A 57,274-nucleotide genomic window follows, 5' to 3' on the forward strand; every position below is an offset into this window, starting at 1 on the left:
TTCGTACCCACGAACATGATGGAGCCGCCGTGGGCGACGGTCTCCTTGACGAACTCGTAGGCGCGGTCGATGTACGACAGCGACTGGAGCAGGTCGATGATGTAGATGCCGTTGCGCTCGGTGAAGATGAAGCGCTTCATCTTCGGGTTCCAGCGACGGGTCTGGTGACCGAAGTGGACGCCGCTTTCCAGCAGCTCCCGCATCGTGACGACGGCCATGGCCGTACTCCTTGAGGTACTCGGTTGTCGCGACCGCAGGATTGCTGTCGCGCCTGACGCCCCGACGCGCCGTGCCACGAGGGACCGAGGAGCGCGGCCACCGTCCGCAGAGAGGGAGGTGGCGGGGCGTGCGAAGTCGACCCGGTGACCCGGATCGCCATAGGAAGTGTACGGGACGGCCCGGGTGCCGGGTGACGGCGCTGTCCACAACCGGCTGGTTGTCCACAGATCCGGTTCATGATCCCTGCGGATTACGGGGCTGCGGGACGGTTCTGCCATGCGACGCGCAACCGATCCGAGCACAACTGATCCGAACACACCTGATCCGACCGGTCCGGCCACTGCCTCGGGGCCCGCTTCCCGTCGCCTGCGGGAGATGCTCGTGGTGGCGGTGGTGGCCCTGCTGGCAGTGGTGTGCGGCCCGTCGGCCGCCACCGCACGGGCACCGGCCCCCGACCCCGTTCCCGCACCGGCCCCCGCACCGGCGCCGGTCGGCGACCGGGCCTGGCCGTTGGCGGGGCGGCCCTCGGTCGTACGGGGATGGGTGCCCCCGGCCGGCCCCTACGGGCGAGGGCACCGCGGCGTCGACCTCGCCGCACAGCCGGGTGCGGTGGTGCTCGCCGCCGCCTCGGGGCAGGTCTCGTTCGCAGGGCGTGTGGCGGGGCGCGGAGTGCTGGCGACCGAGGTGGCCGACAGCGGCGATCCGCCGCTGCGGACCACGTACGAACCGGTGCGCACACTCGTCGCGAAGGGCGAGAAGGTGGTGGCGGGGCAGGTGGTGGCGGTCGTGGAGGCGGGGGCTTTCCACTGCGCGTCAGGCTGTCTGCATTGGGGGCTGCGGCGCGGTGACACCTATCTGGATCCGCTGTCGCTGCTGCCGCCGTCGCTGCTGCGCAGAGGTCCGTCCCGCCTGCTTCCGGTGTTCGGTGTGCCCGAGCCCGAGTCCGCTCAATCGGCGACGGGGACCGGGGACGGGCTCGCCGCCCCCGGCGTTCTGCTCACGGTCGCCGCGACGCGACGGCCGCGTCAGTCCGGTGCACCCTGCACACCTCGGAGAATCATGGTGACGGCGGTGTCCGCGATGACCGACGGCTCCTCGGCCACCGCCAGTTCGATACGTCGCACCGCGGCGTCCACCGAACCCTGGAGCAGCATCGCCGCCAGCCTCGGCTGGTCGTGGCCGAGGTCGCCGAGCGCCTCGACGATCATGGCGATCAGCCCGCCGTGCGCGGCCCTGATCTTCTCGCGCGCCCCGGCGTCGAGCTCGCTCGCCGAGATGGCGACGACCGCCCGGTGACGTCGGTCCCCGACGAGGTCGAGCTGCCGGCGCACATAGGCCTCGATCTTGCCCTCGGGCGTGGTGGCCTGCTCCATCGCGTTCTCGACCTCGGCCGCCCAGATGGGGAAGTCGACGGCGCAGAGCTCTTCGACCACGGCCGCGCGGGAGCGGAAGTACTCGTACACGGAGGACCGGGCGAGGCCCGTGCGTTCGGCGAGCGCGGGGAAGGTCAACGCCTCCGTACCGCCCTCGGACAGCAGGGAGCGTGCGGCGTCCAGGAGGGCGCCGCGCTGCATGGTCCGGTGCTCGGCCACCGAGGCCGCTCGAATCCTGGGCACGTGTCCACTCTACGGCGACCGGTGTCCGAGAGGGCGGGTACGGCCCTGGTCCGTGGCCGAAGCGGCCATGACCGGCAGCGGTCGCGAGCGGGGCTCAGCGTCCGGCGTCGGCCAGTTTCGCGCGCAACTGGAGCACCGATTTGGTGTGGATCTGACTGACCCGGCTCTCGGTGACGCCGAGCACATTGCCGATCTCGGCGAGGGTGAGGCCCTCGTAGTAGTAGAGCGTCACGACCGTCTTCTCACGCTCCGGGAGCGTGTTGATGGCCCGGGCGAGCAACCGTCTGAGTTCGCGGTCCTCGGCGACCTCCACCGGATCGTCGGCGGCGGTGTCCTCCAGGGTGTCCATCAGACTGAGCCGGTCGCCGCCCTCGCCGCCGACATGCAGCAGCTCCTCCAGCGCGACCACGTTCGCCAGCGACAACTGGCTGAAAACCGCGTGCAGTTCCTCCAGCGCGATACCCATCTCCGCGGCGACCTCCGCCTCGGAAGGGGTACGTCGCAACTGCGCCTCCAGCGTGGCATAGGCGCGTTCCACGGCCCGCGCCTTCTGGCGCACCGAGCGCGGGATCCAGTCCAGCGCCCGCAGTTCGTCGATCATCGCGCCGCGGATACGGGTGATCGCGTACGTCTCGAACTTGATCGCGCGCTCGATGTCGAACTTCTCGATCGCGTCGATCAGTCCGAAGACCCCTGAGGAGACAAAGTCCGCCTGCTCGACGTTGGAAGGCAGACCCACGCTCACCCGGCCCGCGACGTACTTCACCAGCGGTGAGTAGTGCAGGATCAGCTGCTCCCGCAGCCGCTCGTCGCCCGTGGACTTGTACGAACGCCACAACTCGTCGAGCGAGGAGGGTGCAGGGGGGCGCACAGTGCCACGCGCAGCCGGTGGTACTGCCGCGCGGTCAGACCCGGAGGTGTGCTGGGGCATGTGGTGCCTTGAGCCGTTCTGCTGTGATGTGCTGGGACGTATGTCTGAGCCGGAATCCTTGTGAGCGTAGCGTGACTGTGACGTCGCGGTCCGCGCAGGATAAGGGATCGGCGCCGTGCGATTCCGGCCGATCCGACATGACTGAGGTCCGGGGCCGTCGCCACGTGCGCCGGCCCCGGAGGCGTCGCTGAAGGATCCGCCGAGGTCATCTGCATCACCTTTTCACCCGAATGCTCCAGGTCAAGTACCGCCTCGCCGCGCGTCGCCATTGCAAGTCGGCCGCGGCGTCAACTGCCATCCATCGCCATCCCGTTCGACGAACCCCAGTGAGTGCAGTTCGTACAGCCTGCCGAGCGCCTCGTCGGCGCTGGTTCCGGCGGTGCGGGCCACCTCCCGCCCGCTGGCGGAGCCCCGGTACGGCAGTGCGTCGAGGACTCTGGCGGACACCGCGTCCAACAGGTCCCGGGGGTGCACGGGGCCTCGTCTGACCGGGGCGAGTTCGCCGATGTCTCCCACCAGTTCGACGACTTCCGACGCATCGGTCACCAGGACGCCCTCTCCGCGCAGGAGTTCATGGACCCCTGCCGACAGCCCACTGGTGGCGGGGCCCGGCACGCCCATGGTGAAGCGGCCGAGCCGCTGTGCGCAGCGCGCGGTGACCAGTGAACCGCTGCGGTATTCGGCCTCGACCACGACCGTTCCGCGCGTCAACGCGGCGATGACCCGGTTCCTGAGGATGAATCTGCTGCGGGTGGGATGATCGGACGGCGGCAACTCGCCGATGACGAGCCCCTGTTCTGCGATCCGCCCGATCAGCTCGGCGTGTCCCCGGGGGTAGGGGACGTCCACCCCGCAGGCCAGTACCGCCGCCGTCGCCCCGCCGACGGCGAGCGCGCCCCGGTGCGCCGCTCCGTCGACCCCGAAAGCGGCTCCCGAGACGACCACCCACCCCAGCTCCGCGAGTCCCGCGCCGAGGCCGGCTGCCATGTGCGATCCGTAGGATGTGCAGGCTCGGGCGCCGACCACGGCGACCGAGCGCAGCGCCCACAGCCGCAGATCGCGAGGCCCCCGCACCCACAGGCCGGTCGGCCTGGCGTCCGCGAGGTCGTCGAGTTGGCTGGGCCATTCGCGGTCCCCGGGACAGATGAACCGCCCGCCGAGCGCGTCCACCGCCGAGAGGTCCTGCTCGGGGTCGATGCCTTCCGCCCGCAGCCGGTACCCGGCGAGCCGTTTCGGGGTCATTCCGCTCAGCTGCTCCGCGGGGCCGTCCGGAGTGGTGATCCGCCGTATCAGCTCGACGGCACCGCACTCGCGCAGCCAGCGGCCACCGCGCTCGTCCCCCGGCTCGATGATGCGGGTCAGGGCTGCTCGCGCCAGTCGCTCCTGACCGCTCACCGTCATGACGCCCCCGTGCTCGTCAGGGCGCCCCGCGAGACCCCGGTCCGCAGCTCAAGTGCCACCGCGACGTCGGAGGCGTCCGGACGGTCGGCGCCGCGCAGATCGGCGACCGTCCATGCCACCCTGAGCACCCGGTCCAGGCCCCGTGCGGTGAGCAGGCCCCGTTCCATGTCCCGTTCGGCTTCCATGAGCGCGCCCGGCGCGGCGACCAGTCGGGTCCGCAGCTCATGGCCGGGCACCTCGCTGTTGGAGGACCACGCGGTGCCCGCCAGCCGGTCCGCGGCCCGTGCCCTGGCCTCCCGGACCCGGGCCGCGACGGAGGCGGTCGACTCACCCCTGCCGCCCTGTCCCATCAGGTCCTCGCGCCTGACCGGGTCGACGAGCACCCTCAGATCCACCCGGTCGAGCAGTGGCCCGGAGAGTCGCGCCTGGTAGCGCCTGACCGCCGACGGCGAGCACTCGCAGCCGGCGCCGCTGAGGCTGTGCCGGCCGCACGGGCAGGGGTTGGCCGCCAGCACCATCAGGAATGTGGCGGGCAGCCGCACCACCCCGGCGCTGCGTGCCACCACCACGTGACCCGATTCCAGCGGCTGGCGCAGCGCATCCAGTGCCCGCATCGAGAATTCGGGCGCCTCGTCCAGAAAGAGAATCCCCCGGTGGGCCAGCGAGACCGCGCCGGGCCGCGGCAGCCCGTTGCCCCCGCCGACCAGCGACTGCATCGTCGCCGAGTGGTGGGGCGCGCAGTAGGGCGGCCGGGCGACCAGCGGCTCCCCTGGCGGCAGGATGCCCGCCACCGAGTGCACCGCGGTCACCTCCAGGGACTCCTTCCTGGTCAGCGTGGGCAGGATCGCCGGCAACCGTTCGGCCAGCATGGTCTTGCCGGCGCCCGGCGGTCCCGAGAGCAGCAGATGGTGGCCGCCGGCTGCGGCGACCTCCAGAGCCTTGCGGGGCCTCACCTGCCCCGCCACGTCCGCCAGATCGGGGGGATTGCCCTCTCCCTGCCCGGCCCCGCGGGCAAGCCCGGTGCCGATGCCCGCTCCGGGCACCATCAGCCCGGCCAGCATGGTGTCGGGGCGCCCCTCGCCGTGTGCCTCCCGCTCGTCGGGCACCGGCTCCTCGCAGAGCACGGCGATCAGCTGCCGCAGGCTCCGTACCCCGAGGACGGAGACGCCAGGGACCAGCGCCGCCTCCCCCGCGGTCTGCTCGGGCACGACGACCTGCCGGTATCCGGCCTCCGCGGCCGCGAGTACGGCCGGCAGCACGCCGCGCACCGGCCGCACCCTGCCGTCGAGCCCGAGCTCACCGATCATCACCACATCGGTGATGGACGCCGGATCGATCCGCTCGGCCGCCCCCAGCACCGCACAGGCGACAGCCAGGTCGAACCCCGAGCCGCCCTTCGGCACGGAGGCCGGTGACAGGCCCACCGTGAGCTTCTTCTGCGGCCACTCGGCCCCCGAGTTCACCACCGCGGCCCTGACCCGGTCCCGGCTCTCGACCAGGCTCTTGTCCGGCAACCCCACCAGGGTGAACGCGGCGACCCCCGCCTCCAGGTCCGCCTGGACCTCCACCACCACGCCCTCGACACCCACGAGCGCCACCGAGCACGCGCGTGCGAACCCCATCAGGCCACCCCCCGCGCATGCTCGGCGACGGGTGCCCCGCGCCTGGGCAGCACCACTGCGACCAGGTCGATCCGGACCCCGCCGGGCGGCGGGCCGCCGTGCCGGTCCAGCCAGATGCCGGCCAGCCTCCGCAGCCGCTCCGCCTTGACCGGCGTGACGGCCGCCATCGGGTGCTCGAACGCACCCGCCCTGCGGGTCTTCACCTCGCAGACCACAAGTGCGTCGCCGTCCATCGCGACGATGTCGATCTCACCGGCACGACAGCGCCAGTTCCGCTTCAGTACGGACATGCCGGAATCGGCCAGCAGCCGCACCGCCAGATCCTCGCCGTACCGCCCGAGTGCCCCCCGTGCGTTCATTTCGGCACCACCTCCGGGACCGACTCTGACGCGTCCGGTCCCGGCTTGTGGATCTTGGTGGACAACTCCGGAATTGTGGATAACCCGGCCACTCGGAAGGGGGAATCACTCCCCTCCCGAAGTGGGCTCAGCCACCGGGAAGTTCGAGATCGCTCTTGTTGAGCTCCTCGATGTTGACGTCCTTGAACGTCAACACACGTACCTGCTTGACGAACCGCGCGGGCCGGTACATGTCCCAGACCCAGGCGTCCGCCATCGACACTTCGAAAAACACCTCGCCCTGGACCGAGTGCACCTGCATCTCGTAGTCGTTGGTGAGGTAGAAGCGCCGTTCGGTCTCGATCACATATTTGAACAGACCGACGACATCTCGGTACTCCCGGTAGAGCTTCAGCTCCATCTCGGTCTCGTACTTTTCGAGGTCCTCGGCGCTCATTGGCATGTTCCCCTTCAGCCGTGCGTCCCCCCATTGTGCGCCAGGCCCCGGGTCCCCCGGGCGCTTAGGCGATTTCGGGGTCCAGAACCAGTGGCGTACGCGGAGGACCCTCGTCGAGCAGCGTGCGCAGCAACTCGGCGAGCCTGGTCGGGTACACCGTCTCACGCGCCGCCGACAGTTCGGCGGAGGTCCACCACCTCAGACCCGCGACACTGCGCTGCTCCAGCCCGGTCAGCCCACTGGTGTCGGTGACGGTCTGCGTCGTACGTGCCAGGAAATACCACTCGTCCTGGTCCCAGCGGCGCCCGTCGAACGGGAACGAGCACATCCGCTGCCAGAGCAGCGGCCCCAGCTCGACATCGGTGATGCCGGTCTCCTCGGTCAGCTCGCGCAGCGCGGCCTCCTCCCGGGTCTCGTCGCCCTCCAGACCGCCGCCGGGCGTGAACCACCAGGTGCTCTGCGGGTCCCCGGGCTCGAATCCGTGGATCAGGAGGATCCGGTCGTCGGGGTCCAGGAGCACCACACGGGCGACCCTCCGCTTCTCAACGTGCACCGGAGGGCACCTTTCCGCGCCTCGTCCGGGCGGACCGTGCCGCGATCGGGCCGTATGCCGCGCCGCCCAGGATGAGCACCACGCCCACGAGCACGGCGCCGAGCTGAAGCCGCAGCGGTCCGGGCGACGACACCCCGCCGGGGAGGGAGGCGAAGACCTGCGGACGCTCGACCATGCCGTTCATCGGCCAGGCTACGGCATCCACCCGGGCCTGAACCGCGTCGCGGGGGACGGAGCCCTGTCCCGCGTCGTCCAGGTGAACCCGGGAGTCCAGTGAGGCGGTGCGTTCGTCACCCAGCAGGAAGAGCTTCCCCTTGGGCACCTCCGCCGTGAAGTTCTCGGCCGAGGCCGGACCCTTCGCGTGCAGATACGGTTCATCAATGGGCTTGCCGTTGACCGTGAGCCGGCCGCCCTTCCCGCAGCAGGCGATCTTGTCGCCGCCGATCCCGACGACCCTCTTCACCATCGGCAGATTGGCGTCCCACCCGGGATCGGTGAAGACGACCACGTCACCGCGGCGCACCTCGCTGCCGTCGATCCGCTGCGCGAGTATCCGGTCACCGGCGTGCACCGTCGGGGTCATCGACCGGGTCGGCACCGTGTACGGCTTGTACACCACCGCCCCCCAGACGAACCCGCCGAGGAAGAGCACACAGCCGACGGCCACGGCCAGACCCGACAGCATGCTGCCGAGCCGGCCGTGGCCGTCACCCGTACGTCCTTTTCCGCTCATCACAGCCTCCCCCCACCTCGGAGATCGACAATCGCTGATCCGAGTCGGCACCCTACCCGGCGGTACGCCCGCCGGTCAGCCTCCTGCGGCGCCACAGTACGAGGGGCAGCGCGCCCGCGACACCGAGTGCCCCCGGGGCCAGGGCCGCCACAGCGCCGACCCCGGGCTGGTCGAAGGTGTCCGGGACCGGCAGCGTCGCCCAGCGGTTGATCGGCCATGCCACGACCACGGCCCGCCCCACGACGTCGTCGACGGGCACGAAGCCCTTGGTCGCCTCGTCCATGTGATAGCGCGAGTCCAAGGAGTTCTGCCGGTGGTCGCCCATCACCCAGATCTTGCCCTCGGGCACCTTGAGAGGCCCGAAGGGCTTGTCGTCGCACGCCGAGTCGCCCGGGAAGATGTACGGCTCGTCGAGCGCCTTCCCGTTGACCTCGACCGGGCCGCCCTTCGCACACTGCACGGTGTCGCCGCCGACCGCGATCACCCGCTTGATCAGGTCCTTCTCCTCGACGGACGGCATCAGGCCGATGAAGCTCAGGAAGTCCTGCACCACGTTCGACTCGGGGGTCGGCTCCCCCGCCAGCCAGTTGTCCGGGTCGTGGAACACGACCACCTCGCCGCGCTCGGGCTCCGAGCCGAACCAGGGCGTCAGCTTGTCCACCAGCACCCGGTCGCCCCGCTGGAGCGTGTTCTGCATCGAGTCCGACGGGATCGAGAACGCCTGCACCAGGAACGTCTTGATCAGCAGCGCGAGAACCAGTGCGACAACGATCAGCAGCGGCAACTCCTTCCAGAAGGGACGCTGCTTCCTGGCCTTCGCGCCGTCCTCGTCCCTGTCTCCGTCCGGGCCCGGTGTCTCCACCGGCGGACCGGAGACAGGCTCAGCGGACCGGTCGGGCCCCTTCGCGGGCTCTTCGTGTCCAGGTCGTGCACCGGCAGCCACGTCACTCACATCCAGTCCTCATTCTGCGCCCACGCCTGCTCCAGGGCCCTGTCCGTTCAAAGGCCCATCGCCCCGAACAACGAGCGGGAGTTCCGCAGCGCTCCTGCGCCCCCGACCGCTTTGCCGGCCGCATGCCGCCGGGCATCCCCAGCTTCCCACCACCGACGACCGCCCTCCGGTTGCTCAGCGTGCTCGCCGAGCAACCGGAGGGCGGTTCTTCCATACCGTCCCGCTGGGGCCGAACCCGCCGGTCCCACCGTGGACGGGTGGTGGCCGGGGACCGCTCGGACGGAAATCTTCACACTCTGCGCAGCTGTACTGATCGGCCGTCAAGATCCTATGAAGAACACCGGGCGGGCATCCGCGCATTTACTCGATCTTGCCGATGCTTTGATCGCAACGACATCATGCACCCTGCCGATCGGCACGATTCAAGGGATCAGGACAGGCCATCGGTCACTGCTGCCGACCGGAATCCAGGCCGGCCCGCCTGCGCCGCCAGAGCACGATCGGCACGGCTCCTGCGATGCCGATCGCACCGGGCGCCACGGCCATCGCCGCGTTCAGACCCGGCTGGTCGAAGGTCTTCGGGATGGGCAGGGTCGCCCAGCGGCTGATCGGCCACGCCACCACGATGGCCCGGCCGACCACCTCCTCGTTGGAGACCGTTCCTCCGCCCGGAAGCTCCTGGTGGTAGCGGGAGTCGCGGGAGTCCTGGCGGTGGTCGCCCATCACCCAGATCCGGCCCTCGGGCACCTTGATCGGGCCGAAGGGCGCGTCGTTGCAGGGGGTGTTGCCCGGGAAGATGAACGACTGCTCGTCCAAGGCCCTGCCGTTGACCACGACCGGGCCGTTCTCCTTGCACTCCACCGTGTCGCCGCCGATGGCGATGACCCGCTTGATCAGGTCCTTCTCCTCGACGGACGGCATCAGCCCGATGAAGCTGAGGAACTTCTGGAGCACATTCGGATGGACCTCCGGGGTCTCGTCCAGCCAGCCGCCCGGGTCGTGGAAGACCACGACCTCGCCGCGCTCGGGCTCCGAGCCGAACCAGGGGGTCAGCTTGTCCACCAGCACCCGGTCGCCCCGCTGGAGCGTGTTCTGCATCGAGTCCGACGGGATCGAGAACGCCTGCACCAGGAACGTCTTGATCAGCAGCGCGAGAACCAGTGCGATGACGATGAGCAGCGGCAACTCCTTCCAGAAGGAGCGTGGCTTCGCCGGCCTGCCACCGCCGTCCGGGGTGTCGCCGTCACTCTCCGCCCGGCCCGTCGCCCCGGCAGACCCGGCATTGCCCGAATGATCCGGCCGGTCCTCGGGTTCTTCGTGTCCGGATCGCGCGCCGACGGCCAAATCCCCCACATCCACTCCTTATTCCGTGCCACCGCCTGCGCCTTGGCCGGTGCAGGCCCACCATTCCCATAACGAGCGGAAGTTCCGCAGGGGTCGGGAGAGGGATCATTCCGTTCGGTTCCGGGGACGACACACTATGCGACAGGCCCGGCGCAACAGCTGTCCCGGCGCGCGCGTCCGGAATCGAGCCGAAGATCGCCGGCTCCTCCAGCCTTCGCCAGTGACCGAGGGGCCAGGCGATCACGACGGCCCGTCCCACGACCTCGTCCTCGGAGACCGTGCCGTGGTACGGCTCGTCCAGGTGGTAGCGGGAATCGGCGGAGTCGGACCGGTGGTCACCCATCACGAAGATCCGTCCCTCCGGAACCCTTACCTCGAATTTGATCAGGGAGGGAGGGTTCCCCGGGTACAGATAGGGCTCGTCGAGCGGTACGCCGTTGACGCTGATCCGGCCGTCCTTGCCGCAGCACTTCACCGTGTCGCCGCCGACCGCGATCACCCGCTTGATCAGATCCTGTTCGTCGTCGGAGGGCAGCAGCCCGATGAAGGTCAGCACCTCCTTCGCCTGCTTGACGACGACGGGCGACTCCTTGTTGCCGACCTTCTCCTGGTTCAGCCAGCGCCCCGGATCCTTGAAGACGACGACATCGCCACGCTGGGGTTTGGACCCGAACCAGGGCGTCAGTTTGTCCACGAGTACCCGGTCACCGATCCGGATGGTCTGCTCCATCGACCCCGAAGGGATCACGAAGGCCTGCACCAGGAAGGTCTTGAGTACGAGCGCGATCAGCAGCGCCACGAGGACGAGCAGCGGGATCTCCCGCAGGGCGGCCCCGCGCCGCCGTCGCACGACCTTGCGGGCCAGCTTCCGCCGCTCCGCCCGGGTGGGCAGCGAACGCGCGGCCGTCGGACCGGTGCCGGCCGGGGGCGTCCCAGTACCGGACGACGGTATTCCGGGGCCGGACGACCCGCGCCGCCCGCGGCCGCGATTACCCATGACCCCCGCCCGGCGCCCGTGCGGCGGAGAAGGCGGCGCTGTCCGGCAGCGAGCCCACCCGGCTGGGCGGCCAGCCGATCCAGTCCACCCTGCCGATCACCATGTCGACGGGAACCATGCCACCCCCCGGCTCTCCGAGGTGGTCACGCGAGTCGCGGGAGTTGCTCCGGTGGTCGCCCATCATCCACAGCGTGCCGTCGGGGACGACGATGTCGAACCGTACCTCGGAGGGCGCATCGCCCGGATACAGATAGTCCTCGACGACCGGTCGGCCGTTCACCTCGATCCGGCCCTGCTTGTCGCAGCAGACCACCCGGTCACCGCCCACGCCCACCACCCGCTTCACGTAGTCGGTCTCGACGGGCTCCACGAGTCCCAGGGACGCGGCCACCGAGTGCATCAGACCAGTGACGGGGTTCTGCTGCGGGGGCTCCTGGACAAAGGATCCGGTGCCGTCGAAGACCACCACGTCGCCGCGTTGCGGCACGGAGTCGGAACGGTAGGCCAGTTTGTTCACCAGCACCCGGTCCCCGACCCGCAAGGTGGGCTCCATCGACCCGCTGGGGATCAGGAAGGGCTGCACCACGTAGTTGCTCAGGAGCAGTACGAAGACCGCGCAGACGGCGCTGAGCGCCGCGGTCCGGCGCCAGGTCATCGGGGCGGCCGGCCGGTCCGGGATACGCGAGGAGCGCGACCCCTCCTCCGATGCCGTTGCGGGGGCGGAGGAGCGGTCGCGCTCCGAGGGCTTTGCTTCCGTGTCCATCGGGGCCAGAGCCTATCCGGCTGTCCTGTGGACCAGGGAGTCAGCTCAGTTGTCGCGCTTCTCCTTGATCTTCGCGGCCTTGCCGCGCAGCTCACGGAGGTAGTACAGCTTGGCGCGACGGACGTCACCGCGGGTGACGAGCTCGATCTTCTCGAAGATCGGGCTGTGCACCGGGAAGGTGCGCTCGACGCCGACGCTGAAGGAGACCTTGCGGACGGTGAAGGTCTCGCTGACGCCCGAACCCTGGCGACGGATGACTACGCCCTTGAACTGCTGGATACGGGAGCGGTTGCCCTCGATCACTCGGACGTGGACGTTGACGGTGTCACCGGGGCGGAACGACGGGATGTCGGTACGCAGCGACGCGGCGTTGACGCCATCGAGCAGGGAAGCCATGTTGTCTGCTTTCTTCGCCGATGCCACAGGTCATCGACGGGAGATAGTGAGAAATGGGGATGCTGATCGCGTCGGGCGGACGTCGTTCCCCCTGTGGCAGGGGCGTACGCCGGACGTACAGCAGCGGCCTATTCTTCCACGGCCTCGGGCCTGCGCCAAAATCGGCCACCGGGCTCGGGCGCCCAGCCGAGGATGGAGAGCATTTCACGGTCCTTCTTGTCGAACTCCGCGGCGTCGCAGCGTTCGATCAGATCGGGCCGGTTGAGGGCGGTACGACGGAATGCCTCGTCCCGGCGCCACCGGGCGATCCGCCCGTGGTGACCACTGAGCAGCACCTCCGGGATCTCCCGGCCACGCCACTCGGGCGGCTTGGTGTAGACGGGCCCTTCCAGCAGATTGGCCATCGCGCCGGGGGCGAAGGAGTCGTCCCGGTGCGATTCGGCGTTGCCGAGCACCCCGGGCAGCAGCCGGGCGACCGCCTCCGTGATCACCAGCACCGCGGCTTCCCCACCGGCCAGCACATAGTCGCCGATGGACACCTCGATCACCGGCATCCGGGTGGCGTACTCGTCCATCACCCGCCGGTCGATGCCCTCGTATCGGGCCGGGGTGAAGATCAGCCACGGCCGCTCGGAGAGCTCGACGGCGAGCTCCTGGGTGAACGGGCGGCCGCTCGGCGTGGGCACCACGAGCACCGGGGAGTGCGCCCCGGCCTCGTATCCGCCGGCCAGGGCGTCGTCCAGCGCCTCGCCCCACGGCTCGGTCTTCATGACCATGCCGGGGCCGCCGCCGTACGGGGTGTCGTCGACGGTGTTGTGGCGGTCGTAGGTCCAGTCGCGCAGGTCGTGCACATGGACGTCGAGGCGGCCGCGCGCACGGGCCTTGCCGACGAGGGAGACGTTCAGCGGCTCCAGGTACTCGGGGAAGATCGTGACGACGTCGAGGCGCATCAGACGTCCTTCCCGGCCGCGGAAGCCTCGTCGTCGCCCTCTTCGTCCCGCGCGGAGGCGATCACGGCCTGGCTCGCGTCGATCAGGCCGGGCGGCGGAGTGATCACCGCGCGCTGCTCCCCCAGATCGATCTCGGAGACGATCTCCTCGACGAACGGGATCATCACCTCGCTGCCGTCCGGCCGCTCGACGATGAAGAGGTCCTGGGACGGCAGGTGCGTGATCTCGGTGATCCGGCCGATCGCGGTGCCGTCGGCGAGGACCACGTCGAGGTCCATCAGCTGGTGGTCGTAGAACTCCTCGGGGTCCTCGGGGAGTTCCGCCGGGTCGACCTCGGCGATCAGGAGCGTGTTGCGCAGGGCCTCGGCAGCCGTACGGTCGCGGATGCCCTCGAAGCGCAGCAGCAGCCGTCCGCTGTGCACCCGGCCGGTCTCGATCGTCAGCGGTCCGGCGGCGGCCGGTTCGGTGGCGAGCACGGCCCCGGGCCCGAGCCGCAGCTCCGGCTCGTCCGTGCGGACCTCGACGGTGACCTCGCCCTTGACGCCATGGGCACGGCCGATCCGCGCGACTACCAACTGCACCTTGTGTCTCTCCTGTCGTACGACGACGGGCCGGGGCGGGCTCATGGCCCTCCCCGGCCCGTGCCGGTGTTCAACTCTGTCAGCGAACCTGATCCACATCGACGAGGTCGACGCGGATGCCACGGCCGCCGATGGCGCCCACGACGGTGCGCAGCGCGCGCGCGGTGCGGCCGTTGCGGCCGATCACCTTGCCGAGGTCGTCGGGGTGGACCCGGACCTCCAGCACGCGGCCACGGCGCAGGTTGCGCGAGGCGACCTGCACATCGTCAGGGTTGTCGACGATGCCCTTCACGAGGTGCTCGAGAGCCTCCTCGAGCATGCTCAGGCCTCGGTCGACTCGGCGGGCGCAGCCGCGTCAGCAGCCTCGTCCGCCTTCTTGTCGGACTTCTTCGCCTTCTGCGTGATGGCCTCGCCCTTGGACTCGTCGCCGCCGTCCTTGGTCAGAGCCTCGAACAGGGCGCGCTTGTCGGCCTTGGGCTCCGGCTGCTGCAGCGGCGCGGGGGCCGGGAGGCCCTTGTGGGCCTGCCAGTCACCGGTGAGCTTCAGGATCGCGAGAACCGGCTCGGTCGGCTGGGCGCCGACGGACAGCCAGTACTGCGCACGCTCCGAGTTGACCTCGATGCGCGAGGGGTTCTGCACCGGGTGGTACAGGCCGATCTCCTCGATGGCCCGGCCGTCACGGCGGGTACGGGAGTCGGCGACGACGATGCGGTAGTGAGGCGAACGGATCTTGCCCAGACGCTTCAGCTTGATCTTGACTGCCACGGAAGTGGTGTCTCCTGGTCTATGACGTGGTTGGGCACAACAAAGATGCCACGTGGGGTTGCGGTACTCGGGTGCCCGATGGACGCGTCAGCCGGAGGAGAGAGGGGTCCTGTGCGACTGTCGAGTACAGCTAGCCATTGTGCCACACCGCGTCGGGTCACCCCACCGCGACCGCGGCTTCCGGGATCCGGAAGGGCTTTCCGCAGCCTCCGCAGACGATCGGCGCCTGCGCCAGGACCGACGGGACGACCCGCACATTGCGTCCGCAGTCGCAGACGGCCTTGACGCGGACGCCTCCGCCGGAGGAGCCGTGCCGGGCGGCCGGCCCGCGGAAGGAACGCTTGGTGTCGGCGGCGGTGGCGACCGTGTGCGCCTTGAGGGCGCGCTGCAGCCGCTCGATCGTCGGGCGGTACCGGCGCTTGGCCTCGGGGTTGAGGGTGACGAGCGAGAAGCCGCTGCTGGGGTGGGGCTCCTCGGCGTGGTCGAGGCCCAGCTCCTCGGCGATCGCGAGGAATCTGCGGTTGTGGTAGCGGCCGGCGCGCGACGTGTCGCGGACGCCTCGCGCGGCGGCGATGCCGTGGACTGCCTCATGCAGCAGTCGCTCGAAGGAGAGCTCCGCGCCACAGGCGGACGAGGACTCTCCGATCAGGGACTCGGGCGCGGCAAGATCCGGCAGCTCGGGGTGGTACCGCTGAATGTCGGCCCACGCCTGTGCCAGCTCTGCGGCAAGTACAGGTGGTGTCGTGCTCACGTCGTGACAACGAGCACGAGTGCCCCGGTGTTCCGATTCCGGGCCATCCCAAATAATTTGCACGTACCAGTCAGTTGCCCTTGATGCGTCCCGACGCGGGCGGGTGCGCAGAACTGCGGAGAAGTCTCACAGCTCGCACCAAGGTGGTACGTAGCGACGCGTACGCCGGGCGCGTAGGCGGCCCACCGCACGCCGGGGTGCCGGGCGCCCGGGGCTGCGGGGTGGGGCGTCAGTAGGCGCGTGCCACCAGGGCGACAGTACCGGGCGCGTCGTCCGAGTCGGGCACCGACCCGTCCTCGGCCACCAGGCACCGTACGGACACCCCGCGCTCCGCGAGCCGGCCCTCCCCCCGCCGGGCCGAGGGCCGACCAGGCGATACGGGCCCAGCCGCCCGCGACCGCCGCCTCCACCGCCTCCTCCACGGTCGCGACCTCACTGGTGGCCGACTCGCGCCGGCTCCGGGACTCCCGCAGCAGCGCCGCCTGGCCCTCCTCCAGGACCGCCGGGAGCAGCGCGGGCAGGGCCTCGGCCGGGACCGGCTCCTTCCCGCCGGGAACGCGCCTGGCCAGCATCGCGGTGCCGTCCGCCAGGTCGCGCGGGCCGATCTCGATCCGCAGCGGCACGCCCTTCAGCTCCCAGTCGACCGCACGACGGCCGAACGGGGTGTCGGTGCGGTCGTCGACCTCGGCCCTGATCCCCGCCGCGCGCAGCCGTTCCGCCAGGGACCGGACCGCGCCCAGCACGGCCTCGTCCTCCTTGACGGCGAGGGGACGACCGCCTGGACGGGGGCGAGCCGCGGCGGTACCCGGAGGCCGTGGTCGTCGCCGTGGGCCGTGATCAGTCCGCCGACCATCCTGGTCGAGGAGCCCCACGAGGTCTGCCGGACCAGCTCCTGCCTGCCCTCTCTGGAGAGGTAGCTGGTGTGGAAGGCCCTGGCGAAATTGGTGCCGGGCTCGTGGCTCGTGCCCATCTGCAGGGCCTTGCCGTCCCGCATCATCGCTTCGAGCGTGAGCGTGTTGACGGCCCCGGCGAACCGCTCCGCCGGGGCCTTGCGCCCGAGGGCCACGTCGATGCCCCAGCACATTGACCATGAAGTCGGCGTACACCTCGCGGTGGATGTACGCGGCGAAGTCCCGGGCCTCCTCGTCGGTGGCATGGGCGGTGTGGCCCTCCTGCCAGAGGAATTCCGTCGTACGGAGGAAGACCCGCGGACGCATCTCCCAGCGCACGACGTTCGCCCACTGGTTGATCAGGAGAGGCAGATCGCGATAGCTCTGCACCCACTTCGAGAAGTATTCGTTGATGATCGTTTCGGAGGTCGGCCGCACCACCACGGGCTCTTCCAGCCCCTTCCCGCCGCCGTGGGTGACCGTCGCGAGCTCCGGTGCGAAGCCCTCGACGTGCTCGGCCTCGCGTGTCAGGTAAGACTGGGGGTGAAGAGCGGGAAGTAGGCGTTGCGGGCGCCCGCCCCTTTGATCCGGGCATCCATCTCCTGCTGCATCCGCTCCCACAGACTGTATCCGTACGGCCGGATGACCATGGTGCCGCGCACCGGGCCGTTGTCCGCGAGTTCGGCCTTGTTGATCAGATCCTGGTACCAGCGGGGAAAGTCCTCGGCCTGGGGCGTGAGAACGGGTGCCTTTGCCATGGCGCGCATCGTACGGCGACACCACCCAGTGCACGGGGCAACGGGCCCCGGTGCCGGGGGCCCTCCCCACGGACGCACCACTGCGGCACACAGCCATTGACATCGGCCCCCTGCACGCGGCCGCGGATACGCAGTTCTCTGACATACGGGGGAAGCGGTGCGCACGTGATCACGGGGGAACAACCACTCGGGCACTACCGATCGGACACGGCCGACCTCTCGGCGGATTGGGGCGCTTTCCATGACACCAACGCTCGTCCGACACCACAGCCACGCGGAGACGTCCACCCGAACGGCCCCCGGAAACCGTGCCCGGGACTGGGCCGAGATCCAGGAGCGGATGCTGGCACCGCTGTACGAGGCGGTGTACGAACGGCTCGAAGTGGGAGCCGGCACCCGGCTGCTCTCCCTCGGCTGCGGCTCCGGTCTGGCGCTGCTGATCGCGGCCGCCCGCGGGGCGCGTGTCACCGGAGTGGACACCGACCTCGAACGGCTGGCACTCGCCCGGACCCGGCTGCTGCCCGGCCTCGGGAGCGACGCGGGGCCCTTGGACGGGCACCCGAGGCTGCTGGAGGGCGACCCGTCCGCGGCCCGGCCGGCCGACGGAACGCCGTACGACCTGATCACCGCGTTCACCCCGATCGGCTGCTCCTGTGACGACGGCGAGGAGCTGGTGGCCGCGCTGCGGTCCGCGGTGCCGCTGGCCGCGCGGGGCGGCACCGTGGTGCTCACCGGCTGGGGTCCGCCGGAGCGCTGCGCGACGGCGCCCGTGCTGCGGGTGGCGGGACGGCTGTCCGACGGGGACCGGGGCCCGCGCACCGGCGGCTGGCGGACGTCGGGCCGGGACGACCTGGAGGAGCTGGCGTACCGGGCCGGTCTGAATCCCAACGGCTCGGGCCGGGTGGCCTGCCCGTTCGGGTACGCGGACACGGACAGTGCGGTGCGAGGGCTGCTCTCCACCCGGCTCTTCGACGGGGCGGTGCCGGCGACGGACCGGGCCCAGGTGGAGAAGGAGCTCGCTCAGGCCCTTCATCCGCACCGGCGCCGGGACGGCACCATCTGGATGCCGAACGTCTTCCGCTATCTCGTGTGCACCACCTGAGCGACCGCGGCGCCCGCTACTTGGACAGTCGGGCGATGCCGGCCGCCCGGTAGGCCTCGGCCTCGTCCAGCGTCTCGTTCGCCAGAAGCGCGGCGGACAGCGAGTCCAGCCGGTCCCGGTTCTCGCGCAGGAGCCGGCAGGCCACCTCGTAGCACTCGTCGACGATCCGCCGCATCTCGCCGTCCACCGCGTCGAGTGTGGCGGGGGCCGCCGACAGCCCGTACGCCTGCTGGGCGTCGCCCGGGATCGCCGTCAGCCTGCCCACCTTGTGGCTCATGCCCCAGCGCCCGACCATGCCGCGGGCCAGGTTGGTGACCTGTTCCAGATCGCTCTCCGCGCCGGTGGTGATCACGCCGAAGACCACCTGTTCGGCCGCCATGCCACCGAGCGCCCCGACGATGCGGCCGCGCAGGTAGTCCTCGGTGTACGCGTACTTGTCGGCCTCCGGCGTCGAGATCGTGACGCCCAGGGCGCGGCCGCGCGGCACGATGGTGACCTTGCGGACCGGGTCGGCGCCGGGCTGGAGCATACCGAGCAGGGCGTGGCCGCTCTCGTGGTACGCGGTCCTGCGGCGCTCCTCGTCGGACATGACCAGCGAGCGTTCCGCCCCCAGCTGGACCTTCTCCAGGGCGTCCGAGAAGTCGGGCTGGGTGACCTCGGACTGCCGGCGCTTGACCGCCAGGAGCGCGGCCTCGTTGGCCAGGTTGGCCAGATCCGCGCCGGTCATTCCGGGGGTCGTACCGGCCACCTCTGCCAGGTTCACATCGTCGGCGAGCGGGATCTGCCGGGTGTGGATCTCCAGGATCGCCTCCCGGCCGCTCCTGTCCGGCGGACTGACCTGGACGATCCGGTCGAAGCGGCCGGGCCGGGTGAGTGCGGGGTCGAGCACGTCGGCGCGGTTGGTGGCGGCGAGCACGACGACGCCCTCCGAACCGGAGAAGCCGTCCATCTCGGTGAGGATCTGGTTGAGCGTCTGCTCGCGCTCGTCGTGACCGCCCACGCCGGCACCGCCGCCGCGGGCCCGGCCGATGGTGTCGATCTCGTCGATGAAGACGATGGCGGGGGCGACTTTGCGCGCCTCCGCGAAGAGTTCCCGGACCCGGCTCGCGCCGACGCCGACGATCATCTCGATGAACTCGGAGGCCGAGGCCGAGAAGAACGGCACTCCGGCCTCACCGGCGACGGCCCTGGCCAGCAGGGTCTTGCCGGTGCCGGGCGGTCCCGCGAGCAGCACCCCGCCGGGCATCCGGGCGCCCATCTTCCGGTACGCCTGCGGATTCTTCAGGAAGTCCACGACATCGCTGAGCTCGCCCTCGACCTCGTCGATCCCGGCCACGTCCCTGAAGGTGGTGCGCTTGGCACCCTCCAGCTCGACGGGCTTGGGCGGGGCCTTGCGCCCGAAGCCGCCCATCCCGCCGCCCATGCCTCTGGACATCCGCCGGGCGATGAACACCCAGAGCACGATGAGGAGCAGCATCGGTGCGAGCGAGATCAGCAGGTTGGCGAGGAAGCTGCGCTGCTCGACGACCGGCTCGGCGGTGACCGTGACATCGGCCTTGACCAGTTCGGCCCAGAGGTTGTCGTCCGCGAAGGCCGGCCGTTGGGTGACGAACTTGGTGTACTTGTCGTCGCTCCCCGGGACCTTCGCCTCCTTCTTGAGCTGCCCCTGGATGGAATCGCCCTTGGAGTAGATCTTGGAGACATTGCCCGAGGTGACCTGCTTGCTGAACTCCGTGTATGCGATCGTCCGCTGCTCTCCCCCGTTGAAGAAAGAGAGGACCAGATTGGCGATCAGATAGACGGCCAGCGCGGTCAGCAGCAGTCCGCGCCAGCCTCCCGGCATCTTCCGGCCCGGTGGCGGGGGCGGCGGGGCGCCCTCGGAACGCCAGGGCTGGTCGGTCCGGTCACGGGGAGGTACGGGGTTGGTCACGCGCGCTCCTCTGCCGACAGCCGTTGAAGCGACAGTAAGGGAGAAATGCGGGCAAAGCCCTCCCAGGGGCTGCCGGATGGGCTCTTGGAGGGACGGCGGACGACAGCCGTGTGCGGCAGTCACTCCGGAGCCGCACACACCGAAGGGGGCGCCCGCCGGAAAGCGGGCGCCCCCCTAGGACGTGCTGGCCCGTCGAGCCATGGGCCGGTTCAGCCCATGAACTTCTTGAACTCGTCCGGCAGCTCGAAGTTCTTGTCGTCCTGCGCCGGCAGACCGAACGCGCCGCCCTGCGCCGCCTGCTCGCGACGGGCCGCCGCGGCCTGCTCCTCGGCCTTGCGCTTCATCGGGTTGCCGCTCTTGCGCTTGCCCTTGGCCTGCTTGGCCTGCTTCTTCTGCCGACCGGGGCCACCGCCCATGCCCGGCATCCCGGGCATCCCCGGCATGCCGCCGCCCTGAGCCATCTTCGACATCATCTTGCGGGCCTCGAAGAACCGCTCCACCAGGTTCTTCACCGCGCTGACCTCGACACCGGACCCCTTGGCGATACGGGCCCGGCGCGAGCCGTTGATGATCGTCGGCTCGGCGCGCTCCTTCGGGGTCATCGACTTGATGATCGCGGCGGTGCGGTCCACGTCGCGCTCGTCGATGTTGTTGATCTGGTCCTTGATCTGCCCCATGCCGGGGAGCATGCCGAGCAGCTTGGAGATGGAGCCCATCTTCCTGACCTGCTCCATCTGGGCCAGGAAGTCGTCGAGCGTGAAGTCCTTGCCCTTGCTGGACGCCAGCTTGGAGGCCATTTTGGCGGCCTCTTCCTGGCTGAAGGTCTTCTCCGCCTGCTCGATCAGGGTGAGCAGGTCACCCATGTCGAGGATGCGGGACGCCATGCGGTCGGGGTGGAAGGCGTCGAAGTCGTCGAGCTTCTCACCGTTCGACGCGAACATGATCTGCTTGCCCGTGACATGGGCGATCGACAGCGCCGCACCACCGCGGGCGTCACCGTCGAGCTTGGAGAGCACCACGCCGTCGAATCCGACGCCGTCGCGGAAGGCCTCGGCGGTGTTGACCGCGTCCTGGCCGATCATCGCGTCGACGACGAAGAGGATCTCGTCGGGGCTGACGGCGTCGCGGATGTCCGCGGCCTGCTGCATCAGCTCCTCGTCGATACCGAGGCGGCCCGCGGTGTCGACGATCACGACGTCGAACTGCTTGCTGCGGGCGTGCTCGATCGAGTCCTTGGCGACCTGGACCGGGTCACCGACCCCGTTGCCCGGCTCGGGCGCGTACACCGCGACACCGGCGCGGTCGGCGACGACGCTGAGCTGGTTGACGGCGTTGGGGCGCTGGAGGTCACAGGCGACGAGCAGCGGGGAGTGGCCCTGGCCCTTGAGCCAGAGGCCGAGCTTTCCGGCGAGGGTGGTCTTACCGGCACCCTGGAGACCGGCGAGCATGATCACGGTGGGCGGGTTCTTGGCGAACCGCATCCGCCGGGTCTCGCCGCCGAGGATCCCGACGAGCTCCTCGTTGACGATCTTGACGACCTGCTGGGCCGGGTTCAGCGCCTGGGAGACCTCGGCGCCGCGCGCCCGCTCCTTGACGTTGGCGATGAAGGCGCGGACGACGGGCAGCGCGACATCCGCTTCGAGCAGGGCGATACGGATCTCGCGAGCCGTGGCGTCGATGTCCGCCTCGGACAAGCGGCCCTTGCCCCTGAGGTTCTTGAAAGTCGCGGCAAGGCGGTCGGAGAGAGTATCGAACACGGCGCTCGTCGGTCCTCAGGGTCGGGGGCAGAGTGGATTTGGTACCCCAGGGTATCCGGCTCGGAAGAAACGATGACCCCTGCCCGGGAAATCCCGGGCAGGGGTCACAGCGCCTTCCCCCCCGCCTCACACCCGCAGCGCGGCCTCCACCGCGTTCGCCACCGCGAGCGCCCGCTCCTCGGGCAGCGGTTTCCCGTCCGTGTCCGTGACATAGAAGGCGTCCACCGCGTTCGCCCCCAGGGTCGACACATGCGCGCTGCGCACCCGCACCCCGCTCTGCTCCAGCGCCCGGCCGATCCGGTGCAGCAGTCCCGGGGCGTCCTGGGCCCGCACCTCGATCACCGTGGCCAGCCGGGAGCCGGCCGCCGCGACGGTCACCCTCGGCGGCGGGGCCTTCACCCCGCGGCGGCGCGGATGGGCGGCCTCGCGCTCGGCGAGCCGGGCCCGGATGTCCAGGGAGCCGTCCAGGGCGCGTACGAGGTCGGCGCGGAGCCGGGCGGCCTGCGGCAGCGATCCGTACTCGGCCGCGACCCGCCAGCTGAGCAGCAGCGTGTCCGCGCTCTCGCCCGGACCGGTGGGGAGCTCCACGGCGCGCAGGTCGGCGGCGCGCACCGTGAGGCGGTGCAGGGCGAGGACGCCCGCCGCCGCGGGCAGCACACCGGGCTGGTCGGGCAGGGCGATCCGGAGCTCGACGCCGACGGGTTCCGGTTCGCCGTCCTCGTTCGGGGCCTCGCGCTGGGCGCGCAGGGCCAGGACGGGGCCGCCGGTGCGCAGGGCCTCGGCCGCGAGGCGTTCCTGTTCGGCGCCCGGCGCGGCGGGTTCCGGTTCCTCCGGGTCCCGGCCGGCGAGCACGGCGGCGACCCGCCCCACGAGGTCGGCGACGAGAGAGGCGCGCCAGGCGGACCAGGCGGCGGGCCCGGTGGCGAGGGCGTCGGCCTCGGTGAGCGCGTGCAGGAGCTCCAGGGTGGTGGTGCTCCGGACCGCGTCGGCGACCGAGCGGACGGTCGCCGGGTCGTCGAGGTCGCGCCGGGTGGCGGTCTCGACGAGCAGCAAGTGGTGGCGTACGAGGGTGGCGATGACGCCCACGTCGTGCTGGTCGAAGCCGATCCGGGCGGCCATGTCCCGGGCGATGACCTCACCGGCCGCGGAGTGGTCGCCGGGCCAGCCCTTGCCGATGTCGTGCAGGAGGGCCGCGACGAGGAGGAGGTCGGGGCGGTGGACGCGGCGGGTGAGGGCACCGGCGCGGACGGCCGCTTCGACGAGGTGGCGGTCGACGGTCCAGGTGTGGACGGGGTTGCGCTGGGGGCGGCAGTGGACGCGTTCCCAGTCCGGGAGCAGCCGGGTGATCAGCCCTTCGGCTTCGAGCGCCTCCCAGACGGGGACGGTGGCCTCGCCCGCGCCGAGGAGGGTGACGAGTTCCTCCCGGGCCTCGGCGGGCCAGGGCACCGGGAGCGGGCGCGCGGCGGTGGCGAGCCGGCGTACGACGTGGCGGGAGAGCGGGAGCTCGGACTGGGCGGCCGCGGCGGCGGCGCGGAGCACGAGCACTGGATCGCGTTCGGGGCGGGCGGTACGGGCGAGGACCACTTCGCCGTCGGCCTCGACGACGCCCTCGGCGAGCGGGGTGCGTTCCGGCGCGGCCCCCCGGCCGCCGCTCAGCATGGCGCGCAGCCGGGGCCGCACGGACCGGGCGCGCAGCACGCGCTCGACCTCGCGCCAGGTGACGTCGGTGGCGTACGAGACGGTGCGGGCGGCCTCGTAGACCTGGCGGAGCAGGGCGTCGGCGTCGAGCAGTCCGAGTTCGGTGGCGACCTGGTCCTGTTCCTGGAGGGCGAGGCGGTCGGTGGCGCGGCCGGTGGTGAGGTGGAGTGCGTCGCGGGCGTCGAGCAGGACGCGGCAGGCTTCGGCGAGCCCTTCGCGGGGGGCGTCGGCGACCCAGGACGCGGCGACGGCGCGCAGGGCGGTGGCGTCCCGCAGTCCGCCGCGGGCCTCCTTGAGGTCGGGTTCGAGGAGGAACCGCAACTCGCCCTGTCGTTCGGCGCGTTCGCGACAGAGCTCGTGGAGTGCGGGCAGACGCTTGGCGGCCTGGTTGCGCCAGTCGGCGAGGATCGCGGTGCGCATCGCGGCGACGAGTCCGAGGTCCCCGGCGACGGGCCGGGCGTCGAGCAGTCCGAGCTGGACCTTGAGGTCCTCGCCGGCCGTCCTGCGGGCCTCGGCGGGGGTGCGTACGGAGTGGTCGAGGGCGAGGCCGAGGTCCCAGACGGGGTACCAGACGCGGTCGGCGAGGGCGGCGACGGCCGTGGGGTCGGCGTTCCCGTCGTGCAGGATCAGCAGGTCGAGGTCGCTGCGCGGGGAGAGTTCGGAGCGGCCGTAGCCGCCGACGGCGACGAGGGCGGCGCCCCCGGCGCCGGTCTGCCGGGCGGCGGCGGTGAACAGCGCGGTGAGCCAGTCGTCGGTGAGCGCCGCGAGGGCGGCGCGGCGCAGCGGACCGGACCGCGCCTTCTCCCGGAGGAGGCGCAGCCGGGCCGCCGCGTAGCCGCCGGGTTGCGAGTCGGCGGATTCGGTGGTCGTTCCAGTGCTCGTCACCCGGCTGCCTTTCGTCTCGGGAGCGTCGGTCAGAGTGCGTCCGGGCCGCGTTCGCCGGTCCGTACCCGGACCGCGGTGTCGACCGGCACGCTCCAGACCTTGCCGTCACCGATCTTGCCGGTGCGGGCGGCCTTCACGACGGCGTCGATGAGCTGTTCGGAGTCCTCGTCCTCGACCAGGACCTCGATACGGATCTTGGGGACGAGGTCGACGGTGTACTCGGCGCCCCGGTAGACCTCGGTGTGGCCGCGCTGGCGTCCGTAGCCGCTGGCTTCCGTGACCGTGAGGCCCTGGACGCCGAAGGCCTGGAGGGCCTCCTTGATCTCGTCCAGCCGGTGTGGCTTCACGACTGCGGTGATGAGCTTCATACGTCCACCTTCTTCGTCTTCGCTGCTGCCGTGCTGCCCGGGGCCGGGCTCGTGGTGCGCGGGGCCGCGCCGCCGCCCGCTCCGCTGAAGTCGTACGCGGTCTCGGCGTGTTCGACCTGGTCGATGCCGGAGATCTCGTCGTCCTCGGGGACCCGCATCCCGATCGTCCGGTCCAGCAGGAAGGCCAGGATCGCGGAGACGACCAGAGAGTATGCGAGCACGGCGAGGACGCCGACGGCCTGCTTGCCGAGCTGTTCGAGGCCGCCGCCGTAGAAGAGGCCCTTGGCGTCGGACTGGACGCCTCCGGTGGCGAAGAGACCGACGAGGAGGGAGCCCGCGATGCCGCCGACGAGGTGGACGCCGACCACGTCCAGCGAGTCGTCGTAGCCGAACCGGTACTTCAGGCCGACGGCCATGGCGCAGAGCACACCGGCGATCGCGCCGACCGCGATGGCGCCGAGCGGGCTGACCGCGCCGCCGGACGGGGTGATGGCGACGAGTCCGGCGACCGCGCCGGAGGCCGCGCCGAGGGTGGTGAAGGAGCCGTGGCGGAGTTTCTCGTAGCCGAGCCAGGCGAGCATCGCGGCGGCGGTGGCGACCTGGGTGTTGACGAACATCACCGCGCCGACGCCGTCGTCGTTGCCGAGCCACGAGCCGGCGTTGAAGCCGAACCAGCCGAACCAGAGCAGACCGGCGCCGAGCATGACGAGGGGCAGGCTGTGCGGCCGCATCGGGTCCTTCTTGAAGCCGACGCGCCTGCCGATGACGAGGATCACGCCGAGCGCCGCCGCACCGGCGTTGATGTGGACGGCGGTGCCGCCCGCGAAGTCGATGACCCCCATCTCGTACAGCCAGCCGCCCGCGCCCCAGACCCAGTGGGCGACGGGGAAGTAGACGACGGTGACCCAGAGCGTGATGAACAGGGCCCAGGAGGTGAATTTGACCCGGTCCGCGAGAGCGCCGCTGATCAGGGCAGGGGTGAGCACGGCGAACATCAGCTGGAAGACGGCGAAGACATAGACCGGGATGGTGTAGCCGTCCCAGAGCTGGGTGACGCCGATCCCGCTGAGGCCGAGGTAGTCCGGGCTCCAGCCGACGACGGAGCCGATGTCGGCGCCGAAGGCGAGGCTGAATCCGTAGAGCACCCACAGGACCGTGACGATCCCGAGGCTGATGAAGCTCATCATCAGCATGTTGAGGGTGCTCTTGACGCGGACCATGCCTCCGTAGAAGAAGGCCAGGGCCGGGGTCATGAGCATCACCAGGGCGGAGCAGACGAGCATGAACCCGGTGTTGGCGGCAGACAGGGTCGGGGTGTCTGCGGCAAGCGTCGTGATGCCTGGGGGCATCGGCGTCTCCTCGTCGTCGGTGCGGCCGCGTGCGGGCGATCGGAAGCGGCACCACGTGCGGGACCACTGGGCAAAGGTGCGGGCCGGTTATGGCCACGAGGTTCGCCCAGCGCGGTTTCCGCCGATGCCGCACGGTGTTTCACGGCGGTGACGAAGAGGTCGGGTGTGTTACGCCGCCATGAACCGACGGTGGCGCGACCGGTGCCGGGCCCACCCTGCGGCCGGGGCCGCATACGGTGCGGTTACGACTCTTGCGTACGGGCACGGCAACGCGAACCGGCCACGCCGACCACCCGCTGACCTGGCAGTTGGGGGAGCCGAAGTCGGTCTGTACGGGGTGGTCGCCGTGGCCGGGGCCGGGGTGCTGCTCAGACCGCTTCCGCGGTCTCCGGCAGCTGCTCGGTGAGGAGGTCGGTGAGCCTGGCGACTTCGGCGATGTCCCCGAAGTCCCTGGCGGCGGTGTCGACGGTCTTGCGGAGCCGGGTGTTGACCCGTTCGGAGCGGATCCTCTTGGCCACGTGCAGGGCCTGCTCGGCCAGGATCGTGGACTGCTCGGGCTCGCGCTTGAGGAGGTGGACGGTGGCGAGGCCGATCAGGTTGAGCGCGTACGAACGCTGGTGCTCGTCGTCCTCGCCGAAGAGCTTGACGGCCTTCTCCATCAGGGGCTCGGCGAGCATGGCGTACGTGGGGCTGCGGCCCGCCACATAGGCGAGGTCGCGGTAGGAGTGGGAGTTCTCGCCGTTGAGCTCGGCCTCCGAGAAGAAGCGGATCCAGTCGGGCTCGGGCTCGCCGTCGATCCCCACGTCGAGGAAGGTGTCCTCGGCCATCCGGACGGCTCGTTTGCACTTGCTGGGCTGGCCCATGTTGGCGTACGCGCGGGCCTCCATCGCATACAGCATGGCCTGGGTGCGCGGGGTGGCGCAGTCCCGGCTGCCGTACTGCGCGAGGTGGATCAGTTCGAGGGCGTCGTCGGGCCGTCCGAGGTGGATCATCTGACGGCTCATGCTGGACAGGATGTACGAGCCCAGCGGTTTGTCACCGGCCTCCTTGGCGGCGTGGAGCGCGAGGACGAAGTACTTCTGGGCGGTGGGCTGGAGGCCGACGTCATAGCTCATCCAGCCCGCCAGCTCGGCCAGCTCGGCGGCGCACCGGAAGAGCCGCTTGGCGGTGCCCTCCGGCTGCGGCTCCTGGAGCAGGTCGGTGACCTCGTGGAGCTGTCCGACGACGGCCTTGCGGCGCAGCCCGCCGCCGCACTGCGCGTCCCACTGGCGGAACATCGCGGTGGTGGACTCCAGCAGATCGAGCTCGGGGCCGGAGAGCCGGGAGGGGCGGCGGGGCGCGGCCGCGGATTCCGGTTCCGCGGAGCCGGTGGCGGAGACGGGCACCAGCCAGCGCTGCATGGGCTCGATGAGCGCGGGTCCGGCGGCCAGGGCGAGCGAGGAGCCGAGGAATCCCCGGCGGGCGAGCATGAGGTCGCTGCGGGAGAACTCGCTGAGCAGGGCGACGGTCTGCGGGCCGGCCCAGGGCAGGTCGACGCCGGACACGGACGGTGACTGGTGCGCGGAGCGCAGTCCGAGGTCCTCGACTGCGACGACGGCGCCGAAGCGCTCCGAGAAGAGCTCGGAGAGGATGCGCGGGATCGGTTCGCGCGGCTGCTCGCCGTCGAGCCAGCGCCGCACCCGGGAGGTGTCGGTGCTGATGTGGTGGGCACCCATCTGGCGCGCCCGGCGGTTCACCTGGCGGGCGAGCTCGCCCTTCGACCAGCCGCTTCGCACGAACCATGAGCTCAATTGCCCGTTGGGGCGCTTGCCGGCATTCGAATCGCCTGCGCCACTGCCACTCACTGGAACGCCCCCATCCCGCTGAAATACCTGTCGCGCGAACCATTACCAGAATGCCCTGAGCCGATGCCGCCATGCGGCGGGTGCGCGCCATCGAAGAGGAAATCGGGTTGCCTCCGGCATACCCACGGGCGCACATACTTCCATGGTTCGTGTACCGACGGTAATCCTACGATCACCCCCTGGGCGAGGGCGATTACGGAAACGCCACCATTCGCCACCCCTTCGAATGAACGCCACCGCTGTCGAGCGCGATTCACTTGACATTCGGCGATCAGCAGGGGCGCGGTGACGCGCAACGGGGCGCGCGAACAATGGCGCACGACCTCGAATGTCACCAGGCGCACTCCGGATCGAAGGCGACGACGGAGCGTCACGACTCAAGCCCGCGTCGTAACCACCGGCGAGTCGGACCCGTTGGAGGGGGCATGGGCTTCACGATCGGCGGCATCCGCGAGATGCGCACCGGCTCACGGCGCCGCGGCCGTGCGGCCGAGTGCACGGCAGTGGCCGAGTACACGGGACTGTGGGGTTGGGCCGTCGCGCCGGGAGCGCGGGCCGCGGCCGGCCGCTGCTCGTGCGGGCGGGCGGACTGCCCCTCCCCCGGCGCCCATCCGCTGGACTTCGCCCCCGAGGTCCCCGCGGGCGCCACGCTCGACGCGGCGGCCGAGGCGTGGGCCCTGGTGCCGGGCGCCTCGATGCTGCTGCCCGTGGGCCGCGCCTTCGACGTACTCGATGTCGCCGAGGCGGCCGGGCGCCGGGCCCTGGTGCGGATGGAGCGGATGGGGCTGCCGCTCGGCCCGGTCGCGGTGACCCCGTCCGGGCGGGCGCAGTTCTTCGTCGCCCCGGGGGCCGCCGCCGAGCTCCCGCATCTGCTGTACCGGATGGGCTGGGACGACGCGGGGCTGGACCTGCGGGCGCTGGGGCCCGGCTGCCACGTCACCGCCCCGCCGTCCGACGAGGGCGGTAAGGGCCCGGTCCGCTGGCTGCGTCCACCGGTGCTGGACACGGCGGCCGCACCCCCGGAGGCCCGGCTGCTGCTCGGCACACTGGCGTACAGCTGCCATCGCGCACCGCTGTGCGGCTGAGCGCGCCGACGCCGGCCCCGTAATGCCGAAGAGCCCGGCCGCTGCCTGCGTCATGCGGTCGGGCTCTTCGGGTGCGGCGCGAGGTGTCAGTCGCCGATCAGGGCGTCCACGAACGCCTCCGGCTCGAAGGGGGCCAGGTCGTCCGGGCCCTCGCCGAGTCCGACCAGCTTCACCGGCACGCCCAGCTCGCGCTGGACGGCTACGACGATGCCGCCCTTGGCGGTGCCGTCCAGCTTGGTGAGCACGATGCCGGTGATGTCCACGACCTCGGCGAACACGCGGGCCTGCACCAGACCGTTCTGCCCGGTCGTGGCGTCGAGGACCAGCAGGACCTCGTCGAGCGGTCCGTGCTTCTCGACGACCCGCTTGACCTTGCCGAGCTCGTCCATCAGCCCGGTCTTCGTGTGCAGCCGTCCCGCGGTGTCGATGAGGACCACATCGGCACCCTCGGCGATTCCTTCCTTCACCGCGTCGAAGGCGATCGACGCGGGGTCACCACCCTCGGGGCCGCGCACGGTGCGGGCGCCGACGCGTTCGCCCCAGGTCTGGAGCTGGTCGGCGGCGGCCGCCCGGAAGGTGTCGGCCGCGCCGAGCACGACACTGCGGCCGTCGGCGACGAGCACTCGGGCCAGCTTGCCGGTGGTGGTGGTCTTGCCGGTGCCGTTGACGCCGACGACCATCACGACGCCGGGGGTGTCGAGGCCGCTCTCCGTCTTGACCGCACGGTCGAAGTCGGTGCCGAGCAGGGTGAGGAGCTCCTCGCGCAGCAGCGCGCGCAGCCCTTCGGGGGTACGGGTGCCGAGCACGCGGACGCGCTCGCGGAGCCGCTCCACCAGTTCCTGGGTGGGCGCGACGCCGACATCGGCGGTGAGGAGGGTGTCCTCGATCTCCTCCCAGGTGTCCTCGTCGAGGTTGTCGCGGGACAGGAGGGTGAGCAGTCCCTTGCCGAGGGAGTTCTGCGAGCGGGAGAGCCGGGCGCGCAGCCGCACCAGACGGCCGGCGGTGGGCTCGGGCACTTCGAGAGCGGGGGCGACGGGCGCCTCCGGCTCGACGGCCTCGGGGGCCTCCTCGACGGGAGCCTCGGCCTCGGGCGGGCCGACCTCATCAATGGTGCGGCGCGGTTCCTCGCGCGGCGTCTCGGCTTCCTCGCCGACATGGGGCTCGGCGGGAGGAGTGATGGTCGGCGTGCTCGACGGCGCCGGGGGCAGCTGCTTCTTCTTGCGGCTGCTGACCACGAGCCCGCTGATCACGCCGACCGCGACCAGGGCGATGACTACAGCAAGGATGACGAATTCCATAACCCACCCAGTATCAGTCACGTCCGCCCGAGGGGACCGCCCCGAAGGATCCCCAGGACATCCCCTTGAGCGTTATGCACCTTTTGGCGGTAAAGGTACAACCCTGGCCGTGGAGGCTCGCAGCCTGGGGCCCGTTCTCGGCAACGAGCGCACCGGCCGGGTCCGGCCCCTCTTCCCCCCACCCGGGTCGGCGCGAACCCGGCCGCGCTCCTCCTGACCGTCGGCGCCGGGCTCGTCGTCTTCAACGGGCTGAATCTCCGGCAGGTGCCGGCGGCCGCGGTCCTCGCCCCGGCCATAGGCTTCGGACCGGTCGCCCTGGTCTCGATCACCGGCAGCCGGGGCGGGGCGCCCGGCATGGCGATCTTCCGGGCCGTCTTCGGACAGCGCGGCAATCCGCTTCACCGGGGTGCGGTGGTTCACCGGGCCCCTCGCCACCACCTGGATCGGGCACCAGGGGCTGGGCCGGGCGGCCACGATCGCGGTCTCCGCCACTGTGTACGCGATCCTGCCGCACCCCGCCGGAGGGACCCCGAGCGACGGCAGTGAGCCCGACAAGGTCGCACCCCTACACTTCTGACGCTGCGTCAGCTACTGTCCCGCCCGCCGAGTCCGCCCGACGATGGGGACAAGTCTCATGGCCTTCACAGTGGTCCGGTTCAATCTCGTCGATCCCGACGCCACCCCCGAGTCGCTCTCGGCCCGCTACCGCGCCGCGCTGGAGATGGCCGCGTACGCCGACGGGCACGGCATCGACACCGTGCAGACCGAGGAGCACCACGGCGTCGCCAACTCCTGGCTGCCCTCCCCCTTCGTCTTCGCCGGCTCGGTCTTCGGCGCCACCCGCCGGATCGCAGTCACCGTCTCGGCGATCATCGGCCCGCTGCACGACCCGCTGCGGCTGGCCGAGGACATCGCGGTCCTGGACCTGCTGAGCGCCGGCCGGCTGGTGACGGTGGCAGGGATCGGCTACCGGCCCGAGGAGTACGAGCAGGCGGGCGTCGAGTGGGGCCGGCGCGGCAGGCTCCAGGACGAGCTCCTGGAGACGCTGCTGCAGGCGTGGACCGGTGAGCCGTTCCCGTACCGGGGCCGTACGGTCCGCGTCACGCCGCGCCCGTACACCCGGCCCCACCCGCTGCTGCTGGTGGGCGGCAGTTCGCGGGCGGCGGCGCGGCGGGCGGCCCGGTTCGGGCTGCCGTTCTTCCCGAGCGCGCATCTGCCGGAGCTGGAGGCGTACTACCAGGAGCGGCGTACCGAGTTCGGGACGGACGGCTTCTGCATGATGCCCGCCGCCGAGACACCGCTGCTGCACGTGTCACAGGACCCTGACCGTACCTGGTCGGAATACGGCGAGCATTTCCTGCACGAGGCGCGCACCTACGCCTCCTGGCAGTCCAAGGACATCCGCTCCGCCGTGCGTTCGGCGGCGACGACGGTGCCGGAACTGCGGGCCGAGGGGGTCTATCGGGTCGTCACCCCTGAGGAGTGCGCCGCGGCGGCCGCGGAGCTGGACAGCCTGGTGCTGCATCCCTTGTGCGGCGGAATGCCGGTCGAGGAGGGGTGGCGCAGTCTGAGGCTGTTCTGCAAGGCGGTCGCACCGGAAACGTCCTGATCAGCCCATCTCCTCCAGCGCCTTGCCCTTGGTCTCCTTCACGAACTTGAGTACGAAGGGGATCGAGAGCGTGGCGAAGCACGTGTAGATGATGTACGTGCCCGACAGGTTCCAGTCGGACAGGCTCGGGAAGCTCGCGGTGATCGCCCAGTTGGCGATCCACTGCGCGGACGCGGCGACGCCGAGCGCGGCGGCGCGGATCTTGTTGGGGAACATCTCGCCGAGGAAGACCCAGACGACGACACCCCACGACAGGGCGAAAAAAAGCACGAACACATGGGCCGCGACGAGCGCCACGATGCCCTGGGTGCTGGGCAGTTTGCCGTCGACCAGGTCGGCGGAGAAGGCCCAGGCCTCGAAGGCGAGGGCGATGGCCATACCGGTGGAGCCCGCCAGCGCGAGGGGCTTGCGGCCCACCCGGTCCACCAAGACCATCGCGACGACGGTACCGATGATGTTGATGATGGACGTGGTGAACGACCAGAAGAACGAGGCGGTCGGGTCGATGCCGACGGACTGCCAGAGCGTCGCCGAGTAGTAGAACGCCACATTGATGCCGACGAGTTGCTGGAAGACCGACAGCCCGATACCGATCCAGACGATCGGCAGGAAACCGAAGCGACCGCCGAGCAGGTCCGTGAACCTGGACTTGTGCTCGCGGTGCATCGCGGTCTCGATCTCGGTCACCCTGGCATCGAGGTCGACGCTCCTGCCCTCGACCTCCTCCAGGATCCTGCGGGCCCGTTCCTTCTTGCCGACCGAGATCAGGAACCGCGGCGACTCGGGGATCGCGAAGGACAGGAGCCCGTACAGGACGGCCGGGACGACCATCACGCCGAGCATCCACTGCCAGGCTTCGAGGCCGCCGATCCTTCCGCGCTGGTCGCCGTCGGCGAGCTGCAGGATGCCGAAGTTGACCAGCTGGGAGATGGCGATACCGACGACGATCGCCGCCTGCTGGAAGGAGCCGAGCCGGCCGCGGTAGGCGGGCGGCGAGACCTCCGCGATGTACGCCGGGCCGATCACCGAGGCCATGCCGATGGCGAAGCCGCCGATGATGCGCCACATCGCCAGGTCCCAGAGCGCGAACGGGAGCGCGGAGCCGATGGCGCTGATGGTGAAGAGCACGGAGGCGATCTGCATGCAGCGGATGCGGCCGATGCGGTCGGCGATGCGCCCCGCGGTGGCCGCGCCGACCGCACAGCCGATCAGCGCGATGGCGATCACCTGGGCGAGTGTCCCCGAGCCGATGTCGTAACGGCTGCGGATCGCCTCGACTGCGCCGTTGATGACGGAGCTGTCGTAGCCGAACAGGAAGCCGCCCATGGCAGCGGCCGCGGTGATGAAGATGACATGGCCGAGGTGGTCCGGGTGGGCCACTCGGGCTCCGGACGCCGGTCCCTGGGATGTGCTGGTCACATGAGCTCCTGATGCCTGGCCGCGTCGTCAGGTGTGGGGGCGAACTCCTCCAAGTGGCGCATAACTTCCCCACCGCCACCACTTGAACGCAAAATCGCCGCCGCGGACCTCGATCACCGGTCATTCACCCGTTTTTCGAAGTAAATACTCGAAGGAGCATGAGCAGATTTATCGAGAAATCCCCCAGAGAACATTGAAGCCTTGAATGTGGAGCCAAGGCTTCAGCGCAGTCGCTGGCTGATGACCTTCGAGACTCCGTCGCCCTGCATCGATACGCCGTACAGCGCGTCGGCGACCTCCATCGTCCGCTTCTGATGTGTGATCACGATGAGCTGCGAGCTCTCCTGGAGCTCCTCCATGATCCGGATCAGCCGCTGCAGATTGGTGTCGTCGAGCGCCGCCTCGACCTCGTCCATCACATAGAACGGGCTCGGCCGGGCCTTGAAGATGGAGACCAGCAACGCCACCGCCGTGAGCGAGCGTTCGCCGCCGGACAGCAGCGAGAGCCGCTTGACCTTCTTGCCGGGCGGCCTCGCCTCCACGTCCACACCGGTCGCGAGCATGTTGTCCGGGTCGGTCAGGACGAGCCGGCCCTCGCCACCCGGGAAGAGCCGTGAGAAGACGCCCTCGAACTCGCGGGCCGTGTCCCGGTACGCCTCCGTGAACACCTGCTCGACCCGCTCGTCGACCTGCTTGATGACCTGTATCAGGTGGGCCCGGGTCTTCTTCAGGTCCTCAAGCTGCTCGGAGAGGAACTTGTGCCGCTCCTCCAGCGCCGAGAACTCCTCCAGGGCGAGCGGATTCACCTTCCCGAGTTGCTGATACGCCCGTTCGGCCGACTTCAGCCGCTTCTCCTGCTCGGCCCTGACGAACGGCTTCGGCTGATTGCGTGGATGCTCCGGGTCCTGCGGCAGCTCCTCGCCCTCCGCGGCCGGCGACGGCGGTACGAGCTGGTCGGGGCCGTACTCTGCGACCAGCCCGGCCGGCTCGACGCCCAGTTCCTCCAGCGCCTTCGCCTCCAGCTGCTCCATCCGCAGCCGCTTCTCGGCTCCCAGCACCTCCCCGCGGTGGACGGAGTCGGTGAGCTTGTCCAGCTCGCTCTTGAGCTCGCGGCCCCGGCTGCGCTCGGCCGCCAGCTCCCGCTCCCGCTCCGCCTTCGCCGCCTCGGCCACCACCCGCTCCCGCTCGGCCCGTACGACGGAGACATCGACGTGCGCGAGCAGCTGACGGGCACCGGACGCGACGGCGGAGGCCACCGCCGCCTCGTGGCGCAGCCGGGCCCGGCGCTGCTCGGCGCGGGCGCGGGCCTCCCGTTCGGCGCGGGCGCCGCGGTCGAGGGAGTCGGCCCGGCCCGCCAGCGCCTTGACCCGCTCCTCGTGAGTACGCACCTGGAGCCGGGCCTCCATCTCGGTCTGGCGGGCGTTGGCACCGTCGGCGGCAAGCCGGTCGCGCACGGAGGTGTCCGGCTCCTCCTCGACCGGCGTCTCCTCGGCGACCAGCAGCCGCTCGGCCAGCTCCTCGGCCTCCTCGGTCGCCCGGTCGAGGGCCTCCTGGGCGCGGGCGGCCGACGCGGTCATCCGCTCGGCCTCACCAGCCGCTCCACGGGCCTGCCCGGCCAGCCGCCCCAGCTGCTGGGACACCCCGGACTTCTCCCGCTCGGCGGCCCGGCGCCGCTCCCCCAGCTCCTCGACCAGCCCGGCGGCGGCCCGGCGCCGCTCCCCCGCGAACCGTTGCTCCTCGGTCGACCCGGCGCACCTCACGGCCAGTTCCTCCAGCTGGGCGGCGGCCTCGTCGACCGAGGCCTGCACTTCGAGGAGGCTCGGTGCCCCGGCGGAACCGCCGTGCGCGAAGTGGGCCGAGAGGAGGTCCCCCTCGGCGGTCACGGCCGTCAGCTCCGGGTGTACGGCGACGAGGTCCTCGGCGTCCTCCAGCGTGCCGACGACCACCATGTCCCGCACCAGTCTGCGTACGGCGTCCATCAGTTCGACAGGCCCGCGGACGAGGTCGGCCACCGCGCACGGCCCTCCGGCACCGGCACCATCACCGGCATCATCGCCACCCTCCTGCCCGGGGGCCCCGGCGCGCCGCACCCCGCCCAGCAGCAGCGCCGCCCGCCCCGCGTCCTCCTTGCGCAGCAGCCGGATCGCCTCCGCCGCCGTGGCCGGGTCCGTCACCGCGACCGCGTCCGCCGCCGCGCCCAGCGCCGCCGCCACCGCCACCTCGTGCCCCGGCGCCACCGTCAGAAGTTCCGCGGCCGGACCGACCAGGCCGGACAGCCGGTCCCGCGCGCCCAGCAGCGCGCCCGTTCCGTCCTTGCGGCGCAGACCGAGGGCCAGCGCCTCGTGGCGGGCCGCGACCGCCGCCCGCTTCCGTTCCGCGGCGGTGGCCGTCTCCCGGGCCGCGGAGAGCGCCGCCTCCGCCTCCGCGAGCTCCGCCCTGGCGGCGTCGTGCCGCTCGCCGAGCTCCTGATCCCCGGCGTCCAGGCCCTCGACCTCGGCCTTGAGCTGCTCGTACTCCTCCTGGGCGGAGACCGCCCGCTCCCGCGCCTCGTCCCGGGAGGCGGCCAGCCGGTCGATCTCGGCCTGCGCCGAACCGGCCCGGCTGCGGGCCGCATTGACCTGACCGTTGAGCCGGGCGAGCCCTTCGCGGCGGTCCGCGATGGCGCGGGCGGCGTCCTTGAGTCTGCGTTCCTCGGCCGCCAACTCCCTTTCCAGGTCGGCACGGTGGGCGGCGGTGTCCTCCAGCGCGTGCTCCGCGGCCGTCAGCGCGGCGGCCAGCTCCGCCTCCTGCTCACGGATCCGGGCCGCCTCCCGCTCCATGTCCTCGGGGTCGCGGCCGCGCCGCTCCTCCTCCGGAGGGGCGGAGGCGCTCTTCACCCGGGCGTCGGCCAGCGAGATCGTGCCACGCACCCGCTCGGCCAGCTGGGACAGCTCGTACCAGGTCTGCTGGGCGCGCTGGAGCCGCGGCGCCAGCCGCCGCACCTCGTCCTCCAGCTCCGCCTCGCGGGCCAGGGCCGCCTTGAGTTCCGCCTCCGCGGCCTCCCGGCGCTGCTTGAGTGCCGCTTCGTCAGCGATCTCGCTGCGCAGCGCAGTGCGCAGCCGCACCAGGTCGTCGGCGAGCAGCCGCAGCCTGGCATCGCGCAGATCGGCCTGGATGACGGCGGCCCGGCGCGCCACGGCCGCCTGCCGGCCGAGCGGTTTCAGCTGCCGCCGCAGCTCGTCGGTGAGGTCCTGGACGCGGGCGAGGTTGGCCCCCATCGCGTCCAGTTTCCGCAGCGCCTTCTCCTTCCGCTTGCGGTGCTTGAGCACGCCCGCGGCTTCCTCGATGAACGCGCGACGGCCCGTCGGATCGGCGTGGAGCACGGAGTCCAGTCGGCCCTGACCGACGATGACATGCATCTCGCGGCCGATGCCGGAGTCCGAGAGGAGTTCCTGGATGTCCAGGAGCCGGCAGGTGTCGCCATTGATCTGGTACTCGCTGCCGCCATTGCGGAACATGATCCGAGTGATCGTCACTTCGGCGTACTCGATGGGCAGTGCGCCGTCGGAATTGTCGATGGTCAGCGATACTTCGGCCCGTCCGAGCGGCGGCCGGCCGGTGGTGCCGGCAAAGATCACGTCTTCCATCTTGCCGCCGCGCAGGGATTTGGCGCCCTGTTCCCCCATGACCCAGGAGAGCGCGTCCACCACATTGGACTTGCCGGACCCATTGGGGCCGACGACACAGGTGATGCCGGGTTCGAACCGCAGCGTCGTGGCGGAGGCGAACGATTTGAAACCACGCAGGGTCAGGGCCTTGAGGTGCACGCCGCCGGACTCTACCTTTCGCTCTCGGTTTCGCTGATGAAGGTGCAGGGCACATCAGACGTTAAGGGAAGGGGTGCACGTCGGGGGCGGGTCCCGCGCACGTCCGGGCGGAAAAGGACCCGGCGGAAAAAGAAAGAAGGGACGCCGAAGCGTCCCTTGTAAATCTTGTGCGGTGTTACGTGCCGTATTGCTGGTGCAGCTGGGCATGGCGAATCAAGGACATGTCACGAGGGTGACAGACCAAGAACAGCGATCTTCAATGATCCGGCGACGATCCGGGTGATGATCTCGGACGGCTGACGCGTACGGCCCGACCGGCCCTGGGGGCCATCGGTCAGGTCAGCGCCGGCTCCGCCTGAGGTACGTCGATGTCGATGCTGTCGAGCAGCGACTCTTGGTGCTGGGCGGCGGCATTCAGCGCGTCGTTCTCGTCCTGAATCCGCACGAGCTCGGATTCGAGATCCTGGACGCGCTGCTGGAGCCGTCGCATCTCGGCGAGGAGTCGCGGGTCGGAACCGCCGACGTAACCGAGAAGCGCCTTTGCCATGATGGATGGTCCTCCACACTGAGTGACCGACCGATGCGGTGTGGGTCGTGAGGGATTCGCACCCGCGGTGCTCGGCAGTGCTCTGTCGTCACTGCTGTTCTGCTGCCAAACAGCGCTGCCAAACAGTTCAGGTGCGCGGGGATTTCAGCGTCTCACCAAAAACTTTGACGGTCAACACGATCACACCCCGTAGAGGCGGGCAGCCCGAGGGCGCGCGGCTCGGCGATCATGCGGCGCAACTCTCCTGCGGGGCCCTGCGGGGGCGTGGAGATCATCCTTACTGCCGCAGCCTGGCACGCCAACCGAATCTTGGCAACCACCCGGTCATTCCGCAGGTCATTTCATGTGTACGCAGATGAGCACCCCGCCCGACAACCCCCGGCAGCGATTCGAACACAGTCCGAACACAGACCGCTCCGCACCCCCGGACCGGACCCGGATCAGCGGATCGCGAAGCCCTTGTAACCACCGCGCGGGGTGTCCCATATCTCAGTGACTCCGTCCACGCGGCCGGGTGTGTCGTCCGAGCGCAGCCAGTCCAGCAGGCGGTGGCAATTCTCACGTCGCCCCTCGGCTACGACCTGCACCCTGCCGTCGTCGAGATTCAGGGCGAAACCGGTGAGACCACCGATCTCCAGGGCGTTTGCCCTGGTGAACCAGCGGAACCCCACTTGCTGCACTCGGCCGCGCACCCATGCGGTGAGCCGTACGTCTTCGTTCATGCCCGAACGCTAACCGGCCGATCGCTCTCGGAGCACCTCCTGCCTTTGGGCATGGCGTACAGTCCCGACGCAATGACCTCACTCGAACGGGTGAGGCGTGTTGACGCCGGATGCGGCGTCCAGACCGCAGAAGGGCTCAGCAGATGGGACGTCATCGACGCTCCGCCGCGGCTCCGGCCGCTGAGGTCCATGCGGCAGAGGGCGTGGGCCACAACCGGGGCGGGCACCGCGGAAAGCGCTCCGGAGCGCCTGTCCGTACGGGACTGATCGGCGTCTTGGCGGCCCTTGCCGTGGGAGCCGTGGCGGTGGGTTCCGGCCTGGTGCCCGGCGGCGACGGCTACAGCCTGGGCGACGGCGCCGACCGGGTGCGGGCCGAGGACGCCCCCGATCTGCTGACCCAGGGCGGCTCCAGCACCGCACCCGGCGACCGCGGTACCGCAGCCGCCCCGGCCAGCCGCGGCACCGGCCGGGCCGAGGGCCCGACAAGGGCCGAGTCCCCCACCGGATCTCCCGCATCCCCTTCGAAGACGTCCGGGATGTCCGAACGGGCGGAGCCGTCCCCGTCGGCACCGTCGGAGTCCGCCGAGGCCGACAACGGGAAGAGCACCGCCCCGGCCACCGAGAAGTCGTCGGCCGCACCGAGGACCTCCGCACCGAGGACCTCCGCACCCGCCACCCGCGGCGCCCCGGCTCCGTCCCCGACCGCCGCCTCCGCCCAGTCCGCCGTGCTCGCCCTGGTCAACCAGGAGCGCGCCAAGGTCGGCTGCAGCCCGCTGACCGCCAGCGCCCCGCTCGCCTCGCTCGCCCAGGACTTCAGCGAGGACATGGCCGCCCGCGGCTTCTTCGACCACACCGACCCCGACGGCCGGACCCCCTGGGACCGCGCCTCGAAGGCCGGTGTGCGGGGCCTCGCCGCCGAGAACATAGCCCGCGGCCAGGCCGACGCAGAGGCCGTGATGGACTCCTGGATGAACAGCGACGGCCATCGGGCGAACATTCTCGACTGCGACTACAAGACGCTCGGCGTCGGTGTCCACTACGGCTCCGGCGGCCCCTGGTGGACCCTGGAATTCGGCTTCTGACCCGCACCGCGCAGAGCGCTCCCCGGAGAAGGCGCGCTCCGGCGGTGAGCGCTGTGCGGGCGTACGCCGCTCGGCAGGGACGAGAACACCTGTCCGGACGGGCCCGCCTTCGACGCGTTCTCCGGACAGTGCCCCTCACGCCGCACGCCGGAGCATGTCACCGGGCGCCGGGGCGGCCCGACACCGGGAGGGCTGCACAAAGGCAGTTTCTGCTTCAACGAGCTCCCTCGCCGGGTCGGCGGGGTGAGCGAGAAGATGCTCGCCCAGACGCTCCACGCCCTGGAAGGGGACGGCCTGGTTCACCGCGAGGCCCAGCCGACCCACCTGCCGCGCGTCGACCACGAGCTGACGCCCCTGGGCCGGCAGGTGGCCGAGCGGCTGCTCGCGCTGAACCAGTGCCCCGACAGGCAACGTTCGCCCCGTCGCGACGCCCGGCACGCGCTCTCGCCGCACCGGACGAAAGCCCGAGTACATCCAGTGCGAGGACTTCCGGCCGCCACGCCGAGAGCACGCACCGCACGCCGTTCCTCGACGGGCAAACGTTGCCTGCCGCGGCACTGGCTCGTCGAGGGCCGGATGCCCGAGGTGCTCCGGGCCCGCGACCACTACGACGGGCGGCTCAGGCGGTCGTGCGCGGCGGCCGCTGGCAGCGCGGGCAGAAGTAGCTGGAGCGGTTCATCCAGGGGCGGCGGCGCATCGGCGTACCGCAGCGGTGGCAGGCCTCGTCCTCGCGTCCGTAGGCGTCGAGCGAGCGGTCGAAGTAGCCGGACTCGCCGTTCACATTGACGTAGAGGCTGTCGAAGCTGGTGCCGCCCTGGTCGAGCGCCGCGTTCATCACGTCGCGGACATGGCCGAGCAGTTCGGCCGACTTGGGGCGGGTGAGGGTCGCGGTCGGCCGGTCGTAGTGCAGCCTGCTGCGCCAGAGCGCCTCGTCCGCGTAGATGTTGCCGACGCCGCTGATCAGCGACTGGTCGAGCAGGGCCCGCTTGACGGTCGTACGGCGCCGGCGCAGGTCCGCGTGGAAGGCGGCGTCGTCGAACGCCGGGTCCAGGGGGTCGCGGGCGATGTGCGCGATGGTGTCGGGCAGCCCGTCCGTGCTGTCGGCGGCGCATTCGTGGAGCGAGAGCCCGCCGAAGGTCCGCTGGTCGACGAAGCGGAGCTCGGTGCCCAGGGAGTCGTCGAAGCGGATCCGGATGCGCAGATGCTTCTCGTCGGGTGCGTCCTGCGGCTGCACGAGCAGCTGACCGCTCATGCCGAGGTGACCCAGGAGCGAGCTGGACGCGTCGTCCAGCGGCACCCAGAGGTACTTGCCGCGGCGCATCGCCGTACCGAAGCGGGCGCCGCCGAGCCGGGCCGCGAAGTCCACGCCACCGGCGAGATGGCGGCGGACGGCACGGGGGTGCAGCACCTCGACATCGCCGACCGTCCGGCCGGTGACCCAGCGTTCGAGACCACGTCGTACGACTTCGACCTCGGGCAGCTCGGGCACGCTGTCACTCCTGAAGGGATGATCTGAGAAAAGGGTACGTTTCCGGGCAGGACGAACCCCCCGGCGCGCGGGGGCACCGGGGGGTTCCGGAGGTCAGGCCGGAGTCGCGTCCGCGGAAGACGACGGGCCTGCAGGGGTGTCGGCGGCCCCTCCATCGGCAGCTGCCTTCGCTGCTGCCGCCCGTTCCTCCGCGGCGGCGCTGATCTCGCGCCAGGCGGACTCCGCCGCCTGCTGTTCCGCTTCCTTCTTGCTACGACCGGTGCCGGTGCCGTACGAGACACCACCGACGCGAGCAGCAGCAGTAAAGGTCTTCTCGTGGTCCGGGCCGGTCTCCGTGACGATGTACTCGGGGACTCCGAGGCTCTCGCCGGCGGTGAGCTCCTGGAGGCTGGTCTTCCAGTCCAGGCCGGCACCGAGGTTCGAGGACCTGTCGATCAGCGGGTCGAAGAGCCGGTGGACCAGCTCCGAGGCCGCGCTGAGGCCCTGGTCGAGATAGACCGCGCCGATCACCGCTTCAAGGGTGTCGGCGAGGATGGACGCCTTGTCCCGGCCTCCCGTGCCCTCTTCGCCCCGGCCGAGCCGGATGAAGGAGCCGAGTTCGAGGCCGCGGCCCACTTCCGCAAGCGCACGCGAGTTGACCACCGCGGCCCGCAACTTGGCCAGCTGGCCTTCGGGCAGGTCGGGGTGGGTGCGGTACAGCGTGTCCGTGACCACCAGGCCGAGCACCGAGTCCCCGAGGAATTCGAGCCGCTCGTTGGTGGGCAGACCGCCGTTCTCGTACGCGTACGAGCGATGGGTCAGCGCACGCACCAGAAGGGCGGTCTCGAGTTGATACCCGAGCCGCCCTTCCAGAAGCGTGTGGGACGAGGCTGTGTTGACGTTGTCTGCCTTCTTCTTGGCGTTGGACAACTCAGACATCGGGCCTCTCACCAGCCGCTCAGACCTCGAGGACCTGGCGCTTGTTGTACGTGCCGCAGCTGGGGCACGCGATGTGCTGCAGCTTCGGCTCCTGGCAACGCTCACACGAAACCAGGGTGGGGACCGCAGCCTTCCACTGCGACCGGCGGTGGCGCGTGTTGCTGCGCGACATCTTCCGCTTCGGAACAGCCACGGCTACTTCTCCTGCTTCTCGTCGACGCCCGCTTCGGCGCCGCCCATGTTGTCCTTCTCGCCGTCCTGAACGGTGTCGGCGAGTCCTTGCAGTGCCGCCCAACGGATGTCGACGGCATCGTGGTGATGACCGGGGTTCTCGTCCAGCCTGATTCCGCATTCGGAACACAGACCGGCACAGGACTCCCGGCACACCGGCTGCATCGGCAGTGCGAGCACCACCGCATCACGCAGCACTGGTTCGAGGTCGAACAGGCCGTCCTCGATGAAGAGCCTGTCCTCGTCGTCCTCAACGTCGTCGGCCGGCTCCGCCTTGCTGCGGCCCCGGTCATCGGCGTCAGGGTACGAGAACATCTCCTGGAAGTCCGCCGCAACCTCTAGGCGCAGCGGCTCCAGACACCTTACGCACTCCCCCTCGGCCGACGCACGGGCGGTGCCTGTGACAAGCACCCCTTCCATGACCGATTCGAGGCGGAGGTCCAGCTCCACGGGTGCGCCTTCCGGCACACCGATGACCCCTTCGATGCCGAGGACGGCCGGCGGACCAGGTGCGTCCACCGTGCGGGAGAGCCGCTGGAGGGCACCGGGACGCCGGCCCAGCTCGCGCGTATCGAACACGAGGGGGTTTCGGTGGTCGAGGTGGCCGTTCAGGGCTTTTCCTGCTTTCGAAATCATGTGCAACGCACATCGCGGGGAGGGCCGACCGGATTCGGAGTCGAAACGGGCAGCCGGGATCGCGGACATACGCGCGACCGAGGAGCCAGGATACTGGACGCGCCGCCCAGCTCCCAATCCGGGCGATCGGGGCCGCCCGGCCCCGGGCCCCGGCCCCGTCCGGTCAGCGCTCCTGTTCGTACCGGCGGAGCTGGTCCAGGTCGATCATGCTGGTGTCGAACAGGCTGGTCTCGTCGAGGGCGCTCTCGCCCTGCTGCTGGAGGGCCTGCTGGGGCTGGTGCCAGCCGTCGTACCCCTGGGCCGGGACCTGGGCCTGGGCCGGGACTTGGGCCTGGCTCTGGTCGTAGCCCTGCTGCTGATAGGCCGCGGCGTACGGGTCGGGCTGCTGCTGGTATCCGTATACGTCCTGCTGCGGCTGGTCCTGGTACGCGTAGGTCTCCGCGTAGCCGGGCTGTGTCCGGGCGGGGAATTGCGGCTGGGCCTGCTCGTGCACCGGCTGCGGCGCCGGGGTGGCGAGCTCGGCCAGGCCGGCCCAGTGGTCCTCGTCGCTCAGGTGCGTCTGGTTGCCCGCCGCGTCCTGGGCGGCCACGTGCGCGCCGAGGTCGTCAGTGGGGATCCTGCCGTGCAGCTTCTGCCGGCCGCGGCCGACCGCCTCCAGGGTCTTGGCGAGCACGGCCTCGAAGGCGCCCAGCTTGGTGTCGACGTACTCGTCCGCCCGGCGCTGGAGGGTGGCCGGGTCGGTGCTGCGCTCGGGGGCCTCGGCGAAGTCGGGGTCCTCGTAGCCGTGCTCGTCGAAGGGCTGACCGCGGCCGAGAAGCTTCTCGCGGCCCCGGTCGACGGAGCCGATGGTCTTGGTGAGGACGACCTCGAAGTTGGCCAGCTTGCTGTCCACGTATTCGTCGGCCTCGGCGCGGACCTCGGCGGCCTCGCGGCGGGCCTCGTCGAGGATGCGGTCGGCCTCGGTGCGGGACTGCCTGGCGATCTCGGTGTCGGCGATCAGCGAGGTGCGTTCGGCGCGTGCGGCCCCGATGATCCGCTCGGCCTCCTGGCGGGCCTGCTCGGCCAGCTGCTCCTGGCCGCCGATGAGCTCCTGGGCGTGGGCGAGCGAGCCGGGCAGGGCCTCACGCACCTCTTCGAGCATCGCGAGCAGCTCGGCGCGGTTGACCACGCACGAAGCCGACATGGGCATCGACCGGGCGTTCCCGACCGCTTCGACGATCTCGTCGAGCTTCTTCTGCACGTCCACCGTGTGCTCGCCACTCTCTACAGCCGATTGGAGACGGACGGGACGACTGTAAGGCCAGTCGGCGCCCATCCGACACCTGGTGACGGCCCACCAGCGGCTCAGCCCCGGGCGAGACGCTCGATGAGGGCCTCGTGGACCACCGGGGGGAGCAGGTGGGAGACGTCGCCGCCCCAGGTGGCGACCTCCTTGACCAGGGAGGACGACAGGAAGCTGTAGATGGGATTGGTCGGCACGAAGAGCGTCTCGACGCCGGAGAGGCCATTGTTCATCTGGGCCATCTGGAGCTCGTAGTCGAAGTCGCTGACGGCCCGCAGGCCCTTGACGATCGCCGGGATGTCGCGCTGCTTGCAGAAGTCGACCAGGAGGCCGTGGAAGGACTCGACCCGGACGTTGCCGAAGTCCTCGGTGACCTGGCGGATCAGGTCGATCCGCTCGTCGACCGTGAACAGGCCCTTCTTGGACTGGTTGATCATCACCGCGACGTGTACGACGTCGTACAGCTTCGAGGCGCGGCCAATGATGTCGAGGTGTCCATTGGTGATGGGGTCGAACGACCCCGGACAGACGGCGCGGCGCAACTTGGTTCCCTCGCTCTCCGGTGCGGTCATCGTGCGTCTTCGCACGTAGAGGCGGCGCGACCGTACCAAAGCGTTCCTTCGCCGTAACGACGGGCCCGCAAAGGGTCGAATCCCTCGGGCCAGTCGAAATTTCCGCCTCTGGTGCTGCGTTCCACGGTGACGAGGGCATCGGCCGTGAGCCACCCCTGGGCACGGAGTGTGAGCAGTATCTCGCCAAGATCGTCGTCGGTGACGGCGTACGGCGGGTCCAGGAACACCACGTCGTACGGCTGGGCCGGGGCCGGTCCCGTCACGACCTGTTCGGCCTTGCCGGTGCGGACCTCGGCGCCTGGCAGTCCGAGCGTGCGGACGTTGTCCCGGACGGTGCGGATAGCCCTGGGGTCGGCCTCGACGAGCAGGGCGTGCACCGCGCCCCGGGAGAGCGCCTCCAGGCCGACGGCCCCGGAACCCGCGTACAGATCGGCGATACGGGTGCCCTCCAGGCTGCCGAGGAGGGCTTCCCAGGTGGAGAAGAGGCCCTCCCGCGCACGGTCGGAGGTGGGGCGGGTACCGGTGCCGGGCGGAACGGCCAGGCGCCGTCCGCCGGCCGAGCCGGCGATCACGCGGGTCATGGGTGTCTGATCCTCGGTTCGTGGGCGGCCCGCGGGGTGCCCCGGCGCCGTGCCATCCACGATATGGCGTCCTGGCCGGTCGGGCCCGCGCACCCGGTGCCTCCGGTCAGCCCTTGTCGAGGTACTGCTCGCGCTCCTTGTCGAGCAGCGCGTCCAGCGCGGTCCGCAGCTCCGGCAGGTGTTCGAGCTCCGGGTCGGCGGCGACGATCGCGACGGCCTCCTCCCGTGCGGCGACGATGACCTCCTCGTCGTCGATGACGGTGAGCATCCGCAGCGAGGAGCGGACCCCGGACTGGGCCTGGCCGAGGACATCGCCCTCGCGGCGCTGTTCGAGATCGATCCGGGAGAGTTCGAAGCCGTCGAGGGTGGCGGCGACGGCGGAGAGCCGGGCACGGGCCGGACTGGCCTCGTGTGCCTCGCTGACGAGCAGGCAGAGTCCGGGGGCGGAGCCCCGGCCGACCCGGCCGCGCAGCTGGTGCAGCTGGGAGACCCCGAAGCGGTCGGCGTCCATGATCACCATGGCGGTGGCGTTGGGGACGTTGACGCCGACCTCGATGACGGTGGTGGCGACCAGGACATCCACGTCGCCTGCGGCGAAGCGGCGCATCACGTCGTCCTTGTCGTCCGGATTCATCCTGCCGTGCAGCACCTCGACGCGCAGGCCGGCCAGCGGGCCCTTGGCGAGCTGTTCGGCGATCTCCAGCACGGCGAGCGGCGGGCGCTTGTCGCCCTCGTCCTCGGGCGCCTTCTTCTTCGCCTTCTTCCCCGCCGCCTCGTCATCGGCGTCGTCGCCGATGCGGGGGCAGACCACGTACGCCTGGTGTCCGCTCTCCACCTCTTCGCGCACCCTTTCCCAGGCGCGGCTGAGGAAATGCGGCTTGTCCTTGGCGGGGACGACATGGCTGGCGATCGGCGAGCGGCCCGCCGGGAGCTGGTCCAGTACGGAGGTCTCCAGGTCACCGAAGACGGTCATGGCGACCGTACGGGGAATGGGGGTGGCCGTCATGACCAGCAGATGCGGCGGCTGCTTCCCCTTGGAGCGCAGGGCGTCGCGCTGTTCCACGCCGAAGCGGTGCTGTTCGTCGACGACGACCAGGCCCAGGTCGTGGAACTGCACCTTGTCCTCGATCAGGGCATGGGTGCCGATCACGATCCCGGCCTCGCCGGTGACGAGGTCGAGGAGCGCCTGACGGCGGGCCGCGACGCCCATCGAACCGGTGAGCAGCACCACCTTCGTCCCCTGCTCGGAGCCGCCCGGCGCCCGCCCGGCGCCCGACCGCCGCCCCTCCTGAGGAGGCGCTTCGCGCCACAGTCCCCAATTCTCGGCCAGGTCTCCCATCATTTCCGTGATGGAGCGGTGGTGCTGCTGGGCGAGCACCTCGGTGGGCGCGAGCATGGCGGCCTGCCCGCCCGCATCGACGACGCCGAGCATGGCCCGCAGCGCGACCAGGGTCTTGCCGGAACCGACCTCGCCCTGGAGCAGCCGGTGCATCGGGTGTTCCGTCGCGAGGTCGTCGAAGATCTCCTTGGAGACCTTCTGCTGCCCGTCGGTGAGGGTGAAGGGCAGCCTGGCGTCGAAGGCGTCGAGCAGTCCGCCGGGCACGGGTCTGCGGGCGACGGCCGGGAGCTGGGTGTCGGCGTACCTGCGGCGGGCCAGCGCGACCTGGAGGACGAAGGCCTCGTCCCACTTCAGCCGGTCCCTGGCCTGGGCGATGTCCGCCTTGGTCTGCGGACGGTGGACCTTCAGCAGCGCCTCGGGGAGCGCGGTGAACCCGCGCCCCTCGCGCAGGCCCGGCGGCAGCGGATCCACGGCCTCCTGGGCGCTGGGCAGCACCGTGTCGACGGCCTTGGCGATCCGCCACGAGTCCATTTGCTTGCAGGCCGGGTAGATCGGCAGCAGCCGCCCGGCGAAGGCGTCCACCGCTTCGGTGGCCTCGTCGGTGTCCTTGGTGTCCAGGAGCTGGTACGTGGGGTGGGCGAGCTGCATCTTCCGGTTGAAGACGGAGACCTTGCCCGCGAACATCGCCCGCCGGCCGGGCAGCAGCTCCTTGTGCGGCTTGTGGACACCATGGCCGAAGAAGACCAGCTGGAGGCGGCCGCTGCCGTCGGTGAGGGTCACTTCGAGGCGCTTGCCGCGGCCGTTGTTGAACATCAGGACGCGGGCATCGGCCACCTGGGCGACCACCGTCACGTGCTCGTCCAGCGGGAGGTCCGTCAGCGCCGTGAGCCGGCCGCGCTCCTCGTAGCGCCGCGGGTAGTGGTGGAGCAGATCACCGACCGTGTGCAGGTCGAGGTGTTCGGCCATCACCTTCGCGGTGGCTCCGCCGAGCAGCTTCTTGAGGGGTTCATCGAACGCAGACACGCGATCCATTGCACACCACACCACTGACAGATGTCCGGCGGGCACCACCCGGAACCCGGGAATCCCCTGGTCAGAATTGTCGCCACGCCCCTAGGATCGGCTCCCACGCTTCCGGCTCGCGATCACCTCTCCAGGGATCGCCCGACCCGCGCTGTCGCACGTGCCTCGCCGGGCGAGGCACAGGTCCCCCCACCGGCGCTGCGACGATGACATCTGAAACCTCAGCGAATTCCACGTCCCCCGAACACACCGAGTCCTCCGCAGGCCGGTCGCCGCACACCTTCCAGGTGGATCTGCGCGGACTGGTCGATCTTCTCTCCCACCATCTCTACTCCTCCCCGCGGGTCTACCTCCGCGAGCTGCTGCAGAACGCCGTGGACGCCATCACGGCCCGCCGCGCCGAGCAGCCGGACGCGCCCGCCCTGGTGCGGCTGTACGCGGACGGCGGACGGCTGCGGATCGAGGACAGCGGGATCGGTCTGACCGAGACCGATGTGCACAGCCTGCTCGCGACGATCGGCCGCAGCTCCAAGCGCGAGGGGGCGGAGGGACTCGCCTCGGCGCGCGCCGGGTTCCTCGGCCGGTTCGGCATCGGGCTGCTGGCCTGCTTCGTCGTCGCGGCCGAGATCCGGGTGGTGAGCCGTTCGGCGCGTACGCCCGCGTCGCCGGCCGTGGAATGGTGCGCCCGCGAGGACGGTTCGTACACCGTCCGTACGCTGCCCGACGACGCGCGGACGGAGCCGGGCACCACCGTGCATCTGACCGCGCGGCCCGGCAGCGGGGACTGGCTCACCGAGGAGCGGGTGCTCTCCCTCGCCCGCGACTTCGGCTCGCTGCTGCCCTACGACGTACGGGTGGGCGAGGCCGCGGTCACCGCTCTGCCGGCGCCGTGGGACCGTCCGTATCCGAGTCCGGCGGCGCGGCGCGTGGCGCTCGCCCGCCACTGCCACGAGCAGTTCGGCTTCTCGCCGCTCGACACGATCGACCTGGATCTGCCGCTCGCCGGGGTCCGCGGGGTCGCCTACGTACTGCCGTCGGCAGTGAGTCCGGCGCAGCGGGCCGGCCACCGGGTGCATCTGAAGGGGATGCTGCTGACCGACCGGGCCGACGAACTCCTGCCCGACTGGGCGTTCTTCGTGCGCTGTGTCGTCGACACGGACAGCCTGCGGCCCACCGCCTCGCGGGAGGCGCTGTACGCGGACGAGACCCTGGCCGCCGTGCGGGAGGCGCTCGGCGACCGGATCAGGCAGTGGCTGACCGGGCTCGCCGCGGGTGATCCGGAGCGGCTCGCAGAGTTCCTCTCCGTGCACCATCTGGGGGTGAAGTCGCTCGCCCGGCACGACGGCGCCATGCTGCGCACGATGCTGCCGTGGCTGCCGTTCGAGACGACGGACGGGCAGTTGTCGCTGGAGGAGTTCGCCCGGCGCCATCCGGTGGTGCACTTCACCCGGACCGTGGAGGAGTTCCGGCAGGTCGCACCGATCGCCTCCGCGCAGGGCATCGGAGTGGTCAACGGCGGCTACACGTACGACACCGAGCTGGTCGAGCGGCTGCCCTCGGTCCGGCCCGGGACGGTGGTCGCGGAGCTGGACGCCGATACCGTCACCGCGCATCTGGATTCCGTCGATCCGGCGCAGGAGCTGGCGCTCGGCGCCTTCCTGGCCACGGCCCGCACCAGGCTGGACCCGCTGGGCTGCGACGTGGCGCTGCGCGCCTTCCATCCGCTGACCGTGCCCGCGCTGCATCTCGACGACCGGGCGGCCCGCCACGAGCAGGCCCGCGCCGAGGCGGAGGAGCAGGCCGACGAGCTGTGGGCGGGCATCCTCGGCTCGCTGCGCGGCACCGCGCCGCGCGCCCGGCTCGTACTGAACCATCTCAACCCGCTGATCCGGCGCATCGGCTCACTGCGCGACCCGGAGCTGGCGGGCAATGCCGTCGAGGCGCTGTACGGGCAGGCGCTGCTGATGGCGCAGCGCCCGCTGCGGCCGGCCGACTCGGCGCTGCTGAACCGGGCGTTCATCGGCCTGCTGGAGTGGGCCACGCATCCCGCAGTACCAGGACACTCCCCCGCGGACTCCCAGGAGGACGACCGATGAGCGCCGACATCAGCACGATCCGCCAGGCCCTGCGGGAGAACGACCGGGAGCCGGAGGGCCCCGCGCGCAACGCCCGCGCGGAGCGGCTGCTGGCCGAGGCCGAGCAGACCGGGGACGCCGCCCTGGTCGTCGAGGCGCTCACCCATCAGCTGCAGGCCTACAACTACAGCTCCGAGAAGGACAAGATGTTCGTGCCCTTCGCGCGGCTGCTGCGCATGTGGGACGAACGGCCCGGCGATTTCGGCGATTTCATGACCCACCATCTGTTCTGGATGTTCAAGTGGGTCTCCAGCTCCATGGTCGACCAGCCGCACATCCCGCTGGCCGCCATCGAGAAGTGGCAGAGCGAGATGGAGCACCGCTACCGGCTCGCCGGCCATTCGGAGCGTGCCGTGTGCCAGGGCGAGCTGGAGATCGCCCGTCATCTGGGCGATCTGCCGCGTGCCGAGCGGGCGTACGCCGCCTGGCAGGCGGCCGACCGCGACCGGATGGCCAACTGCCACGCCTGTGAGCTGCATGAACAGGGCAGCTGGCAGGTACAGCTCGGCCTGGACGCCGAGGCCCTGGAGACCTGGGCGCCGGTGCTGGCCGGTGAGCACGTCTGCGCCCATGAGCCGCATGCCGTGCTGGCGGCCTCGCTGCTGCCACTGCTGCGGACCGGCCGGTCAGAGCAGGCCCGCGCCCATCATCTGCGCGGGTACCGGATGGTCCGGTCGATGGAGAGCATGCGGGACTCGGCCGCCCAGCACATCGAGTTCTGCGCCCTGACCGGCAACGAGGCCCGCGGCCTGGAGATCCTCGCCGAGCGGCCCGCTTACTTCACCGACAGCGGGAACCCGGCCAGCCTGATGGACTACCTGGCCGTCACGGCGCTGCTGATGGACCGGCTGACCGCGCTCGGCCACGGCGGGCAGTCGGTGCCGGGCCCCGCCGGGACCGAGTGGACCGCGTCCTCGCTGGCCGCGCACGCCCGTGCGCGGGCGCTGGAGCTGGCCGCCCGGTTCGACGAGCGCAACGGCACCGCGCGGGTCGGCACGGTGGTGCGGGAACGCCTGGACCGCCGGCCGCTGACGGACCGGCTGCCGCTCGGGGTACGGGCCGTGCGGCTGGCCGTCCCCGCCCCGAAGACCGCTGCCGCCCCGGCTCCGGGGACACCGGCAAAGGCGTCGCTGGACCTGGCCGGTCTGCTGGCCGAGGCACACAGCCTCTCCGAGGCCCAGCACCCGGCGGCCGGCCCCGCCTGGGAAGCCGTGATCCGCCGGGCCGCCGAGGAGGGCGGAGCCGCGGACCGGCTGTCGGACCACGACCGCGCGTGCGTCGAGGACCACCGGGCGATGTACGGCTCGCTGCCGCCGGCCGAGGCGATGGCGGCCTTCCGGACCGCCGCCGGTCTCTACGAGGCCGCGGGCGACCGCGGCGAGGCCGCCGCCGCGGCGGGCCGGGCCGCGTTCGCCCGTGCGCTGGAGCCCGGCGGGGCGGACGAGGCGCTGGCCGGGATCGCTCCGGTGGTGGACCGGGTCCTGGCGCTGCACGCCGAGGGCGCGGCCACCGCCCGCCAGGCGAGCGCCGTGCTGGTGTGCCGGGCCCGTGTTCTCGGCCGGCTGGCGCAGGACGCCCCGGACGAGCCGGCCGCCGAGTCGGCCGTCGCCGGACTCGAACAGGGGGCGCGGGAGCTGCTCGCGTTCACCGAACCGCTGCGTGCGAAGGCCGGGGTGGCCAGCCGGATCGCGGAGGCGATGGAACTGCTCGGCGACGTCGCGGCGTACCGGGGCGAGACGCACGACGCGCTGGAGTGGTACGAGCGGGCCGCCGCGGAGACCGTTGCCGCCGGGCTGCCCTGGTACGCGGTCGAGTGCGAGGCCAAGGCTTCCGGGCTCGCCGCCCAACTGGAGGAGCACGAGCGGGCGGAGCGGGCGGCACGGGCCGCGCTGGAGCACGCGGCGCTCGTCCCGGCGCGCGGACGGGCCCGGCTGCATCTGCGGCTCGCCGAAATCCTGGCCGGCACCGGGCAGTTCGCCGAGGCGGCCGAGCAGGCGCTGGACGCCGCGCACTGGGCGGACGAGTCGGGCGAGGGCGCGACGCTCGGGGTCCATGCCCGTCATCAGCTCGGCGGCTGGCTGCTCCGGCTGGACCGGGCGGCTGAGGCCGCCGCGGTGCTGGAGGACGTACTGCCCGACATCACGGCCGAGGAGCACGGTGACGGCATGGTCGTGCAGACGCTGTGGTGGCTCGGCGACGCGCTCACGGAGCTCCACGAGCCTCGGGAGGCGGCCGGGCACTGGCTGAGGGCGGCGGACATCGCCCGCGGCTGGCCCGAGCAGCACGATCACGCGATGCTCGCCAATCTGGCCGCGCAGGCGCTCTACCGGGCGGATCTGGACCCGCAGGCGGAGCTGGCGTACGCGCGGGCGGGGGAGCTCTGGCGCGAGCTGGGCGATGTCCCGGCGCTGGTACGGACGCTGCGGGTGCGGGCCTGGATCGCCGCCCGGGGGGAGCGGCCGGACCCGGAGGCGGCGCGGGCGTTCATGGCGGCGGCCGCGCGGGAGTGCGAGGCGGCACTGGCCTCCGCCCCGGCGGACGGGGCGCCCCGGCTGCTCGCGGAGCTCGCGGACACCCACCGCCAGACCGGCGAGCTGATCGCCCATGTCTGCCCGGGTGAGCCGGGCGAGGCGCCGGAGTACGAGGAGGCGCTCGGGTATGTGGACCGGGCCGTCGCGGGTTTCGCGGAGGCCGGAGCCGGATTCGTCGGCCTGCGCACGGGCGCCGAGCTGATGGCCGCCTGGCTGGAGGCCGACCTGGGCCGTCCGGACGCGGCCAGGCAGCGGGCCCGGCGGGTCCTGGAGATCCACGGGGCCGGGGAGCCGGACGGGACGGGCGAGGAGCGCCGCGCGGAGGCCGAGGCGCTGCTGGACCACGTGGGCCGGCGAACCGGCGCCTGAGGCACCTGAGACAGCTCCGCTTACTCCACCCCGATGAGCAGCGGAGCACTCTGGTGGCCGCCCCGGTACACCACCGTGTCCACCGCCAGATAGCCCTCGCGCACGTGTTCCTCCAGCGCGTCCGCGAGGCTGTCGGGGACGTCCTCGCCCAGGACCAGGGTGACCAGTTCGCCGCCCGCCGCCAGCATGCGGTCCAGCACGTCGCGGGCGGTCTGCGGTACGTCCTCGCCGATGACCGCGACGTCGCCGTCGATCAGGCCCAGGATGTCGCCGGCCTGGCAGATGCCCGCCATGGTCCAGGACTGCCGTTCGGCGACGGCGAGTTCGGCGTAGCGGGTGGCACCGGCGGCGGCGGTCATCGCCACCACGTCCTCGTCGAAGCTGCGGTCGGGTTCGTGGACGGCGAGGGCGGCGATGCCCTGGACGGCGGCCCTGGTCGGGATCAGGGCGACCCGGACGCCCTCCGCGCGGGCCTGTTCGGCGGCGGCAGCGGCGGTGTGGCGCAGCTCCGTGTCGTTGGGCAGCAGGACCACCTCGCGGGCGTGCGCCCGGCGGATCGCGTCGACCAGTTCGCCGCTGGCCGGCGGCTCCCCGGGGCGGGCCAGGACCGTCGTGGCCCCGGCCTCCTTGCACAGGCCGCGGAGCCCGTCGCCGGGGACCACGACGACGACCGCGCGCTGCACGGGCTCGGCGTGGGGGTGCACCCGGTCCGCGCCGAAGTGGGTGATCCGGATGCGGTACGGCCGCCCGGCCTCGACCCCGGCCTCCACGGCCGCGCCCGCGTCGTCGACATGCACATGGACGTTCCACAGCCCGTCGCCACCCACCACCACGAGCGAGTCGCCGAGCCGGTCGAGCCGGGTCCGCAGCCGGTCCACCGCCTCGTCCGTGGCCTCCAGCAGGTAGATGACCTCGAAGGCCGGCCCGCCTTCCGCCTCGTCCGCCGCGCAGTCGTCCGGTTCCGGAAGAACGGGCACGAGAAGAGGGGGCACGGCCACGGGGGTGCGCTCGGGGGCCTGCCCGCAGACCGCTTCGACGAGCGCCCCGAGCACCGTCACCAGGCCCCGCCCCCCGGCGTCCACGACGCCCGCCCGGCCGAGGACGGCGAGCTGTCCGGGGGTCGCTTCCAGGGCCGTCCGCGCACCCTCGTACGCCGCCCGTGCGACCGCGGCGGTTCCGGCGTCGTGCCCGGTGAGCGCGGCGGCCTCGGCGGCCGCGGTGGCCACCGTCAGCACGGTGCCCTCGACGGGGTGGGCGACGGCCTGCCGGGCCGCTTCGGCGGCGACGGCGAGCGCCCGGCGCAGATGGTCCGCGTCGTGGCCGACGGCCAGCACCCCCGCCATCCCGCGCAGCAACTGGGCCAGGATCGTGCCGGAGTTCCCGCGGGCGCCGATCAGGGCGCCGTGCGCCATGGCCCGTACCGCGTCGGCCGCGACGGGTGCGGTCGCCCCGGTCTCGTGGGCGGTGAAGACCGCTTCGACGGCCTGGGTCGCCGATTCCACGGTCAGATAGAGGTTCGTACCGGTGTCCCCGTCGGCGACGGGGTACACATTGATCGCGTCGATCGCCTCGCGCTCCCGGCCCAGCGCCTCCAGGGCCAGTGAGCACCAGGTACGCACCGCGACGGCGTCCATGTCGTCGTCGGTCTGCGCCACCTGTCGGCCCTCCTCGGATTCGGCCGTGGGCGGCCGGGTGCATCGCAGAGTAGCCCCGCGCACCGGGTCCGGCGGGGACAGGGGGCGGGACAAGGTCGGTGGAACCCATGGTAGTTTCGTTCTACCGACGCAGCCGTTGTATGCTGCTTCGGTTGCCCGATGAGAGTCGGGTCATCCCTCCGGCACCGCCACTTCAGTCACATGAATCCGGCGCGCCGGATTTCACTGTAAGTGCATCTGAAGTCTTTGGAGTGACCCGTGGCTGCCAACTGCGACGTCTGCGGCAAGGGGCCGGGCTTCGGCAACAACATTTCGCACTCGCACCGCCGTACGTCCCGTCGCTGGAATCCCAACATCCAGCGCGTGCGTGCCGTGGTCGGTCGGACGCCGAAGCGGCTCAACGTCTGCACCTCGTGCATCAAGGCCGGCAAGGTCGCGCGCTGACGTTCCCGTCGTAGCGCAGCCTTCCGGTTGCCCAAAAAGCCGGTCCACCTCGGTGGACCGGCTTTTTGCTGTGCGCCGGGGCGCCCTCACGCGGTGCGCGTCCGCCAGCCGTGGTCGACCGGGCCGATCCCGGCGCCCAGCGGGAAGCCCGCCGCGATCGCCCCGGTGACGTACGCCTTCGCGTCCCGGACCGCCGCGGGTACGTCCTGTCCCAGGGCCAGTCGGCAGGCGATGGCCGAGGCGAGGGTGCAGCCGGTGCCGTGGGTGTGGCGGTTGTCGTGGCGGGGGGCGCGCAGCCAGTGCTCCTCGCTGCCGTCGGTCAGCAGGTCGACGGGGTCGCCCGGCAGATGACCGCCCTTGACGACGACCCAGCTCGGCCCGAAGTCCAGTACCGCGGCGGCGGCCCGCCGCATCCCCGCCTCGTCCTCGACGTGGATGCCGGTGAGCTGTGCCACCTCGTCCAGATTCGGGGTGGCGACCGTGGCGGCCGGCAGCAGTTTCGTCCGTACGGAATCGAGCGCCTCGGCAGCCAGCAGCGGGTCTCCGTGCTTGGAGACGCCGACCGGGTCGACGACGGCCGGGGCGTCGGTGCCGGCGAGGAGTTCGGCCACGGTTTCCACGAGGACGGCCGACGACAGCATTCCGGTCTTCACCGCCTGCACCCCGATGTCGTCCACCACGCTGCGGTACTGGGCGCGCACTGCCTCGACGGGCAGTTCCCAGGCGCCCTGCACCCCCAGCGAGTTCTGGGCGGTGACGGCGGTCAGCACACTCATCCCGTGCACACCGTGCGCCAGCATCGTCTTCAGGTCGGCCTGGATGCCCGCACCGCCGCCGGAGTCGGATCCGGCGACGGTCAGTACACGGGCGGGTGGAGCAGCAGATACGGGCATACGCCGAAATCTACTGGGCGTCCTCCATGTCCCCGAAGTGGTCCCAGCCGCCCTTGACGGTCCACGGCGCCCCGTCGACGGTCACCTGCGGCAGCGCGGAGGGGTTGAGGACCTCGCCGATCACCTTCCAGCGGGCGGGCAGCTTCACGTCCGGCGGGAAGGTGGCGACGATCGCGTGGTCCTCGCCCCCGGTCAGCACCCACTGGAGCGGGTCGACGCCGACCGCCTGCCCGATGTCGGACATCTGCGAGGGGATGTCGATGAGCCCGGAGCGCAGATCGATCCGGACCTGGCTGGCCTCGGCGATGTGCCCGAGGTCGGCGACGAGCCCGTCGCTCACGTCCGTCATCGCGGTGGCGCCGAGTCCGGCGGCCGCGGGGCCCGCGTGGTACGGCGGTTCGGGGCGCCGGTGGGCCTCGACGAAGGCACGGGGCGAGCGGAAGCCGCGGGAGAGCACCGCGTACCCGGCGGCGGACCAGCCGAGCCAGCCGGTGACGGCGACGACGTCGCCGGGCTGGGCGCCGGAGCGGGTGACCGGTTCATGGTTGCGCAGATCGCCCAGCGCCGTGATCGAGACGGTGATCGTCTCGCCGCGCACCACGTCTCCGCCGACCACGGCCGCACCCGCGACCTGGCACTCGTCGCGGATGCCGTCCATCAGTTCGCCGGCCCAGGTGACCGGGAGTTCGGCGGGGACGACCAGGCCGAGCAGCAGCGCGGTGGGCACCGCGCCCATGGCGGCGATGTCGGCGAGGTTCTGAGCGGCGGCCTTGCGGCCGACGTCGTACGCCGTCGACCAGTCGCGGCGGAAGTGCCGTCCCTCCAACAGGATGTCCGTACTGGCCACGACCCTGCGGTCGGGAGCGGTCACGACCGCGGCGTCGTCGCCGGGTCCGAGCCGTACCGCCGGAGTGGTGGTGAGCCGGGAAGTGAGCTCCCTGATGAGCCCGAACTCCCCCAACTCGCCCACGGTTCCCTTCACCGAGTCTCACCTCTCATCTATCGCGCCGGACGGCCGTCCGGCGCTGCTTCGGCGGCCGGGGGTACGGACCCTGGACCGGCTGCCGCCGCAGGGAGCAGTCTGCACCGCTCGTCACCGCCATGCCTGTCCCCCCACCGGACCGCTGCGCTTGCGGTCGCGGGCCGTCACTGCTGTCGGTACTGTCAAGAGATACGTCAACTTGTGTCTTGTGTACGCCACGCTGTGGGCGTCAACGGTCCACAGGTCTCCCCGCGGCACATGGCGACGCGATACCGTGGCGTCCCTTTCTCCCCCACATGATCCTCGTGGCCGCCCTGGAGGTTCCGTGGTACAGGCGTACATCCTTATTCAGACCGAGGTGGGCAAGGCGTCGACCGTCGCCGAAACCATCGCGCAAGTTCCGGGAGTGATCCAGGCAGAGGACGTCACCGGCCCCTACGACGTGATCGTGCGCGCGCAGGCCGACACGGTCGACGAACTCGGCCGCATGGTGGTCGCCAAGGTCCAGCAGGTGGAAGGCATCACGCGAACCCTGACCTGCCCGGTCGTTCATCTGTAGCCCCCGTCTACGCTGGGCCGGTGACTTCATCGCGCCGACTTCGCCATCCCGTGTTCCTCGGCCCCGCCGTCGCCGTGCTGCTGCTGGCCGCGGCAGGCTGTTCCGCAACGGACGCCA

At 71.1% G+C, this 57,274-nt stretch carries 51 protein-coding genes and 4 pseudogenes (2 of these 55 cut by a window edge); 13 read left to right on the plus strand and 42 right to left on the minus strand.

Annotated features, from left to right (window positions below):
- A protein-coding gene (rpsB, locus tag ACWCQ6_RS04740) for a 30S ribosomal protein S2 (RefSeq protein ID WP_451085440.1) crosses the window boundary here: on the minus strand, positions 1-218 show its start. 661 nt of this gene lie to the left of the window's left edge; only the first 218 of its 879 coding nucleotides appear in the window; its start codon is at positions 216-218; the stop codon falls past the left edge of the window.
- Positions 219-594: 376 nt separating this feature from the next.
- On the opposite strand from rpsB, the pseudogene ACWCQ6_RS04745 reads away from it, so the two are divergent.
- Positions 595-1,023: pseudogene (locus ACWCQ6_RS04745) on the plus strand (peptidoglycan DD-metalloendopeptidase family protein); the annotation flags it as partial.
- Between the two features lie 221 nt (positions 1,024-1,244).
- Here the strand turns inward: ACWCQ6_RS04745 and ACWCQ6_RS04750 are convergent.
- The 19 genes and pseudogenes from ACWCQ6_RS04750 to proS all read right to left on the minus strand — a co-directional run bounded on the left by ACWCQ6_RS04750 (position 1,245) and on the right by proS (position 17,017).
- Positions 1,245-1,811, minus strand: a complete 567-nt coding sequence (locus tag ACWCQ6_RS04750; RefSeq protein WP_451085626.1) for a TetR/AcrR family transcriptional regulator — start codon at positions 1,809-1,811, stop codon at positions 1,245-1,247.
- 118 nt (positions 1,812-1,929) lie between these two features.
- Entirely contained in the window at positions 1,930-2,766 is an 837-nt protein-coding gene (whiG, locus tag ACWCQ6_RS04755; protein WP_329815051.1) for an RNA polymerase sigma factor WhiG, read from the minus strand.
- A 240-nt stretch (positions 2,767-3,006) separates the two neighbouring features.
- Complete coding sequence (gene dprA, locus ACWCQ6_RS04760; protein ID WP_451085443.1) at positions 3,007-4,167, minus strand: DNA-processing protein DprA; 1,161 nt, start codon at positions 4,165-4,167, stop codon at positions 3,007-3,009.
- Positions 4,164-5,789: a YifB family Mg chelatase-like AAA ATPase gene (locus tag ACWCQ6_RS04765; RefSeq protein WP_451085445.1), complete on the minus strand. Its 1,626-nt coding sequence runs from the start codon at positions 5,787-5,789 to the stop codon at positions 4,164-4,166. The genes dprA and ACWCQ6_RS04765 overlap by 4 nt, the downstream gene beginning before the upstream one ends.
- Complete coding sequence (locus ACWCQ6_RS04770; protein ID WP_451085447.1) at positions 5,789-6,148, minus strand: YraN family protein; 360 nt, start codon at positions 6,146-6,148, stop codon at positions 5,789-5,791. Before ACWCQ6_RS04770 ends, ACWCQ6_RS04765 begins: the two co-directional genes overlap by 1 nt.
- Before the next feature lie 127 nt (positions 6,149-6,275).
- The gene (locus ACWCQ6_RS04775) at positions 6,276-6,584 is read right to left on the minus strand and encodes a DUF2469 domain-containing protein (protein WP_003965949.1); all 309 of its coding nucleotides are present in this window, start codon (positions 6,582-6,584) and stop codon (positions 6,276-6,278) included.
- 64 nt (positions 6,585-6,648) lie between these two features.
- Positions 6,649-7,137, minus strand: coding sequence for an NUDIX hydrolase (locus tag ACWCQ6_RS04780; RefSeq protein WP_451085449.1), 489 nt, complete (start codon positions 7,135-7,137; stop codon positions 6,649-6,651).
- Positions 7,127-7,870, minus strand: a complete 744-nt coding sequence (gene lepB, locus ACWCQ6_RS04785) for a signal peptidase I (protein WP_451085451.1) — start codon at positions 7,868-7,870, stop codon at positions 7,127-7,129. Before lepB (ACWCQ6_RS04785) ends, ACWCQ6_RS04780 begins: the two co-directional genes overlap by 11 nt.
- A gap of 52 nt (positions 7,871-7,922) precedes the next feature.
- The gene (gene lepB, locus ACWCQ6_RS04790) at positions 7,923-8,813 is read right to left on the minus strand and encodes a signal peptidase I (protein ID WP_451085628.1); all 891 of its coding nucleotides are present in this window, start codon (positions 8,811-8,813) and stop codon (positions 7,923-7,925) included.
- A gap of 456 nt (positions 8,814-9,269) precedes the next feature.
- Positions 9,270-10,166: a signal peptidase I gene (gene lepB, locus ACWCQ6_RS04795; RefSeq protein WP_451085630.1), complete on the minus strand. Its 897-nt coding sequence runs from the start codon at positions 10,164-10,166 to the stop codon at positions 9,270-9,272.
- Positions 10,066-11,163 carry a signal peptidase I gene (gene lepB / locus ACWCQ6_RS04800; protein ID WP_451085453.1) on the minus strand — a complete coding sequence of 366 codons (1,098 nt, stop codon included), beginning with the start codon at positions 11,161-11,163 and terminating at the stop codon, positions 10,066-10,068. The genes lepB (ACWCQ6_RS04795) and lepB (ACWCQ6_RS04800) overlap by 101 nt, the downstream gene beginning before the upstream one ends.
- Positions 11,156-11,926: a signal peptidase I gene (gene lepB, locus ACWCQ6_RS04805; protein ID WP_451085455.1), complete on the minus strand. Its 771-nt coding sequence runs from the start codon at positions 11,924-11,926 to the stop codon at positions 11,156-11,158. The genes lepB (ACWCQ6_RS04800) and lepB (ACWCQ6_RS04805) overlap by 8 nt, the downstream gene beginning before the upstream one ends.
- A 45-nt stretch (positions 11,927-11,971) precedes the next feature.
- Positions 11,972-12,322 (minus strand): 50S ribosomal protein L19, encoded by a 351-nt coding sequence (gene rplS / locus ACWCQ6_RS04810; protein WP_329815060.1) that lies wholly within the window; start codon positions 12,320-12,322, stop codon positions 11,972-11,974.
- Between the two features lie 128 nt (positions 12,323-12,450).
- Positions 12,451-13,272, minus strand: a complete 822-nt coding sequence (gene trmD, locus ACWCQ6_RS04815; protein WP_451085457.1) for a tRNA (guanosine(37)-N1)-methyltransferase TrmD — start codon at positions 13,270-13,272, stop codon at positions 12,451-12,453.
- Entirely contained in the window at positions 13,272-13,853 is a 582-nt protein-coding gene (gene rimM / locus ACWCQ6_RS04820; RefSeq protein WP_451085632.1) for a ribosome maturation factor RimM, read from the minus strand. The genes trmD and rimM overlap by 1 nt, the downstream gene beginning before the upstream one ends.
- A 79-nt stretch (positions 13,854-13,932) precedes the next feature.
- On the minus strand, positions 13,933-14,172 hold the full coding sequence (locus ACWCQ6_RS04825; RefSeq protein ID WP_005311361.1) for an RNA-binding protein: 240 nt from the start codon (positions 14,170-14,172) through the stop codon (positions 13,933-13,935).
- Positions 14,173-14,174: 2 nt separating this feature from the next.
- On the minus strand, positions 14,175-14,618 hold the full coding sequence (gene rpsP, locus ACWCQ6_RS04830) for a 30S ribosomal protein S16 (protein WP_451085459.1): 444 nt from the start codon (positions 14,616-14,618) through the stop codon (positions 14,175-14,177).
- 157 nt (positions 14,619-14,775) lie between these two features.
- Positions 14,776-15,369: a hypothetical protein gene (locus ACWCQ6_RS04835; RefSeq protein WP_030928573.1), complete on the minus strand. Its 594-nt coding sequence runs from the start codon at positions 15,367-15,369 to the stop codon at positions 14,776-14,778.
- Positions 15,370-15,598: 229 nt separating this feature from the next.
- Positions 15,599-17,017: pseudogene (gene proS / locus ACWCQ6_RS04840) on the minus strand (proline--tRNA ligase).
- Between the two features lie 241 nt (positions 17,018-17,258).
- Between proS and ACWCQ6_RS04845 the strand changes: the two are divergent.
- On the plus strand, positions 17,259-18,119 hold the full coding sequence (locus ACWCQ6_RS04845; RefSeq protein ID WP_451085461.1) for a class I SAM-dependent methyltransferase: 861 nt from the start codon (positions 17,259-17,261) through the stop codon (positions 18,117-18,119).
- A 16-nt stretch (positions 18,120-18,135) separates the two neighbouring features.
- Here the strand turns inward: ACWCQ6_RS04845 and ftsH are convergent, their stop codons facing one another.
- The 6 genes from ftsH to nsdA all read right to left on the minus strand — a co-directional run bounded on the left by ftsH (position 18,136) and on the right by nsdA (position 27,950).
- The gene (gene ftsH / locus ACWCQ6_RS04850; protein ID WP_451085463.1) at positions 18,136-20,049 is read right to left on the minus strand and encodes an ATP-dependent zinc metalloprotease FtsH; all 1,914 of its coding nucleotides are present in this window, start codon (positions 20,047-20,049) and stop codon (positions 18,136-18,138) included.
- 209 nt (positions 20,050-20,258) lie between these two features.
- Complete coding sequence (ffh, locus tag ACWCQ6_RS04855; protein ID WP_451085465.1) at positions 20,259-21,806, minus strand: signal recognition particle protein; 1,548 nt, start codon at positions 21,804-21,806, stop codon at positions 20,259-20,261.
- A 126-nt stretch (positions 21,807-21,932) separates the two neighbouring features.
- On the minus strand, positions 21,933-24,389 hold the full coding sequence (locus ACWCQ6_RS04860) for a [protein-PII] uridylyltransferase (protein WP_451085467.1): 2,457 nt from the start codon (positions 24,387-24,389) through the stop codon (positions 21,933-21,935).
- 29 nt (positions 24,390-24,418) lie between these two features.
- Positions 24,419-24,757 (minus strand): P-II family nitrogen regulator, encoded by a 339-nt coding sequence (locus ACWCQ6_RS04865; RefSeq protein WP_451085469.1) that lies wholly within the window; start codon positions 24,755-24,757, stop codon positions 24,419-24,421.
- On the minus strand, positions 24,754-26,106 hold the full coding sequence (locus ACWCQ6_RS04870) for an ammonium transporter (protein WP_451085471.1): 1,353 nt from the start codon (positions 26,104-26,106) through the stop codon (positions 24,754-24,756). Before ACWCQ6_RS04870 ends, ACWCQ6_RS04865 begins: the two co-directional genes overlap by 4 nt.
- Positions 26,107-26,474: 368 nt before the next feature.
- Positions 26,475-27,950 (minus strand): transcriptional repressor NsdA, encoded by a 1,476-nt coding sequence (gene nsdA / locus ACWCQ6_RS04875; RefSeq protein ID WP_451085473.1) that lies wholly within the window; start codon positions 27,948-27,950, stop codon positions 26,475-26,477.
- Positions 27,951-28,375: 425 nt separating this feature from the next.
- On the opposite strand from nsdA, the gene ACWCQ6_RS04880 reads away from it, so the two are divergent.
- Complete coding sequence (locus ACWCQ6_RS04880; RefSeq protein WP_451085475.1) at positions 28,376-29,035, plus strand: bifunctional DNA primase/polymerase; 660 nt, start codon at positions 28,376-28,378, stop codon at positions 29,033-29,035.
- A gap of 86 nt (positions 29,036-29,121) precedes the next feature.
- On the opposite strand, the gene ftsY is transcribed toward ACWCQ6_RS04880, so the two are convergent.
- Positions 29,122-30,333, minus strand: a complete 1,212-nt coding sequence (gene ftsY, locus ACWCQ6_RS04885) for a signal recognition particle-docking protein FtsY (RefSeq protein ID WP_451085477.1) — start codon at positions 30,331-30,333, stop codon at positions 29,122-29,124.
- 109 nt (positions 30,334-30,442) lie between these two features.
- Between ftsY and ACWCQ6_RS04890 the strand changes: the two are divergent.
- The 3 genes and pseudogenes from ACWCQ6_RS04890 to ACWCQ6_RS04900 form a co-directional block, all read left to right on the plus strand.
- Positions 30,443-30,750 (plus strand): annotated as a pseudogene (locus tag ACWCQ6_RS04890) (cytosine permease); the annotation flags it as partial.
- On the plus strand, positions 30,740-30,910 hold the full coding sequence (locus ACWCQ6_RS04895; protein ID WP_451085646.1) for a hypothetical protein: 171 nt from the start codon (positions 30,740-30,742) through the stop codon (positions 30,908-30,910). The pseudogene ACWCQ6_RS04890 and the gene ACWCQ6_RS04895, both read left to right, overlap by 11 nt.
- Positions 30,911-30,967: 57 nt before the next feature.
- Positions 30,968-31,942, plus strand: a complete 975-nt coding sequence (locus ACWCQ6_RS04900; protein ID WP_451085479.1) for an LLM class flavin-dependent oxidoreductase — start codon at positions 30,968-30,970, stop codon at positions 31,940-31,942.
- Here the strand turns inward: ACWCQ6_RS04900 and ACWCQ6_RS04905 are convergent, their stop codons facing one another.
- The 4 genes from ACWCQ6_RS04905 to ACWCQ6_RS04920 all read right to left on the minus strand — a co-directional run bounded on the left by ACWCQ6_RS04905 (position 31,943) and on the right by ACWCQ6_RS04920 (position 38,436).
- Positions 31,943-33,361, minus strand: a complete 1,419-nt coding sequence (locus ACWCQ6_RS04905; RefSeq protein ID WP_451085481.1) for a sugar porter family MFS transporter — start codon at positions 33,359-33,361, stop codon at positions 31,943-31,945.
- 221 nt (positions 33,362-33,582) lie between these two features.
- Positions 33,583-37,167, minus strand: coding sequence for a chromosome segregation protein SMC (gene smc / locus ACWCQ6_RS04910; protein ID WP_451085483.1), 3,585 nt, complete (start codon positions 37,165-37,167; stop codon positions 33,583-33,585).
- A 334-nt stretch (positions 37,168-37,501) separates the two neighbouring features.
- Positions 37,502-37,714 carry a hypothetical protein gene (locus ACWCQ6_RS04915; RefSeq protein WP_018551753.1) on the minus strand — a complete coding sequence of 71 codons (213 nt, stop codon included), beginning with the start codon at positions 37,712-37,714 and terminating at the stop codon, positions 37,502-37,504.
- 440 nt (positions 37,715-38,154) lie between these two features.
- Complete coding sequence (locus ACWCQ6_RS04920) at positions 38,155-38,436, minus strand: acylphosphatase (protein ID WP_451085485.1); 282 nt, start codon at positions 38,434-38,436, stop codon at positions 38,155-38,157.
- Positions 38,437-38,579: 143 nt separating this feature from the next.
- Between ACWCQ6_RS04920 and ACWCQ6_RS04925 the strand changes: the two genes are divergently transcribed.
- Together ACWCQ6_RS04925 and ACWCQ6_RS04930 are read left to right on the plus strand one after the other, a co-directional pair.
- Positions 38,580-39,518, plus strand: a complete 939-nt coding sequence (locus ACWCQ6_RS04925) for a CAP domain-containing protein (RefSeq protein WP_451085487.1) — start codon at positions 38,580-38,582, stop codon at positions 39,516-39,518.
- A gap of 51 nt (positions 39,519-39,569) precedes the next feature.
- Positions 39,570-39,917 (plus strand): annotated as a pseudogene (locus ACWCQ6_RS04930) (winged helix-turn-helix transcriptional regulator); the annotation flags it as partial.
- A 220-nt stretch (positions 39,918-40,137) separates the two neighbouring features.
- Here the strand turns inward: ACWCQ6_RS04930 and mutM are convergent.
- From mutM to recG, 8 genes are all read right to left on the minus strand, one after another.
- Positions 40,138-41,007 (minus strand): bifunctional DNA-formamidopyrimidine glycosylase/DNA-(apurinic or apyrimidinic site) lyase, encoded by an 870-nt coding sequence (mutM, locus tag ACWCQ6_RS04935; protein ID WP_451085489.1) that lies wholly within the window; start codon positions 41,005-41,007, stop codon positions 40,138-40,140.
- Positions 41,008-41,100: 93 nt separating this feature from the next.
- A complete protein-coding gene (rnc, locus tag ACWCQ6_RS04940; protein ID WP_451085491.1) occupies positions 41,101-41,925 on the minus strand; it encodes a ribonuclease III in 825 nt (274 codons plus the stop codon).
- Positions 41,926-41,944: 19 nt separating this feature from the next.
- On the minus strand, positions 41,945-42,118 hold the full coding sequence (gene rpmF, locus ACWCQ6_RS04945) for a 50S ribosomal protein L32 (RefSeq protein WP_003965982.1): 174 nt from the start codon (positions 42,116-42,118) through the stop codon (positions 41,945-41,947).
- A gap of 2 nt (positions 42,119-42,120) precedes the next feature.
- Positions 42,121-42,792: a YceD family protein gene (locus ACWCQ6_RS04950; RefSeq protein ID WP_451085493.1), complete on the minus strand. Its 672-nt coding sequence runs from the start codon at positions 42,790-42,792 to the stop codon at positions 42,121-42,123.
- Between the two features lie 163 nt (positions 42,793-42,955).
- Complete coding sequence (locus ACWCQ6_RS04955) at positions 42,956-44,038, minus strand: cell division initiation protein (protein ID WP_451085495.1); 1,083 nt, start codon at positions 44,036-44,038, stop codon at positions 42,956-42,958.
- 98 nt (positions 44,039-44,136) lie between these two features.
- The gene (gene coaD, locus ACWCQ6_RS04960) at positions 44,137-44,616 is read right to left on the minus strand and encodes a pantetheine-phosphate adenylyltransferase (protein ID WP_451085634.1); all 480 of its coding nucleotides are present in this window, start codon (positions 44,614-44,616) and stop codon (positions 44,137-44,139) included.
- A 26-nt stretch (positions 44,617-44,642) separates the two neighbouring features.
- A complete protein-coding gene (rsmD, locus tag ACWCQ6_RS04965; protein WP_451085497.1) occupies positions 44,643-45,227 on the minus strand; it encodes a 16S rRNA (guanine(966)-N(2))-methyltransferase RsmD in 585 nt (194 codons plus the stop codon).
- A gap of 106 nt (positions 45,228-45,333) precedes the next feature.
- Positions 45,334-47,598 (minus strand): ATP-dependent DNA helicase RecG, encoded by a 2,265-nt coding sequence (recG, locus tag ACWCQ6_RS04970; RefSeq protein WP_451085499.1) that lies wholly within the window; start codon positions 47,596-47,598, stop codon positions 45,334-45,336.
- 197 nt (positions 47,599-47,795) lie between these two features.
- On the opposite strand from recG, the gene ACWCQ6_RS04975 reads away from it, so the two are divergent.
- Both ACWCQ6_RS04975 and ACWCQ6_RS04980 read left to right on the plus strand, forming a co-directional pair.
- Complete coding sequence (locus ACWCQ6_RS04975) at positions 47,796-49,685, plus strand: HSP90 family protein (protein WP_451085501.1); 1,890 nt, start codon at positions 47,796-47,798, stop codon at positions 49,683-49,685.
- Positions 49,682-52,624: a tetratricopeptide repeat protein gene (locus ACWCQ6_RS04980; RefSeq protein WP_451085503.1), complete on the plus strand. Its 2,943-nt coding sequence runs from the start codon at positions 49,682-49,684 to the stop codon at positions 52,622-52,624. Before ACWCQ6_RS04975 ends, ACWCQ6_RS04980 begins: the two co-directional genes overlap by 4 nt.
- A gap of 20 nt (positions 52,625-52,644) precedes the next feature.
- Here the strand turns inward: ACWCQ6_RS04980 and ACWCQ6_RS04985 are convergent, their stop codons facing one another.
- Positions 52,645-54,279, minus strand: coding sequence for a DAK2 domain-containing protein (locus ACWCQ6_RS04985; protein ID WP_451085505.1), 1,635 nt, complete (start codon positions 54,277-54,279; stop codon positions 52,645-52,647).
- 258 nt (positions 54,280-54,537) lie between these two features.
- Between ACWCQ6_RS04985 and rpmB the strand changes: the two genes are divergently transcribed.
- Positions 54,538-54,723 (plus strand): 50S ribosomal protein L28, encoded by a 186-nt coding sequence (rpmB, locus tag ACWCQ6_RS04990; RefSeq protein ID WP_030928661.1) that lies wholly within the window; start codon positions 54,538-54,540, stop codon positions 54,721-54,723.
- A gap of 86 nt (positions 54,724-54,809) precedes the next feature.
- Here the strand turns inward: rpmB and thiD are convergent, their stop codons facing one another.
- Together thiD and ACWCQ6_RS05000 are read right to left on the minus strand one after the other, a co-directional pair.
- Positions 54,810-55,616: a bifunctional hydroxymethylpyrimidine kinase/phosphomethylpyrimidine kinase gene (thiD, locus tag ACWCQ6_RS04995; protein ID WP_451085507.1), complete on the minus strand. Its 807-nt coding sequence runs from the start codon at positions 55,614-55,616 to the stop codon at positions 54,810-54,812.
- A gap of 10 nt (positions 55,617-55,626) precedes the next feature.
- Positions 55,627-56,598 (minus strand): thiamine-phosphate kinase, encoded by a 972-nt coding sequence (locus tag ACWCQ6_RS05000; RefSeq protein WP_451085509.1) that lies wholly within the window; start codon positions 56,596-56,598, stop codon positions 55,627-55,629.
- Positions 56,599-56,923: 325 nt separating this feature from the next.
- On the opposite strand from ACWCQ6_RS05000, the gene ACWCQ6_RS05005 reads away from it, so the two are divergent.
- Positions 56,924-57,157, plus strand: coding sequence for an Lrp/AsnC family transcriptional regulator (locus ACWCQ6_RS05005; RefSeq protein ID WP_189545835.1), 234 nt, complete (start codon positions 56,924-56,926; stop codon positions 57,155-57,157).
- A 50-nt stretch (positions 57,158-57,207) separates the two neighbouring features.
- Positions 57,208-57,274, plus strand: partial view of a DUF3515 domain-containing protein gene (locus tag ACWCQ6_RS05010; protein WP_451085636.1) — the start only. It continues 386 nt past the right edge of the window; the window shows 67 of its 453 coding nt (coding positions 1-67); the start codon lies at positions 57,208-57,210; its stop codon lies beyond the right edge, outside the window.

It is taken from the genome of Streptomyces sp. NPDC001880 (assembly GCF_053594575.1).

Coding starts and splice junctions, on each gene's coding strand:
- ACWCQ6_RS04765 (WP_451085445.1), bottom strand. CDS start 5,789: ATGGGGTTCGCACGCGCGTGCTCGGTGGCGCTCGTGGGTGTCGAGGGC.
- thiD (WP_451085507.1), bottom strand. CDS start 55,616: ATGCCCGTATCTGCTGCTCCACCCGCCCGTGTACTGACCGTCGCCGGA.
- recG (WP_451085499.1), bottom strand. CDS start 47,598: ATGGATCGCGTGTCTGCGTTCGATGAACCCCTCAAGAAGCTGCTCGGC.
- ACWCQ6_RS04950 (WP_451085493.1), bottom strand. CDS start 42,792: ATGATTTCGAAAGCAGGAAAAGCCCTGAACGGCCACCTCGACCACCGA.
- ACWCQ6_RS04920 (WP_451085485.1), bottom strand. CDS start 38,436: ATGAACGAAGACGTACGGCTCACCGCATGGGTGCGCGGCCGAGTGCAG.
- ACWCQ6_RS04825 (WP_005311361.1), bottom strand. CDS start 14,172: ATGCTCGAGGAGGCTCTCGAGCACCTCGTGAAGGGCATCGTCGACAAC.
- lepB (WP_451085455.1), bottom strand. CDS start 11,926: ATGGACACGGAAGCAAAGCCCTCGGAGCGCGACCGCTCCTCCGCCCCC.
- ACWCQ6_RS04845 (WP_451085461.1), top strand. CDS start 17,259: ATGACACCAACGCTCGTCCGACACCACAGCCACGCGGAGACGTCCACC.
- lepB (WP_451085451.1), bottom strand. CDS start 7,870: ATGAGCGGAAAAGGACGTACGGGTGACGGCCACGGCCGGCTCGGCAGC.
- ACWCQ6_RS04775 (WP_003965949.1), bottom strand. CDS start 6,584: ATGAGCGCCGAGGACCTCGAAAAGTACGAGACCGAGATGGAGCTGAAG.
- rplS (WP_329815060.1), bottom strand. CDS start 12,322: ATGGCTTCCCTGCTCGATGGCGTCAACGCCGCGTCGCTGCGTACCGAC.
- whiG (WP_329815051.1), bottom strand. CDS start 2,766: ATGCCCCAGCACACCTCCGGGTCTGACCGCGCGGCAGTACCACCGGCT.
- ACWCQ6_RS04975 (WP_451085501.1), top strand. CDS start 47,796: ATGACATCTGAAACCTCAGCGAATTCCACGTCCCCCGAACACACCGAG.
- ACWCQ6_RS04915 (WP_018551753.1), bottom strand. CDS start 37,714: ATGGCAAAGGCGCTTCTCGGTTACGTCGGCGGTTCCGACCCGCGACTC.
- ACWCQ6_RS04880 (WP_451085475.1), top strand. CDS start 28,376: ATGGGCTTCACGATCGGCGGCATCCGCGAGATGCGCACCGGCTCACGG.
- ACWCQ6_RS04870 (WP_451085471.1), bottom strand. CDS start 26,106: ATGCCCCCAGGCATCACGACGCTTGCCGCAGACACCCCGACCCTGTCT.
- dprA (WP_451085443.1), bottom strand. CDS start 4,167: ATGACGGTGAGCGGTCAGGAGCGACTGGCGCGAGCAGCCCTGACCCGC.
- lepB (WP_451085453.1), bottom strand. CDS start 11,163: ATGGGTAATCGCGGCCGCGGGCGGCGCGGGTCGTCCGGCCCCGGAATA.
- ACWCQ6_RS04770 (WP_451085447.1), bottom strand. CDS start 6,148: ATGAACGCACGGGGGGCACTCGGGCGGTACGGCGAGGATCTGGCGGTG.
- ftsY (WP_451085477.1), bottom strand. CDS start 30,333: ATGGAATTCGTCATCCTTGCTGTAGTCATCGCCCTGGTCGCGGTCGGC.
- rsmD (WP_451085497.1), bottom strand. CDS start 45,227: ATGACCCGCGTGATCGCCGGCTCGGCCGGCGGACGGCGCCTGGCCGTT.
- ACWCQ6_RS04900 (WP_451085479.1), top strand. CDS start 30,968: ATGGCCTTCACAGTGGTCCGGTTCAATCTCGTCGATCCCGACGCCACC.
- ACWCQ6_RS04980 (WP_451085503.1), top strand. CDS start 49,682: ATGAGCGCCGACATCAGCACGATCCGCCAGGCCCTGCGGGAGAACGAC.
- trmD (WP_451085457.1), bottom strand. CDS start 13,272: ATGCGCCTCGACGTCGTCACGATCTTCCCCGAGTACCTGGAGCCGCTG.
- ACWCQ6_RS04865 (WP_451085469.1), bottom strand. CDS start 24,757: ATGAAGCTCATCACCGCAGTCGTGAAGCCACACCGGCTGGACGAGATC.
- rnc (WP_451085491.1), bottom strand. CDS start 41,925: ATGTCTGAGTTGTCCAACGCCAAGAAGAAGGCAGACAACGTCAACACA.
- ACWCQ6_RS04925 (WP_451085487.1), top strand. CDS start 38,580: ATGGGACGTCATCGACGCTCCGCCGCGGCTCCGGCCGCTGAGGTCCAT.